Source organism: Streptomyces sp. NPDC088097 (genome assembly GCF_044741845.1).
GTDB lineage: Bacteria > Actinomycetota > Actinomycetes > Streptomycetales > Streptomycetaceae > Streptomyces.
Genome location: NZ_JBIUTJ010000001.1, coordinates 682,273 through 736,553, shown reverse-complemented (window position 1 = coordinate 736,553; position 54,281 = coordinate 682,273). Strand labels below are relative to the sequence as shown.

The window sequence follows — 54,281 nt, the reverse complement described above, 5'->3', positions numbered from 1 at the left end:
TCGGAGTCGGAGCCCCGGCCGGCGTCGGACCCGAAGTCCGGCCCGCCGTCGGGCGCCACGCCCGTCCGGCCGTAGGCCTCCTCGCCCCTCACCCTCCTCCCCGCGAAGGATCTTGTGTTAGGTTTTTTCTGTATCGACCACTAGTTAATGCGGGGGATCCTCATGAGCAAGAACGCACTGGTCACGGGCGGCAGCCGGGGGATAGGCCGGGCCGTCGCCGAGCGGCTCGCCGCCGACGGGATGACGGTCGTGCTCACCTACGCCAACGACGCCGCCTCGGCCCGCGAGACCGTCGGGCGGATCACCGCGGCCGGGGGCACCGCCCACGCGCTCCGGGCGGACTTCGGGCGGCACGGGGACGCCGCCGCGCTTTGGACGGCGTACGACGCACTCGGCCTCGACGGGGTCGACGTCATCGTGAACAACGCGGGGATCGGGATGCCCGTACCGCTGGGCAAGGTCATCGAGGAGGAGTTCGACCGGGTCTTCGCGGTGAACGTCCGGGCGCCGTTCTTCGTCGTCCAGGAGGCGCTCGGACGGCTGCGCGACGGCGGGCGCGTCATCAACGTGTCCAGCGGCGCCGCCCGGCTCGCGATGCCCGAGATCCTCGCCTACGGAGCGACCAAGGGCGCCCTCGACACCCTGACCCTGAACCTCGCCAAGGCCCTGGGCGGGCGGGGGATCACCGTGAACTCGGTGGCGCCCGGCATCGTCGACACCGACGTCAACGCCGACTGGCTGCGCGGCAACCCCGAGGCGCTCGCGCACGCGGCCTCGCTGTCCGCGCTCGGCAGGGTCGGGGAGCCCGGGGACATCGCCGACGTCGTCGCCTTCCTCGCCTCGGACGCCGCGCGCTGGGTCACCGGCCGGGTGGTCGACGCGACCGGCGGCTCCGGCCTCTGACCCCGGCCCCGCCCAACGGAGCGCCCCGCCGAACGGAGCGGCCCGGCCGGCGCGGGCCCGGCCGGGCCCGGAGGGGAGGGTCTACGGGCGCTGGCTGCGGCGCCCGCGCGGCCACCGCCGGTTGGTGACGAACACCCCGCCCGCCAGGACGGCCAAGGCCCCGCCGGCGATGCCGAGGGCCGTGCCGAGTCCGCTGCTCCCGGAGTCGTCGCCGGCCGCCGACGTGCTGTTCTCGTGCGACTGGGCGGGGGAGCCGTGGGGGCCGGTGTCGGCGCTCTTCGGGGGCACCAGCTCACCGACCGGCTTGACCTTCCCGGCGGCCGCGAAGCCCCAGTCGAACAGCTCGGCGGTCTCCTCGTACACGGAGTTCACCCCGCCCGTGTCCGGGTTCATCACCGTCACCAGCAGCTTCTTGTCCCCGCGCTGGGCGGCGCCGGTGAAGGTGGAGCCGGCCATGGTGGTGTTGCCGTTCTTCACGCCGGCGATGCCCTTGTACGGGGAGAGGCCGCCCGCGCCGGTCATCAGCCGGTTGGTGTTCTGGATCTCGAAGGAGTCCCTGGGGTGCCCCGGATCCTCCTTGCCGGGGAACCTCGCGCTCGCCGTCCCGCAGTACTCGCGGAAGTCCTGCTTCTGGAGTCCGGAGCGGGCGATGAGGGTGAGGTCGTAGGCGCTCGACACCTGCTCGGGGGCGTCGTAGCCGTCCGGGGAGATCACGTGCGTGTCCAGCGCCTGGAGTTCCTCGGCGTGGGCCTGCATGTCCTTGACGGTCTTGTCGATGCCGCCGTTCATGGCCGAAAGCACGTGCACGGCGTCGTTGCCGGAGCGCAGGAACACCCCGAGCCACAGATCGTGGACGCTGTACTCCTGGTCCTCCTTCACCCCGACCAGGCTGCTGCCCGCGCCGACGTCCGACATCTCCTGCTCGGTGACCCGGTGCACCTGGTCCTTGGGCAGGGTCGGCAGGACGGTGTCCGCGAAGAGCATCTTCATGGTGGAGGCCGGGGGCAGCCGCCAGTGGGCGTTGTGCGCCGCGAGGACCTCACCGGTCTCGGCGTCGGCCACGATCCACGAACGCCCCGTCAGGTTCGGGGGCAGCGCGGGAGCGCCGGGCAGCGGGTTCACCTGGGTCCCCGCCCGGCCGAGCAGGGCGCCGCCGACCGTGGACATGGACACGGGCGGCGCGGGCGCGGCGGGCGCCTTGGGGGGTTGCCCCTTCCCGTCGACCGACGGGGTCGGCGGCGGCGCGGCGTGCGCGGGCGCCACGAGGACCGCTGGGACGAGGAGCGCGGCGGAAAGGACCGTCAGCGCGGTCTTTTTTGCAGACACGCTGGTGAACGTACCTTCCGATGGTGTGTCCGGCGTCCTGGACCGGCCAACCGTGGAGAACCACCCCCGGGACGGCCCACCCCGGCGCGTCCGTCCTGGGGACGGATCCGATACTGAGGGCATGAAACTCAGCCGTTCCGTCTCCTGGTTCCTGCTCGCCTTCGGAGTCTGGAGCTGGTTCATCTGGGTGTCCTTCGTCCGGAACCTCTGGAAGAACGGCAGCGGCCTGTCGTTCGACGCGGCCGGTGACCCGACCGCGTACTTCTGGGTCCACTTTCTCCTCGCGATCACGTCCTTTCTCCTGGGGACGGCCGTTGGTGTGATCGGGTTGCGCGGGGTCCGAGCGCTGAGGCGTGAATCACGATGACCGTTTTTCTGGTGGTTGCGGCCGTACTGGCCGTCTTGGCCCTGCTCGTGCTGGTCCACCGGTGGCTGTGGGTGCGGCTGGTCCGTGACACGACCCGCGGCCCCGGCCCGGCCCGTCGCGTCGGCACCGTGCTGGCCTTCGCGCTCCCGCTGCTCTCGCTGGCGGCCCTCGTCTCCGGCCGCGCCGGCGCGCCGTTCCTCTTCCAGCGGCTGGTCTCCTGGCCGGGCTACATGTGGCTCGCCGTCCTGCTGTACCTGACCCTGGCCGTGCTGGTGACCGAACCGGTCCGTCGGCTGTGGCTGCGCCGCCCGCACCGGACCGCGGCCACCGCCCCGGCCGCGCAGGAGCCGGTCGGAGCCGCTCCGGCGGGAGCGGCCGGACCCCCGGAGCCGGTGGAGCCGCCGGCGGAGACGGACCCGGTGGAGGTCGCGGAGCCCGGGTCCACGCGGCGGGTCTTCGTCGCGCGGGTGCTCGGCGGGGCCGCCGTCACCGTGGCCGCCGCCACCGTCGGCACCGGGACCTACGGAGTGCTGCGCGGCCCCCGCGTCAAGCGGGTCCGGGTCCCCCTCGCCCACCTGCCCCGCGCGGCCCACGGTTTCCGCATCGCCGTGGTGAGCGACATCCACCTCGGCCCGATCCTCGGCCGCGCCCACACCGAGCGCATCGTGGCGACGATCAACTCCACCCAGCCCGACCTCATCGCGGTCGTCGGCGACCTCGTCGACGGCAGTGTCCACGACCTCGGCCCCGCCGCCGAACCCCTCCGGGGGCTGCGCTCCAAGCTGGGGAGCTACTTCGTCACCGGGAACCACGAGTACTTCTCCGGCGCCGCCCAGTGGGTGGACCACGTCCGCGAGCTGGGCCTGGTCCCGCTGGAGAACGCCCGCCGCGAACTGCCGTACTTCGACCTCGCCGGGGTCAACGACGTGCAGGGCGAGGCCGAGGGGCAGGGACCGGACTTCGCGGCGGCCCTCGGCGACCGCGACCGCTCCCGTACCTCGGTGCTCCTGGCCCACCAGCCGATCGTGATCGACGAGGCCGTCCGGCACGGAGTGGACCTCCAGCTCTCCGGGCACACGCACGGCGGTCAACTCTGGCCGGGCAACTACATCGCCGAGCTGGCCAACCCCACCGTGGCCGGCCTGGAGCGCTACGGCGACACCCAGCTCTACGTGTCGCGCGGCGCCGGCGCCTGGGGCCCTCCGGTGAGGGTCGGGGCCCCCTCCGACATCACGGTCGTCGAACTCGCCTCATACCAGGCGTGACCTGCTCGGACCACGCATAACGACCCTTCCCGTGGCTGATTTTCCGTGATTGGGTGACCGATAGTCGGATACCTAGTTTCGAATAGCGGGGTTCAGGGGATGCGGGCTGTCCGCTCGAAGATCATTGCGGCCGGGCTGGTCCTCGGAATCGCCGGAGTCGGCGCCTGGCAACTGCTGCCCGCCGACGACGACGGGCGCGGCGCCATCCGCGTGGGCACGACCGACGTCGTCTCGGCGCTCGACCCGGCGGGTGCCTACGACGCCGGCTCCTGGGCCCTGTTCAGCAACGTCTACCAGTCACTGCTGACCATCAAGCCCGGCTCGGACACACCCGTCCCGGACGCCGCCTCCTCCTGCAAGTTCATCGGGCAGAAGCTGATGACCTACCAGTGCGAGCTGCGCTCCGACCTCACCTTCTCCGGCGGACGGGCCGTCACCGCCGAGGACGTGAAGTTCTCGTTCGACCGCATCAAGCGGATCAACTCCGAGCAGGGCCCGGCCCCCCTGTTCAACACCCTGGAATCGGTCAAGGCCGAGGGGCGCCTGGTCACCTTCAACCTCTCCGCCCGCGACGCGACCTTCCCGTTCAAGATCGCCACCGGTGCGGCCTCGATCGTCGACAAGGACGCGTACCCGGCCAAGGGCCTGCGCGAGGGCGGCCGGATCGACGGCTCGGGCCCGTACACCCTCGCCTCGTACAAGGCGGGCGCCACCGCCCAGCTGCGCCCCAACCTCCGCTACAAGGGCGAGAACAAGCCGGCCCGGGCCCAGGTCACCGTCCGGTACTTCAAGGACTCGGCCCAGCTCGACGCGGCCTGGCGCGACCACGGCATCGAGGTCGCCCACCGGGACATGCCGCCGGCCGTGCTCGCGGGGCTCAACCCGGGGGTGAAGGACACGCGTTACCAGGCCTCGGGCGGCACCGAGACCCGGAACATGGTCTTCAACGTCCGCCCGGGCTCGGCCGCCGAGAAGCCGGCCGTCCGCCAGGCCGTGGCCGCCGTACTGGACCGCTCGAAGATCGCGGGCACCGTCTACAAGGGCACGGTCACCCCGCTCTACTCGCTCGTCCCGGCGGGCATCTCCTCGCACGGAACGCCGTTCTTCGACAGCTACCCCTCGCCCAACGGCACGGCCGCCCGCAAGCTCCTCAAGGACGCCGGGATCGCCACCCCGGTCTCGATCGACCTCGGGGTCAACGCGCGCGGCGCGAACGTGGCCGAGGCCGATGAGATCAAGCGGCAGTTGGAGTCGACGGGCCTCTTCCAGGTCAAGCCCCAGCCGATCGAGGCCTGGGAGGAGTTCCAGAAGGCCTATGCGGCCGGTCGGTTCGACGCCTACACGATCGGTTGGATCGCCGACTTCCCCGACGCGGACAACTTCCTCGCCCCGCTCGTCGGCGCCGACTCCAGCATGAACAACGGCTTCTCCGACAAGGTCGTCGACGACCTCATCACCCGCACCCAGGCCTACTCGGACCGGGCGGACGCGGCCACGGACTTCCGCGAACTCCAGCGCCTCGTCGCCTCGCACGTCCCGATGTTGCCGATCTGGCAGAAGAAGGACTACGTGCTGTCCCGCGAGGCCGTCACCGGCGCGCAGTACCTCTCGGACGGCACGGGCGTCTGGCGCCTGTGGGAGCTCAACTGGCTGTGATGCCGGGCCCGGCGGAGCCCCCGGCGGTGTCCCCGTGGGCCAGCAGCAGGATGCGCAGGGCCTCGGCGACCGAGGTCGAGGTGGAGCGGTCCAGGGGGGCCAGCAGGCGCGCGTAGTGCCGCAGGTGCTCCTCCATCACGCGCTCGGTCGTCTCGCGGCCCCGCTCGGTGAGCCGGATCCGCACCGAGCGGCGGTCGACGTCGTCGCGCACCCGCTCGACCAGGCCCTTGGCCTCCAGGCGGTCGATCCGATTGGTGATCGCGCCCGAGGTCACCATCGCGGCCGGGATCAGGGCGCCGGCGGTCAGCGCGTACGGGGGGCCCGAGCGGCGCAGGCTGGCGAGCACGTCGAACTCGCCCACCTCCAGGCCGTGTCCGGCCATGAAGGTCTTCAGCTGCTTGTCGATGATCCGCGTCATCCGCTGGATCCGGGCCAGGACCTCGACGGGCCACAGCTCCTCGGTGAGGTCCGGGCGCTCCGCCTCCCACTGGCCGATGAAGGTGCCGACCGTGTCCACCGCGTCGTTCTGCATGGCCCCAGATTACCTCAACGTTAAGACACTTGACGTTGAGGGAGTCTCTCTGTTTTTATCTCAACGTTGAGAGACTCAATGTTGAGGCATCAGGGGGAGCGCGTCATGAGCAGGTCGTCCACGCCGGTCACGCCGGTTCAGTCCGTCGCCGGGGCCACACCCGTTCCGTCCGTCACCGAGGCCACACCGGTCGCACCGAACACCACCTCCGCACCCCGCCGCGTCCCCGTCCTGTGGCTCGCCCTGCTCGCCACCCCCATCGCCGCCGGCGCCAACGCCCCGGTGCTGATCCTCCCCGACATGGCCGCCTCCCTCGGCGTCCCCACCGCCTCCGCCGCCGGTCTCCTCACCGCCTTCGGCTGGGCGATGGCCGTCGCCACCCCGCTCCTCGCCGGACTCCTGCGCCGTCGGGGCCTGTCCGCCGTACTCCGCGTGGCCACCGTCCTCGTCCTGGTCGGCACCGCCCTGGTCGCTGCCTCCCCCTGGCTCCCGCTCACCCTGGTCGGCCGCTGCTCCCAGGCAGCGGGCGGCGCCGGGCTGGTGGCCGCCGCGATCAGCCTGGCCGGCACAGCCCGGCGGATGGGGGTCGTCAGCGCCGGCTTCGGGATGCTCGGCGCTGTCGGGCCGCTCCTCGGCCGGACCCTGGCCGACTCCGTGTCCTGGCGGCTCGCCCTCGCCGTCTCGGCCCTGGCCCTGCTCGCCGTCCCCGCCGTCGCCCGCCACGCCGGACCGGGCACCCCGCCCGCGCCCGGCCGCTTCGACTCCCGGGGCGCCGCCCTGCTCACGGTGCTCGTCACCGCCCTGGTGCTGCTCGCGACCGCGCCGCTCGCCGCCCTCGGCGCGGCCCTCGTCGCCGCCGCGCTCCTCACCCTGCACGTACGGCGCGCCCCCGACGGGTTCGTCCCCGTCGCCCTGCTGCGCAGCCCGGTGTTCTTGACCTCGGCGCTGCTCGCGCTGGTCCTGTCGGCGTCCTACTTCACCCTGCTCTTCGCCGTGCCCCGGCTCCTCGTCGAGCGGGCCGGCTGGGACACCGCCTCCGCCGGGACCGGCCAACTCCTCGCGCTGCTCTGCGGGTCCGCCCTGTCCTGGCCGTTCGCCGCCGCCTCGGGGCGGATGGGCCGCGCGGGCGCCCGTACGGTCCTGCTCGCGGTCGGGACCCTGGCCGCGCTCACCGGGATCCTGGCCGACTCGGGCCCGCTGCTGCTGGCGGCCACCGCCGCGGGGGTGTTCACCGCGAGCGCCGCCAACGCCGTCCTGTCGACCCACGCCGTGGCCAGTGCCCCCGACGCGGGCCGGCGGCCCGCCGCCATCGGCCTGTTCACCCTCTGCTACCAGCTCGGCGGAGCCTTCGGCCCCACCGTCGCCGCACTGCTGGTCCTCGGGAGCTAAGGGCTGTCCCGTAATCCGTGGCGCCCGCCAGGGATTGCGGGACAGCCCTTAGGGAGCGTCCGCGAAGTCCCGGCCGGGCCGCCGGGCGGGCCGGGTCAGGCGCTCTCGTCCGGGTGCGGGTCCGAGGCCCGCCTGCCGCCGCGACCGGCCGCCGTCTGGGCCATGCCCGGCAGGAAGTCCGCGAACAGTTCGTGCACCTCGCGCACCAACGGCCGCAGTACGCGGAACCGGGCCAGGACGATGCCGCGCGTGGTCAACTGGGCGCCCCGCTGGGCCAGCTTGTGGGTCTTCTCGCTGCCCGGAGAGCGGTCGAAGACCCAGTACAGGACCAGGCCCATCTGCGAGAGCCACATCAGCTCCGGCAGTACGTCGGCCAGTTCCTCCGGGACCTTGGTCTTGGCGCCGGCCAGTACCTCGCGGTGGATGTCGATGGCCGCCTGCCGCGCCGGTTCCGATTCCGGGGAGAACGGACTGAGCGGGCTCTCCGGGTCCGCGGCGTTCTTGAAGAACTGCGAGGCGAACTCGTGGTACGGGGCCGCGATGTCCATCCACGTCGTGAGCACTCCCGCGAGCCGCTTCTGGAGATCGGTCTCGTGGTCCAGGATCGGCCGGACCGCCGCCTGGTGTGCGGCGCCGATCCGGTCGTAGAAGCCCTGGACCAGGTGTTCCTTCGACTCGAAGTAGTAGTAGGCATTGCCGACCGATACTCCGGCCTCCTTGGCGATGCCCCGCATGGTCGTCTTGTCGAACCCGCGCTCCTGGAAGAGCCGAAGCGCCGTTTCGAGGATGAGCGTGCGGGTCTGCTCGCTCTTGGGAGCCTTCTGGTCTGTCACGGTGTCCGACCTTATCGGGGCGCGGCGCAGTGTTCGCCACAGGCCTGTTCCCCGGCCTCCGCTTGTGGATCGGTACGGACCGCGTGGCGTACGGCGGCGGCGGTGTGCATGGCGGCCCGGGCGAAGGGTCGACCGGCCGGGGTGGCCAGCCAGTTGGCCTTGGGCCGGTGCTCGACCAAGGCCCACAGGCAGACGATGAAGGCGTCCGTCCCCGTCCACACGTGCCCCTTGTCGTCGACCACGGTGATCTCGCGGAGCGTCGAGGCGTGGTCGAGGTGGGGGAAGCGCCGCCGGGCGTCGAAGGAGGCGGCGGCCACCAGCCTCAGCGGGACGAGTTGGTGTTGGCCGAGGAGCCACTGCCGGATGTGCGTGCACACCGGGCAGTCGGCGTCGTAGAGGACGGTGAGGTCGCGAACGGCGCGCGGGCTCACGCTCTGGGTTTCGGACCCGGACCCGGACCCGGGCTCCGTCGCGGTCTCGGCCATCGGTCAGGCCCCGGCCGGAGCGGTCCACCCCTGGGGGGCGACCGGCGGGACGTGCTGCCGCTCCATGATCCCGCGCCGCCGCATCTTGTTGAGCACCCAGACGTTGCCGAGGTGCATGACGCCGAGGACGAGGAGGACGACGCCGAGCTTCACCGACAGGGCCTCGAACAGCCCGCGGGCCGCGACGACCGTCTCGCCCGAGCGCAGGTAGAGGGTCACGAAGCCGATGTTCACCAGGTAGAAGCCGACGACCAGGAGGTGGTTCACGGCCTCCGCGAGCTTCTCGTTGCCCTGGAGCACGTCGGCGATGAAGATGCGGCCGTTGCGGCTGAGCGTGCGGGCCACCCAGATGGTGAGTCCGATGCTGATGACCAGGTAGATGACGTACGCGATCACGGTGAGGTCCATTGCCCTCAGCCCCCTTGAACGTGTTCAACTGCTGACGTCCATGACTGTAGACCCATTTTTGAACAGGTTCAATGCAATGCTCGGGGCATTGTTCGACGCATCGTTCAGCGCGCCTCGAACGGCTTCTCCGGAGCCAGATGGACGGCGATCTCCCGCAGGACCTCGGTGGCGGCGTTCTGTACGGTGCTGCCCTTGCCCTGGGTCGCCACCGTCGCGATCGCGAGCTTCCTCGACGGCAGGTAGGCGACGGCCCCCTCGTAACCGGCGAAGGAGGGGTTCTGCAGGATCCAGGAGTTGGCCACCGCCAGCCCCAGGGAGTAAGAGACCGTCGGGGAGATGGCCGAGACGGGCTTGAGCTGCTCCGCGTGGGACTTCGGGCTCAGCAGCTTCCCCTGCCCGATCGAGGTGAAGGACTTCGCCATGTCCCCCAGCGTCCCGGTCGTCACCGCCCCCGGAGCCAGCGTCCAGGACGGGTTCCAGTACGTGGAGTCCTCGAACACCCCGCGCTCGTTGTCGAAGCCGTGCAGGACCGGCGCGGGGATCTCGGCGGTGGCCGGGACGGCGCTCTGGGTCAGCCCCATGGGCTCGAACACGTCCTCCCGCACGACCCGCTCCAGGGGCTTCTTCGCGACCCGGGAGAGGACCTCGCCCAGCAGCACCCAGTTGGCGTGCGAGTAGACGAAGCCCGAGCCCGGCGGCTTCACCAGGGGCTTCGACACCGACAGGCGCACCAGCTCGGGGGCCGTCCACTGCCGGAAGGGGTTCGCGTACAGAGCGGCGCCGAACTTCGGGTCCGTCACGTAGTCGGCGTAGCCGGAGGTGGTGGACGCCAGCATCCGTACGGTGATCTCGTCCGCGTGCGGCAGCTCGGGGCGCCACTTGGAGAGCTTGTCGTCGAGCGAGACCCGGCCCTCGTCCACGAGCCGGAGCAGCGCCGTCGTGAGGTACGGGATCGCGACCGCGCCGGTGCGGAAGTGCATGTCCGTGGTCGCGGGGACGCCCGTCATGGACTCTCCGGCGGCGGCGGACCAGACGCGCTTGCCGTCGATCCACACCTCGGCCATCGACGCGGTGAGCGCGTACTTCTTCAGGGACTCGGCGACCCGGCGGCGGACGAAGTCCTCCGAGTCCGAGGGAACGCAGCTGCCCTCCCGGGCGACCTGGCCGCTCGGACACGGGGCCCCGGCGCCCTCGGCCCGCGCGGATGCGCAGCCGGACAGCAGCGGGGCGGCGAGGAGGACGGGCAGACACAGCAGGATCGGGATCTTCGAGCGGCGCACGGCGGAGCCTCCCTGACGACGGGGCACATCTGCCCTCCCCGCCCTCACGGGCCCCGCTTCGGATGCTAGCCCCGGGCCGTGCGCACCGCCTCCGGGACCGGGGCGCCCGGCTCAGCCCAGTCGGGGCCGGAGGAACTCCAGCAGCAGGGCGGTGATCTCCTCGGGGCGCTCCAGCGAGGGGAGGTGCCCCGCCCAGGGCAGCTCGCGGTACTCGGCGCCGGGGACCAGCGCGGCCACCTCGGCGGGAGCGCGGCGGAAGGTCGGGAGGTCGTGGGCGCCGCCGACGGCCAGGGTGGGGGCGGTGATCGTCGTGAGGTCCACCTCTGGGGCGGGGAGTTCGAAGCCGGGGGCGGCCGAGAGCATCCCCCGGAGGTTGCCGAGCATCATCTCCCGTACGGCGGCGTGTGCCCGCGGTCCGGCGTCCGGGCCGAGCCAGGTGCGGGCGTTCAGCTCGGCGGCGCCCGCCAGGTCCCCGGCCTCCACCAGGGCGTCCTCGGCGGCGCCGAACTCCTTGAGGTCGGGGCCGTACTCCAGCCCCGGCCGGCTCGGACAGAGCAGGGCCAGCATCGCGACCCGCTCCGGATGACGGGCGGCGAGGTCCAGGGAGATCCGGCCTCCGTAGGAGGACCCGACGAAGGCGGCGCGCTCGATGCCGAGGTGGTCCAGCAGGGCGAGGACGTCACCCTCGTCGCTGTACGGGGCCTCGGCGGCGGGGGAGTCCCCGCAGGTCCGGAAGTCGGCGCGGACCACGCGGTGGCCGGCTTCGGCGAGCGGGGCCCACAGCGGGTCCCACATGCGGCGGTCGGCGGCGGAGGAGTGGAGCAGGACGAGCGCGGGCGCGTCGTCGGGCCCGGCGGTGTCATGGGAAAGGATCATCCGAAGATCCTCCCCGGGCGGCGGCCGGACCGCCACCGGGTTCTTCGCGGCTCAGGAACTCAGCGAGCGGGCCACCTCGACCCGGCCCACGACCCACTGCGCGGTGTACGGGTCCGTGGCCGGGACCATCGTCGCGTGGTAGCGGCCGCCGCCGGCGACCGTCACCTGGACGAAGCCCGTGGTGACCTTCTCCCTCATCAACAGGAAGAGCAGGCCGACCAGGCAGAACAGCGAGAAGACGACGGCCAGCACGATCGCGTGGGCCGGGATCCGCCGCTCCGTGCGCGAGAAGTCGGCGGCGTTCCACACCGCGCCCCGCAGCGGCATCGCACCCGAAGGAGTGAGGATCAGGTCCCCCGCGATCGTGATCTCGCCCAACGCGAAGCCCGCTCCGTCGCCACCGGGGTCGCCCGGACCCCACAGGTACGGATCCCACGGGTGCGGGCCCCCGCCGGGCTGCGCGCCGGGATCGCCCGCGTACGGATTCGGCCGCTGCTCGCTCATGCGGCAGATCCTTCCACAGGCGGGCCGGGGCCCGGCTCCACCCGCCCCGGGTACGCCGAAGGCCCGCACCCCTCCACGGGGGTGCGGGCCTTCGGCTGCCGTCAGGTCAGAAGCGGCGCGTGATGAGGGCGCGCTTGACTTCCTGGATGGCCTTGGTGACCTCGATGCCACGGGGGCACGCGTCGGTGCAGTTGAAGGTCGTGCGGCAACGCCACACGCCGTCCTTGTCGTTCAGGATCTCCAGCCGCTGCTCGCCGGCCTCGTCGCGCGAGTCGAAGATGAAGCGGTGCGCGTTGACGATCGCCGCCGGGCCGAAGTACTGGCCGTCGTTCCAGAACACCGGGCACGAGGACGTGCACGCGGCGCACAGGATGCACTTGGTGGTGTCGTCGAAGCGCTCGCGGTCCTCGGCGGACTGCAGGCGCTCGCGCGTCGGCTCGTTGCCCTTGGTGACGAGGAACGGCATGACGTCGCGGTACGCCTGGAAGAAGGGCTCCATGTCGACCACGAGGTCCTTCATCACCGTGAGGCCCTTGATGGCCTCGACGGTGATCGGCTTCTCCGGGTTGATGTCCTTGATCAGCGTCTTGCAGGCGAGCCTGTTCTTGCCGTTGATCCGCATCGCGTCGGAGCCGCAGATGCCGTGCGCGCACGAGCGACGGAAGGTCAGCGTGCCGTCGAGGTCCCACTTGATCTTGTGGAGACCGTCGAGCACGCGCTCCTTCGGGTCGATCTCGATCTGGAAGTCCTGCCACTCCGACTGGTCCGAGACCTCGGGGTTGAAGCGGCGGATCCGGAAGGTGACCGTGATGAACGGCGAGGCCGCGGCCGCGGCCTCCATCGCGTCCGTCTTGTCAATGGTGGGGGTGGCCATCAGTACTTACGCTCCATCGGCTGGTAGCGGGTGACGACGACGGGCTTGTAGTCGAGCCGGATCGAGTCCCGGCCGTCGGAGTCGACCTCGCGGTACGCCATGGTGTGGCGCATGAAGTTGACGTCGTCGCGGTTGGGGTAGTCCTCGCGGTAGTGACCGCCGCGGGACTCCTTGCGCGCCAGCGCGGACACGGCCATGACCTCGGCCAGGTCGAGCAGGTTGCCCAGCTCGATGGCCTCCAGCAGGTCCGTGTTGAAGCGCTTGCCCTTGTCCTGGACGGACACGTTCAGGTAGCGCTCGCGCAGCTCCGCGATCTTGTCGACCGCGGTCTTGATGGTCTGCTCCGTACGGAACACCATCACGCAGGCGTCCATCGTCTCCTGGAGCTCCAGGCGCAGGTCCGCGACCCGCTCGCTGCCCGTGGAGGCGCGCAGCCGCTCGACCTGCTCGATGACCTGTCGCGCCGGGTCCTCCGGCAGCTCGACGTAGTCGTGGGAGTGGGCGTAAGCGGCCGCAGCGATGCCCGAGCGCTTGCCGAAGACGTTGATGTCCAGCAGCGAGTTGGTGCCCAGACGGTTGGCGCCGTGCACCGACACGCACGCGACCTCGCCGGCCGCGTACAGGCCCGGGACGACGGTGGTGTTGTCCCGCAGGACCTCGCCCTCGACGTTGGTCGGGATGCCGCCCATGGCGTAGTGCGCGGTGGGCTGGATCGGGATCGGGTCCGTGTAGGGCTCGATGCCGAGGTAGGTGCGCGCGAACTCCGTGATGTCGGGCAGCTTCGCGTCGAGCTGCTCCGGCGGGAGGTGCGTCAGGTCCAGGTACACGTGGTCGCCGGCGGGACCGCAACCGCGGCCCTCGCGGATCTCCGTGTAGATGGAGCGCGAGACGACGTCACGGGACGCGAGGTCCTTCATGACCGGCGCGTACTTCTCCATGAAGCGCTCGCCGTCCTTGTTGCGGAGGATGCCGCCCTCACCGCGGGCGCCCTCCGTCAGCAGGATGCCCATGCGCCAGATGCCCGTCGGGTGGAACTGGAAGAACTCCATGTCCTCCAGCGGCAGACCGCGGCGGTAGCAGGCCGCCTGGCCGTCACCCGTCAGGGTGTGCGCGTTGGAGGTCACCTTGAAGAACTTGCCCGTGCCGCCGGAGGCGTAGATGACGGACTTGGCCTGGAACACGTGGATCTCGCCGGTGGCGAGCTCGTACGCGACCACGCCGGCCGACTTCTGGACGCCGTCCTCCTCGACCAGGAGCTGGTCCAGGACGTAGAACTCGTTGAAGAACTCCACGCCCTCCTTGACGCAGTTTTGGTACAGCGTCTGGAGGATCATGTGACCGGTGCGGTCCGCGGCGTAGCAGGACCGGCGGACCGGGGCCTCACCGTGGTTGCGGGAGTGACCGCCGAAGCGGCGCTGGTCGATGGTGCCGTCCGGGGTGCGGTTGAAAGGCAGGCCCATCTTTTCGAGGTCGAGGACCGCGTCGATGGCCTCCTTCGCCAGGATCTCGGCGGCGTCCTGGTCGACCAGGTAGTCACCGCCCTTGACCGTGTCGAAGGTGTGCCACTCCCAGTTGTCGTCCTCCACGTTGGCGAGCGCGGCGGCCATGCCGCCCTGCGCGGCGCCCGTGTGGGAGCGGGTGGGGTAGAGCTTGGTCAGCACGGCGGTGCGGCTGCGCTTCGTCGACTCGATGGCGGCGCGCATGCCCGCGCCGCCCGCGCCGACGATGACGGTGTCGTACTTGTGGATCTTCATTGGTTTCGCCTCAGCCCCGTTGCCTAGCGGATGTTCGGGTCGAAGGTGAAGATCACCAGCGTGCCCAGAAGAATGGTGAACACGGTGGCGGTGTAGAGCAGGCCCTTGAGCCACAGCCGCGTGTTGGCGCGCTCCGCGTAGTCGTTGATGACGGTACGCAGACCGTTGGCGCCGTGCAGCATGGCCAGCCACAGCATCAGCAGGTCCCAGACCTGCCAGAACGGGGACGCCCAACGGCCGGCCACGAAGGCGAAGCCGATCTTGGAAACGCCGCCGTCCAGCACCAGCTGGATCAGGAGGTGGCCGAGGACGAGCACGACCAGGACGATGCCCGAGAGGCGCATGAAGAGCCACGCGACCATCTCGAAGTTGCCGCGGGTCGAGCGCGGGGTCTTGCCCGTGCGCTTGCGCGGTGCCTCGATGTACGGCGCCGGGTTGTCGGTGTCGTAGAGGGAAACGCCCTCCACGCTGCCGATGCCCTTTTCGAAGGAAGTGTCAGAGGACATGCGTGTCACTTCCCGAACAGTTCGAGGTAAGCGTGGTGCAGCACGGGATAGATGGCCAGGACCATCATCACGACCCAAACGCCCACCACGGTCCAGAGCATCTGCTTCTGGTAGCGGGGGCCCTTGGACCAGAAGTCCACGGCGATGACACGGAGACCGTTGAGCGCGTGGAACAGGATGGCGGCGACGAGGCCGTACTCCAGTAGCGCGACGATCGGCGTCTTGTAGGTAGCCACCACGTCGTCGTACGCCTCGGGGGAGACGCGGACGAGAGCGGTGTCGAGGACGTGTACGAACAGGAAGAAGAAAATGAGGACGCCGGTGACTCGATGAGCCACCCAGGACCACATTCCTTCCCGGCCGCGGTACAACGTTCCAGCCGGCACGGAAAACCCTCCGGAAGCGGGGCGGGGGCCAGCCGGCTTCTTTGTCGGTCGGGCCCGGCCGGGTACGGTCCTCCGGCCCCGGACATCGTAGCGACGCTTTGTCGGTTCCCTCGCCCGGGGGTCATCGGTGTGATCAAACAGGCACGGACGGACTATCCCACAGGGGCGAATAGCTCGAAATCCGCCTCAGACAGCCCATCACCGGGCCGCTCGGGCGGCATACCGGCCAGTCGCTCCAGCAACAGACCGAGCCGGGAGCGGACCACCAGCCGCAACTCGTCGGCCGCGACCCCGCGCTCCTCGTCCACCTCGTGAGCCATCCGGCGGCGGATCGCGGCGAGCAGTTGGTCCACCTGCTCCTCCGGGGGGTGCCCGTCCAGGCAGATCACGAAGGCGTGCCCGAACGTGCGCTCGTACTCCGCCCGGGCCGCGTCCAGCGCCAGCAGCGCGGCGTACGAGGCCCCGTGGCCCAGCTCCGCCGAGGACTCCCCGGCCAGCGCCTCGGTCAACTCGGGCTGGGAGAGGTCGTACGCCGCCTCGTCGGACGCCGCGAGTAGGGAGGCGGCATCGGGGTAGGGACGGTGAGCGGTCATCCGGTGTGCCCACCGGTCGCTGCCGCAGCAGTGGAGCAGGGCCGTCCGGGCGTGCTCGGGCGGCAGGGTGTTGAATCGGGCCAGCCCCGAGTCCGCGGCGCGGGAGGGGGCGGGGGACGAGACGGGGCCGCGGACCTGTGCCGGAAGGTGGCTGGACAGCGGAGGTCTCCTCGGGGCGCGGCGCGGGTGTATCGCCACGCTAGCGATCCGGGGCGTTGGGTGTCGTATCCATGGGGTTGATTCACCCGGAAGAGAGCCGAAAGGATGACGCGGAGCGGACTCGACCGGATCGGGAGAGACGCTGGTCACAGGGGAGGGCGACCGAGGCCGCCACCCCCCACAGGAGAGGCCCCGGTCGCCATCCGTCACGGACTCGTGCGACAAGCCCGTACCTCTCTCAGCGCCCCGAGTGCGTTTTGTGTCACACCCCGCTCCGCGCAGGGTTGGTTGCAGGTTGTACAACTCGTGGACGAGAGGTGCGTGAAAGCCGTAACGTGCGGATTTGCGCCACACGTACAGGGACGTTGAACGGGTTGGGGACTTTGCTGGGGGACGACGCGGAGCTGACCGCCGCGGTGCTCGCGGCACAGGACGGCGACGAGAGCGCGTTCCGGACTGTGTACCGCGCCGTGCACCCGCGCCTGCTCGGATACGTACGCACGCTCGTCGGGGACGGCGACGCCGAGGACGTGACCTCCGAGGCCTGGCTGCAGATCGCCCGCGACCTCGACTCCTTCACCGGCGACGCCGACCGCTTCCGCGGCTGGGCGGCCCGCATCGCCCGCAACCGGGCCCTCGACCACATCCGCATGCGCGGACGCCGCCCCGCCATCGGCGGCGACGAGACGGAGCTGACGGGCCGCGCCGCCGACTGCGACACGGCGGGCGAGGCCATGGAGGCCCTGTCCACCGGCCGGACCATGGCGTTGATAGCCCAGCTCCCGCAGGACCAAGCCGAGGCCGTCGTCCTGCGGGTGGTCGTCGGGCTCGACGCGAAGAGCGCGGCCGAGACCCTCGGCAAGCGCCCCGGAGCGGTGCGCACCGCCGCGCACCGCGGGCTGAAGAAGCTCGCCGAACTGCTCGCCGTCGAGCCGGACGTGATGGGGGACCCTCCGGCCGGATTCGGCGCCCTCCCCGAGGGCGGCGTCCTCCCCGGCCTCCCGGCCCCCGCCCGCGGCGCCGGTTCGGCCACCCGGGAAGCGGAAGCGGGGAGGGGGGTCGGCCATAATGCCGGTGACCAGGCAAGGGAACGCGATCTCGATGCCGTACCCGCGCAGCGGGCGCGCGCCGGTGGTCTGGTGGACCAAACCGGTGTGACGCATTCACGTTGGCGGACGCAGAGGGACATGTGATGGCCGACGAGCACAACGCGTGGCTGGACGGAGCGGCGGCGGACCGACTGCTGCGCGCGGACACCGCCGGACCGTACCGGGCGGACGCCGAAGCGCGCGGTCACAAGCGGAACGGCGATCACGGCGCCCCGCCGCCTTCCGGAACGGGCACCGACCCCCGGGCCGCCCGCCTGCGGGCCGCCCTGGACTCCCTCGTTCCGCCCCCCGCCACCGGCGAACTCCCCGGCGAGGCCGCCGCCCTGGCCGCCTTCCGCGAGGCCCGCGCGACGCGGCCGTCGGCGGCCCGCGTGCCCGCCGTTCCCGCGCCCGGCGCGGGAACCGACACCCTGCTCGTCGACCTGGCCCCCGCACCCCCCGTACGGATCCCCGCCCAGCGGCGCGCGGGCACGCCCGCCGCCCGCTTCGGCCTGGCCGCCGTGCTGGCCGGGGTGGCCGTCGGCGGGATCGCGGCCGTGGCCGGCGCGGGCCTGATGGACCGCTCCGCCCACCACACCGCCGGCCCCGCCCCGGCCGTCTCCGTCAGCGCCGACACCGATCCGCGCCCGGGCGGCGACAGCGCCGGCCCCACCCTGGCCCCGCAGTTGCGCCCCACCCCCCTGGAGCACGGCGCCGGGACGGGAGCGCCGGCGAGCCCGGGCGTCACCCGGGTTCCGGGCCCGGACGGACGCACCCCACCGGACACGGGCGGGGTCGTCCCCTCCGCGCAGTCGGGCACGACCACGGGACCGGGCGGCGCGGGCACCGGCGCGGCGGGCGGTCGCGACAGCTTCAGCGACACGAGCACCGGTACCGGGACGGGCTCGGGCGGCCTCGACAAGGACCGGGACAAGGACGCGACCGGCGGCAAGGCCGCCGACCTGTGCCGCCAGTACCGCGCGGGCCGCCTCGACGACGACACCCGCAAGCGGCTCTACAAACTGGCGGGAGCGCCGGCCCGGATCGCGCGCTTCTGCGAGGCGCTCCTGGACGGGGTGCGCAGCGACAGCCCCCAGGGCGGCACCGTCGACCCGGGCAACGCGCTCGTCCCGCCGAAGCAGTCCGCGCCGGGCTCGCTCGGCCCGGCGGGCTCGCGCACGCGCTGAACGCGGCCCCGCACGCCTGCCGGCGGGCGGCTCGACACGGCCCACGACGGCCGCCCCACGACGGCCGCCCCACCGCCCGGCGACCGTCCCCCCACCGCCCCGCGACGGATCGGCAACCGCCCCGGAACAGGTCCGCGCACCCACCGGTAACACTTTTCGAGTCCGCGGCGCAGTACATATCGAGCCGACTGGTCATCGGCCGCGCATGAGCCGGGGTTCCCCCCGTACCCCTGGGCTCTGCGCAACCGGCGCGGGCGGGGCACGTTCCCCCGGCCCTGCCCGCGCCCTCAACCTCCTACCGGTGGACCAGCTGGATCACCAGTAGACGACGACCTTGTCGCCCGGGTTCACCTGGTCGAAGAGCGCCGACAGCTTCGCCTTGTCCCGGACGTTCACGCAGCCGTGCGAGGCCCCCGCGTAGCCGCGGGCCGCGAAGTCCGAGGAGTAGTGCACGGCCTGACCCTCGCTGAAGAACATCGAGTACGGCATCGACGTGTGGTAGAGCGTCGACGTCCACTCCCGCTCCTTGCGGTCCACCTTGAACTCGCCCTCGCGGGTCGGGGTGTTCTCCGACCCGAAGCGCACGTCCATGGTGGAGACGACCTTGCCGTCGATCATCCAGGCGAGGGTGCGGCTCTCCTTGCTGATGCACATCACCCGGCCCTGCATGCAGCGCGGGTCCGGTGCGTCCACCTCGTTGGTGGTCGGCGGACGCAGTTCCTCGTCGGTGGGCTTCTTCGTGAGGCTCTGGACCTTCTGCCAGGTGGCCTCGTCCGCCGACCCGGTGGCGCCCAGACCGTGCTGGGACTGGAAGGTCTTCACCGCGGCCGTGGTCTTCGAACCGTAGAAACCGGTGGGCGCCGTCGACAGCAGCTTGAGCTGGCGCAGGCGCGCCTGGAGGTCGCGGATCTGGTCGCTCTCGTCGCCGTTGGCCATGATCGGCTTGGCTCCGGGGGTGGAGGAGGCGGGGGAGGAGGCGGCGGGCGAGGACGGGGTGCCGTTGGGCTTGTTGTCCTGCGGGGACGGGGAGACCGGCGCGGACGGGCTCGCGACCGTCGACCCCGAGGGAGTCGGCGCGGCGGCATCGTCCTTCTGGGGACCGCACGCGGTCGCGGCGAGCGCGACGGCCGTGGCCAGTCCCAGGATGCGGATGACGGCTTTCTGTCGGTGCATGGCGGTCCCCCCGGTGAATCAACGTCTTGTACCCAAGTGATGCCTGGGGGTCGGCGACAGTTGCGGGGGATCACGCGATGTTGCGCCATTGTGACAAGCGGTCCCCGTCCCGGGGAGCGAAACGGGGTGGCGCGACAGGGGTGTCCTCATGGGACACTCCTGCACATGCTGGGTGTGACCGATCTTCCGACCTATCTCGCGGCCGTGGCGCTGATCGTGCTGCTGCCGGGGCCGAACTCCCTCTACGTGTTGTCCGTCGCCTCGCGGCGCGGGACCCGGGAGGGCTACAAGGCCGCCTGCGGCGTGTTCACGGGGGACACCGTGCTCATGGTGCTGGCCGCCGTCGGCGCGGGAGCGCTGCTCCGGACCAGCCCGGTGCTCTTCACCGTGGTCAAGGTGCTCGGCGCGGGCTACCTGGGATGGCTGGCCGTCGGCATGATGCGCTCCGCCCGGGGGATGTGGCGCAGCCGTGCCGAGCGGGACGAGGGGGCCCCGGTCGAGGAGCGGACCACGGGCGGCCCCGAGCGGCCGTACCGGCGGGCGTTGGTGGTCAGCCTGCTCAACCCGAAGGCGATCCTCTTCCTGCTGTCGTTCTTCGTGCAGTTCGTGGACCCCGACTACGCCTATCCGGCGCTGTCGTTCCTGCTGCTGGGAGCCGTCTCCCAGCTGTTCAGCTTCGTCTACCTGTCCACCCTGATCTTCACCGGGATCCGGCTGTCCGCCGCGTTCCGGCGCCGCAAGCGGCTGTCGGCCGGGGCCACCTCCGCTGCCGGTGTGATCTTCCTCGGCTTCGCCGCCAAACTCGCCACGGGCTGAGGGGCCGGGCCCGCGGACCGCACTCGGGACGCGCCGGGCCGGTCAGTCCGCCGTCCGGGAGGGTCCGCCCAGCCGGCGCCGCAGCAGGTGCGCCGCCCGGCGTACGGCCGGGACCCGCGGGAGGAACGCCAGCCGGGCGGGGAGCCCGCCCGGCAGGCCCAGGGTGGTCAGCCGGCGGCGTCCGAAGTAGCGCCGGGTGCGCGCGTCCAGGTGCCCGGCGAGGTAGGCCTCGGCCCGCGTCCGGTGCTCCGCGAGGATGCGCGGCTGCATGGTGAAGCCCACCGCCGTGACGAGGCCGGGCAGGTCGGCGGGGTCCTCGTGCCGCGTCCCGTCCCGCGCGAGGTCCGGGACCAGGGCGTCCACCAGCGTCAGCGGGATCCGGTTGCTGTTCGGGTACGGGGCCAGGCGGGCCAGTACGGCCTCGGTGCCGGTGCGCGCCACCGGGATCCCGTACAGGGCGCGGGCCGTCATCAGCCCCGTCGAGAAGCAGCCCACCACCAGCGCGGGGCGCAGCCGTGCGTACAGGGTCTCGGCCGGGGCGGGGTCCTCCAGCACCGTGAGGCGCGCCCCGAGCCGCGCCGCCTCCTCCTCGGCCCGCCGCCAGTACGCGGCCGGCGCGCTCGGGTGCGGTTTGAAGACCAGCTCGCGGTGGCCCCGGGCGTGGGCGCCGCGCACCATCGCGGCGTGCAGTTCCTCCTCCTCGGCGGCCGTCGTCAACTCCAGCGCCGCGAGGTACTGGCCCAGGAGGAGGGCGGGGGGCTCGGCGGGCGCGTAGCCGTCGGCGGCCCCGCCGGGCAGGTCGGCCAGTTCGGCCAGCACCTTCACGAGGGCGGGCGCCGGGACCAGCTCCGCGGGCACCCCGAACTCCGTCAGCAGGAGCGGCTCCAGGCCCGGCACGAGGTCCGGGTGCAGGACCCGGCGCACGCGCATCCCGATCTGCGGGTCGAGGCGGAAGCGGGTGGGGCCGTACGACATGAGTCCGTCGGCGTAGACGTCGACGGCGGCGCCGGGGAACAGCCGGCACAGGCTCTGCGCGGGCGGCACCTGGAGGGACTCCACCACCAGCTCGACCCGGTCGCCGCCGAGCCCCCACAGGACGCGCAGTTGCCGCTCCCACAGCGGGACGTCCTCGGGGCGCGGGGCCCATGTTGCGGGGTGCTGAGGGGCGATGACCGCGTTCCAGTCGAGGACCTCGTCGAAGCGGGTGCGCAGGGCGGCGAAGCCCGGCGAGGACTCGATCCCGGGGGTGACCTCGGGGGTGAGGGAGTGGTTGCTGGTCAACAGGATCCGCCGGTCGGCCGCCGGGAGGCAGCCGGCGTCGAGGGCGGCGACGAGGGTGGCGGCGCCGTAGAGGGTGGAGGCCAGGAAGATCTGGGTGACGTTCACGGCGTGGCTCCGGCGGGGGTGCGGCGGCGCAGCCCGCGCAGCAGGGAGGAGCGTGCGGCGTCCATCGAGGCGATGGCCCGGTCGAGGACCGGTTGGGGCATGCGTGCGAGGGCGGCCCCGCTCAGCACGCGGAGCTTTTTCGCCACGGCCGGTTCGAACCTTTCGATGGACCCGATGTGATGCGCGATAATTGCGCAATATGTTCGGACGGCTTTGGGGAGCAGGAGTTCGGATTCCCGGTCGGCGGCCGTGTCCGCCAGCACTTGATCAAATGCTCGAATGAAATCGAGCTGACGCTCGTCCCCGATCTGCGTCAACGAGGTGGAAATGCCGCGCCGATAGAAGATCCCGGGCTCGTCCAGCACCGCGAAGGACTCCGCCTCGCGGTGCAGGCGCCAGATCCACGGCCGGTCCTCGGCCGTCCGCAGCCCGTCCGTGAAGTGCAGGAGCCCCCGGTCCAACAGCCGGCGGTGGTACATCCCGGCCCAGGCGTACGGGTAGTCCACGGCCGTGGCCCGGGTGGCCGGCAGGATCCCGGCGCGCGGATCGGCGACCACGCCGGCCGGCCCGTACGGGACCCGCTGCACGGCCCGCGTCCGGCCTGTGACCTGCACGTGGTCGGTCCGGACGAAATCGCAGCCCAGGGCCTCGGCGGCGGCCAGGGTCCGGGCCAGATGGCCCGGCGCCAGCCAGTCGTCGCCGTCCAGGAAGGCGACGTACTGCCCGCGCGCCGCGTCCAGCCCGGTGTTGCGGGCCGTCGCCAGACCGCCGTTGCGGTCCCGTCTGAGGTGCACCGCCCCGGGCAGCCGCCCGGCCGCGCGCTCCAGCAGCTCGGACGTCCCGTCCGTGGAGAGGTCGTCGACGAGCAGGAACTCGAAATCCTCACGGGAGTTCAGTTCGAGACTCTTCAGGGCATCCGGTGCGTAGGTCCGCACGTTGTAGAACGGCACGACAACAGAGAGCTTGAGCACTCGCGAGAGATTAGGGCGCGGTTCGGCATTCACCGTGGCCCGCGTGCGGATTCCATGTGAACGACGCGGGGCGGGCGCGTTAACCGGTGCGCTTTCGCATTTCGTCGACGGGTTGTTAACCCCCCGTTGTGCGGTAGTTGGGCCGATCACCGGAAATGCGGAATAGCTTCTGCCGGGTGCCAGTGCCACTCAGCAGCAGCCGGGCCGATCAACGCATCGCCGTCCTCGCCGATTCCGACACACGCTGGAAATGGGGCGCCCTCACCGCGCGCCGCCTCGCCGACGGACCCCACCGGATCACCGGACACGTCCTGCGCGGCCGGGCCACCCCCACCGCGCGCCAACTCGCCGAGGTGGGAGCGGGCACGGCCCGGGAGGTGACCTGCGCGGAGTTCCTCGCGGAGATCGCCACCGGTCGGGAGCGCTACGACGTCGTCGTGCTCGCCCTCGTCGGCGGGGCCGTCCAGGCCGTCCTGCACGGGGCCCGCGCCCTGTGGCCCGACCCGGCGGCGCGACCCGTGTTCGTCACCGGGTACGTGGGGGTCGTCTACGAGAAGCTCGCCGACGGGCTGCTGCTCCGCCACGGGGCCGACCTGGTCCTCGCCAACTCCCGCCACGACGCGGAGCGCTTCCGCGCCGTGTACGAGGGCGTGGGCGCGCCGGTCGACGCCGTCATCGAGACCGCCCTGCCGTTCCTGGACGGGGCTGCGTACGCGCCCACCGGCAGCCCGGCCCACCGGGTGGTCTTCGCGGTCCAGCCCTCGGTCCCGGAGGGCCGGGCCGACCGCGCGTACCTCCTGGAACGGGCCGCCGGGCACGCGAGGCAGCACCCCGAGCGCGAGGTGCTGGTGAAGCTGCGCAGCCGCCCCGGGGAGCACACCACGCACCTGGAGGAACACCCCTACCAGCGCCTGGCCGAGCGGCTCCCCGGCGGGCTCCCGCCGAACTGCCGCCTGGCGTACGGGCACATGGGTGAGGTCCTGGACTCCACCGACCTGCTGGTCACGGTGTCCTCGACGGCGGCCCTGGAGTCCCTGCACCGGGGCATCCCGACGGCGGTCCTGACCGACCTGGGGGTCCGCGAGGCCCTGGGCAACCACCACTTCCTCGGCTCGGGCTGCCTCGCCTCCTGGGACCACCTCGACGCGGGGCTGCTGCCGCGGGGGGACCCGAACTGGCTCTCCACCCACGGCGTCGCCCCGGCCGCCGCCCGGTCCGCCGCCCCGGTGGATCCTTACGCCGCCGCGCGGGAGCGGCTCGCGGGGTTGCTCGCGGCGGACCGGCTGCCCCCGCCGGAGCCGTACTACACGCTCGCCACCGCCCCGGGGTACCTCCCCGGGATCCTGGCCCGCCAGCGCCTCGCCCCGGACGGGACCCCGCTGCCCGGGGCCGGCCGGGCGGGCGCGGGCGAATCGGCCCTGCGCCGCCGGCTGCGCGCCCACCTGCGCGAGGCCGCCCGGGGGACCTACCGCCACGGGGTCCAGCGCGTGGCCCCGCTGATCCGCCGCCTGGGGGACCTGTGACCCGCCCCGCCCGCACCTCGGCCCGCACCCCGGCCCCTGCCCGCACCCCGGACCGCGCCTTCGCCCCGGACCCGGACCGCGCCTTCACCCCGGCCATCCCCGTCCCCGCCCGCTCCACGGACCCCGCCCCGCAGGGGCAGCGCCTCCCCGTCCCGCCCGGCAGGGCACGGGTGTTGGCCGTGGTGCCCGCGCGGGGCGGGTCCAAGGGGGTGCCCGGGAAGAACACCTCGCCCGTCGGCGGGGTGTCCCTCGTCGCCCGGGCCGTCGCCGCCTGCCGGGCCGCGCCCACCGTGACCGACGTGGTGGTCTCCACCGACTCCGCCACCGTCGCCGCCGCGGCCCGCGCCGCCGGCGCCGACGTGATCCGGCGGCCCGACGCCCTCTCCGGGGACACCGCCACCAGCGAGGCCGCCGTCCTCCACGCCCTGTCCGCCTTCGAGGAACTGCACTCCCTCACCGTGGACGTGGTGCTGCTGGTGCAGTGCACCAGCCCCTTCCTGACCCCCTCCGACGTGGAGTCCGTCGCCGCCGCCGTCGCGACCGGCGCCGCCGACAGCGCGCTGACCGCGGCCCCCTTCCACGGGTTCCTCTGGCGCACCGCGCCCGACGGCTCCGGGAGCGGGGTCAACCACGAGACCGCGTACCGCCCCCGCCGCCAGGACCGCCCCGCCGAGTACCTGGAGACCGGCGCCGCCTACGCCATGGCCGTCCCCGGCTTCCGCACCGCGCGCCACCGCTTCTTCGGCCGGGTCCTGCCCGTCCCCGCCGACCCCGCGCGGGTGCTGGAGATCGACGACCCACACGACCTCGCACGGGCCCGCGCCCTCGCCCCCCTCCTCGACCCGACCCCCCTCCAGCGAAGGACACCCCCCACCATGACCGCCGCCACCACCCCCAACTCCCGTCTGCGCACCTTCGGCTCGCGCGCCGCCGGCCCCGGCCGCCCGGTCTACGTGGTCGGCGAGATCGGCATCAACCACAACGGTGACCTCGGCACCGCCTTCGCCCTGATCGACGCCGCCGCCGAAGCCGGCTGCGACGCCGTCAAGTTCCAGAAGCGCACCCCGGAGATCTGCACCCCCCGCGACCAGTGGGACGTCGAACGCGACACCCCCTGGGGCCGGATGACGTACATCGACTACCGCCACCGCGTCGAGTTCGGCGAGGCCGACTACCTCGCCATCGACGAGCACTGCGCGAAGCGCGGCATCGACTGGTTCGCCTCCCCGTGGGACACCGAGGCCGTCGCCTTCCTGGAGAAGTTCGACCTCCCCGCCCACAAGGTGGCCTCCGCCTCCCTCACCGACGACGAACTGCTCCTTGCCCTGCGCGCCACCGGCCGCACCGTGGTCCTGTCCACCGGCATGTCCACCCCGAGGCAGATCCGGCACGCCGTCGAGGTGCTCGGCAGCGACAACATCCTTCTCTGCCATGCCACTTCCACCTACCCCGCCAAGGCGGAGGAGCTGAACCTGAGGGTCATCAACACCCTCCAGGAGGAGTACCCGAACGTCCCGATCGGCTACTCCGGCCACGAGACCGGCCTCCAGACCACCCTGGCCGCCGTCGCCCTCGGCGCCACCTTCGTGGAGCGGCACATCACCCTCGACCGCGCCATGTGGGGCTCCGACCAGGCCGCCTCCGTGGAGCCCGGTGGCCTCACCCGCCTCGTCCGCGACATCCGCACCATCGAGACCGCCCTCGGCGACGGCGTCAAGCGCGTCTACGACCCCGAGCTCGGCCCCATGAAGAAGCTCCGCCGCGTCCAGGGCGCCCCCGCCCCGACCCCCGCCCCCGCGGCCCTCTGACCCGGTCCGGCCACCCTCCACGAGCGGAGCCCGTCGTGAACTCTCCCGCCACCGCCCTGGCCCTCGTCGAGAGCCCGGTCCAGCTCCTGAACGTGCTGGAGTGGGCGCACGCGCGCCGCGGCGCCGACGCCGGCCGCGCGGCGCTGCTGTCGGCCGTCCCGCGCCAGCCCGGCCCCCTCGCCGGCCGGACCCGCCCGGAGCCCGCCACCGCCACCGCCGCCCCCGCACCCGGCGGCCTGCGCATCGTCGTCCTGCCGCCCATCGACCCCATGTCCCGGGGCCAGCTGCGCCGGGTTGCCGCCCTGGCCCGAGACGAGGGCCACAGCGTCCAGTGGCAGGAGGCCCGCGGCAGCTCCGGCGCGCCCCTGCGGGCCCTGGCCGCCCTCGGCTCCGACGTGCGCCGGGCGCGCCTGATCGTGGTGGGCGACCCCTTCTCCCGCTTCGTGCAGCTGCTCCTCGCCCCGGCCCGGACCGCCGACCTGGTCGTCGTCGACGACGGCACCGCCACCATGGAGTTCGTCGCCCAGCTCGGACGCGGGGAGCGGCTGCGCCGCTGGCACCGCACCGGCGGCGGGACCGCGACCCGGGCGCGCGAGCTGGCGTACGCCCCCGTGTCGGGCACCGCGCGGCGGCGACTGACCCCGCGCGGCGGGCGCGTCGTGGAGCTGTTCACCTCGATGCCCGTCACCCCGCTGCCCGGGATGGAGCTGCGGCTCAACGACTTCGCCTGGACCCGGTCCCGCTTCGGCCCGCCCCGGCTGACCCGCGGCACCGACCTGGTCGGCACCTCCCTCGTGGAGACCGGCGTGGTCGATCCGGCCCGCTACCGGGAGGCCGTCCGCGCCCTGACCCTGGAGCACGGGGTGACCCGCTACTTCGCGCACCGCCGCGAGTCCCCGGAGAAGCTGCGCGCGCTGAGCGAGGCGACGGGGCTGGAGATCGTACGTCCCGACCTCCCGCTGGAGCTGATCGCCCGGCGGGGACCCATCGGCCGGACGATCGTCAGCTTTCCGTCCACGGTCGTCCACACGCTTCCCTACGCCCTCACCGGCACCGGCGTGACCGTGGCCGTGTGCGAGGTCGACCCGTCCTGGCTCACGGCCGCCGCCTCGCCCCGCGCCCGCGGATTCCTGGCCGGCGTCAGCGAGACCGCCCGTGATGTGCGCAGACTCCCCGCCCGGGCCGCTTCGACGGCCGGATGAGCGCGCGAGTTTACCCCCGGGTGGTGGCGCTCATACCTCCAGAGGTCGGGTTTCCTTCCCCTAACGGCATGAACTTTTCGTGATCTCCGGCCAGTTGACCCATCCGTGCGCCTACCCTTCAACGGGTGAACCAGTTGATGTCCCGCGCGCCCCAGACCGCCCTGCCCGGCAAGCCCGCCCGGCCCGAGCTGCCCGGCAAGCTGCCGGACGACCTGCGTGCCGAACTCATCGCCTTCCGTCGGGACTTGCACATGCATCCCGAGCTAGGGCACCACGAGTTCCGCACCACGGCCGCGATCAAGGCCCGGCTGGAGAAGGCCGGCCTGCGCCCCCGTGTGTTGCAGTCCGGCACCGGCCTGATCTGTGACGTCGGCACCTGGGACGGCGTCCGTCCCATGCTGGCCCTGCGCGCGGACATCGACGCCCTGCCCATTCCGGACGCCAAGACGCACGTCCCCTACCGTTCCACCGTCCCGGACCGCGCCCACGCCTGCGGCCACGACGTGCACACCGCGATCGTCCTCGGCGCGGGCCTGGTGCTGGCCGAACTCGACCGCCAGGGCCTGCTGCCCCGGCCGGTGCGGCTGCTGTTCCAGCCGGCCGAGGAGGTGCTCCCGGGAGGGGCCAGCGAGGCCATCGAATCCGGAGTGCTGGACGGCGTCGGCAAGATCATCGCCGTGCACTGCGACCCGCGGGTGGACGCGGGACGCCTGGGGCTGCGCGCCGGTCCGATCACCTCCGCCTGCGACCGGCTGGAGGTCAGCCTCTCCGGCCCCGGCGGCCACACCGCCCGCCCGCACCTGACCACCGACCTGGTCACGGCCGCCGCCCGGATCGCCGTGGACGTCCCGGCCCTGCTGACCCGCCGGATGGACGCCCGCTCGGGCATGTCCGTCACCTGGGGCCGCATCGAGGCCGGCCACGCCTGCAACGTCATCCCGATGCACGCCGAGCTGTCCGGCACCGTCCGCTGCCTCGACCTCAACGCCTGGTACGAGGCCCCGGACATGATCCACGCGGCCATCGACGAGGTCGCCACCATGCACGGGGCCAAGTTCGAGATCAACCACGTGCGCGGGGTCCCGCCGGTCGTCAACGACCCGGTGGTCACCGAGCTGCTGCGCGAGGCGATGGCGGCCCGCCGGGGCGCCGAGTCGGTCGAGGACACCGAGCAGAGCCTCGGCGGCGAGGACTTCTCCTGGTACCTGGAGCACGTCCCCGGCGCCATGGCCCGGCTCGGCGTCCGCCCGCCCGGCGACACCGCCAAGCGGGACCTGCACCGGGGCGACTTCGACGTCGACGAGTCCGCGATCGGATACGGCGTGGAGTTCTTCACCGCCGCCGCCCTGCTCGACGGCCGGCACCCGGAAACCTCCCGCTAGACCACACGGGCAAAGCCGGGGCAAAGCCGGCCCCGCGCACGCGTTCACCGGGGTAGACCTGTCCAGCCCTTGATACACAAGGGCTGGACCGTCGCGCAGTCACCAACCGGTCACTGTCCGGTTCGCGACGATCCGATAACGACTCCTGAACGGGCGCTTAACTGACATCTACGCGCGTTACGATCGCCGCTAAACCAGCGCCGGTCGTGGCGCTTCGGTCGGTTTTGAAGGAGCCTCCCCTTGCGCCGGATCACCAGGATCGCCACCGTGGGCATCGCGTCCGCGGCGCTGGCCCTCTCGGCCACCGCCTGTGGCGGTAAGAAGTCCTCGGACACCCCCTCCTCCGACGGCTCGTCGGCGTCCGCGCCGGGCGCCGCGATCGCGTACGACATCGGTGGCCGCGGCGACCAGTCGTTCAACGACGCCGCCTACGAGGGCCTGCAGAAGGCCGAGAAGGACCTGAAGGTCACGGGCGCCGAGGCGGAGCCCACCGAAGGCGAGAGCGAGGCCGACAAGGTCCAGCGCCTCACCGAGCTGGCCCGCAAGGGCAACAACCCGGTCATCGGCGTCGGTTTCGCCTACGCGCCGGCCATCAAGAAGGTCGCCGCGAAGTACCCGAAGACCACCTTCGGCATCATCGACGACACCTCGGTCATCGGCCCGAACATCGCCAACCTGGTCTTCAACGAGGAGCAGGGCTCCTACCTGGCCGGCGTCGCCGCCGCCAAGACGTCGAAGACCGGCACGGTCGGCTTCATCGGTGGTGTCGAGGTCCCGCTGATCAAGAAGTTCGAGGCGGGCTTCGCCCAGGGCGTCAAGGACACCAACCCCAACGCCAAGGTGCTCTCGGCCTACCTGACCCAGCCGCCCGACTTCGGTGGCTTCTCCAAGCCCGACCTGGGCAAGGGCGCGGCCAAGGGCCAGCTCGACGGTGGCGCCGACGTGATCTACGCCGCCGCCGGTCTCGCCGGTTCCGGTGCCATCGAGGCCGCGTCCAACGCGGGCAAGTGGTCCATCGGCGTCGACTCCGACCAGTACAACCAGGCCGGTCTGTCGAAGTACAAGGACCACATCCTGACCTCGGTCACCAAGGACGTCTCCGACTCGGTCTTCAACCTGATCAAGTCGGTCAAGGACGGCAAGCCCGAGAACGGCGAGGTCCGTTACGGCCTCGACAAGGACGGCGTCGGCCTGGCCGACTCCAACCCCGAGTACAAGAAGATGGCCGACGTCATCGCCGCGGTGGAGAAGGCCAAGGCCGACATCATCGCCAAGAAGATCACCGTCAAGACCGCGCCGTAAGGCCCCGTCTGACACCTGATCGTGGTCTTCGGGGTCCGGGGGCGGCCAACGCCGCTCCCGGGCCCCGTGCCACGTCGGTGAACACAGTCCGTGGACACGTGGCCCCTATGGTCACGAGTTTTCACTTCTGACAGTGCTACGCGCGTAGAAGCATCGTGGACGCGATACTTTCTCTCCCCGCCCTGTCCCCCCCCCTGCCTTCCGCTCCTTCCGCGCCAAGGAGAGTGCGTCATCAACGCGTCCAGCCCCCCTCTCGCCGTAGAACTGCACGGCATCACCAAGCGTTTCCCCGGCGTCGTCGCCAACAAGGACATCGCCATCTCCGTCCGCAAGGGCACGGTCCACGCCCTCATCGGGGAGAACGGCGCCGGCAAGTCGACGCTGATGAAGATCCTCTACGGCATGCAGAAGCCGGACGAAGGCACCATCGCCGTCGACGGCGAGCAGGTCACCTTCAGCAACCCGGGCGACGCCATCGCCCGCGGTATCGGCATGGTCCACCAGCACTTCATGCTGGCCGACAACCTCACCGTGCTGGAGAACGTCGTCCTGGGCGGCGAGAAGCTCTACGGCATCGGCGCCAAGGCCCGCAAGAAGATCCGCGAGATCTCGGACGCGTACGGCCTCGGCGTGCGTCCCGACGTCCTCGTCGAGGACCTCGGCGTCGCCGACCGCCAGCGCGTGGAGATCCTCAAGGTCCTCTACCGCGGCGCCAAGACGCTCATCCTCGACGAGCCGACCGCCGTGCTCGTGCCGCAGGAAGTGGACGCGCTCTTCGACAACCTGCGCGGGCTCAAGGCGGAGGGCCTCACGGTCATCTTCATCTCGCACAAGCTGGGCGAGGTGTTGAAGGTCGCGGACGACATCACCGTCATCCGTCGCGGCACCACGGTCGGCACCGCCGACCCGAAGACCGCCACCACCAAGCAGCTCGCCGAGCTGATGGTCGGCTCCGAACTGCCCACCCCGGAGACCCGCGAGTCGACGGTCACCACCACGCCCATGCTCCAGGTCGAGGACCTGCGGCTGGCCGCCACCGACCCCGACGGGGTCGTGCGCGAGGTGCTCGCGAACATCGGCTTCACCATCCACAAGGGTGAGGTGCTCGGCATCGCGGGCGTCGAGGGCAACGGTCAGACCGAGCTCATCGAGGCCCTGATGGGCATGAGCATCCCGGACGGCGGCGTCATCCGGCTGGACGGCCGGGACATCTCCACGGTGGCGACGCGCAAGCGCCGCGAGGGCGGCATCGGCTACATCCCCGAGGACCGCCACCGCCACGGCCTGCTGCTGGACTCCCCGCTGTGGGAGAACCGCATCCTCGGCCACGTCACCGAGGCGCCCAACTCCAAGCACGGCATCCTCGACCCGAAGGCCGCCCGCAAGGACACCGAGCGGATCGTGCGCGAGTACGACGTGCGCACCCCCGGCATCGACGTCACGGCGGCCTCCCTGTCCGGCGGCAACCAGCAGAAGCTGATCGTCGGCCGCGAGATGAGCCACGCCCCCAAGTTCCTCATCGCCGCCCACCCCACCCGCGGTGTGGACGTCGGCGCACAGGCGCAGATCTGGGACGCGATCCGCGAGGCCCGCCGCGAGGGTCTGGCCGTGCTGCTGATCTCCGCCGACCTCGACGAGCTGATCGGCCTGTCCGACACCCTGCGCGTCATCTACCGCGGCCGGCTGGTCGCGGACGCCGACCCGGCGACGATCACCCCGGAGGAGCTCGGCACCGCCATGACCGGCGCCGCCACCGGACACCTGGAAGCCCAAGACGACCACTCCGCCGGAGTCGACGGCGACACGACGGAGGACGAGGCCCGATGAAGAAATTCGACAAGGACCGGCTGCTCCTCGGCTTCGCCGGTCCCGCGCTGGCCCTGATCAGCGCCTTCGCACTCACCGTGATCGTGCTGGCGGCCTCGGGCGTCAACCCGATCGAGCCGCTGCGCATCATGATCGACCAGGCCTCGTACGAGGACGTCCAGGTCCTCATCATCAACCAGGCCGGTACGTACTACCTGGCAGCCCTGGCCGTCGCCATCGGCTTCCGGATGAACCTCTTCAACATCGGTGTCGACGGCCAGTACCGGCTCGCCGCGATGGTCAGCGCCGTCGTCGGAGCGGCGGTCACGCTGCCCGGTCCGGTGCACATCCTGCTGATCGTCCTGGTCGCCATGCTGGTCGGCGCCTTCTGGGCCGGCATCGCGGGCGTCCTGAAGGCCAAGCGCGGAGTGAGCGAGGTCGTCTCGACGATCATGCTCAACGCCATCGCCACCTCGCTGATCGCCTGGCTGATCCTGCCGAAGAACCTCGGCGTCCAGCCGGCCGGGTCCAACGACCTGACCACCGGCGACATCCCCGAGTCCGCCTGGTTCCCGGCGTTCAGCATGGGTGACGGCCTGGAGATCTACGGATTCACCTTCGTCGCCTTCGCGCTCGGCATCGTCTACTGGTTCGTCCTCAACCGCACCCGCTTCGGCTTCGACCTGCGCGCCACCGGCGCCAGTGAGTCCGCCGCCCAGGCCTCCGGTGTGGACGCCAAGAAGATGATCATGACCTCGATGTTGCTCTCGGGCGCCGTCGCCGGTCTGGTCAGCATGCCGCTGCTGCTGGGCGAGTCCCACACGTACAACCTCTCCTTCCCGGCGGGCATCGGCTTCACCGGCATCACCATCGCGCTGCTCGGCCGCAACAACCCGATCGGCATCTTCTTCGCCGCCCTCCTGATCGCCTTCATCGACAAGTCGTCCTCCGGTCTCGACCAGAACGGCTACGCCAAGGAAATCGGCACGATCATGCAGGGCCTGATCGTGATCGCGGTCGTGGTCAGCTACGAACTCGTCCGTCGCTACGGCATCCGCCGTCAGCAGCAGAAGGTCGGCGAGGAGCTGGCAGCCGGCCACGCCATCAAGACCGACAAGGAGGTCGCGGCGTGAGCACCAGTACCGTTTCCGCGACGAGCGCCGCGCCCAAGAAGGGCGGCGGCCGCCGCAAGCTCACCCTGCCCTGGATCCTGCTGATCATCGCGGGCGGCCTCGCCCTGCTCTCACTGGTCAGGGTCATCTCCGGCGCCGACGACCTCACCTCGGTCGGCCAGGTCTCCGGAGCCCTCCAGCTCGCCGTGCCGATCGCCATGGCCGGCCTCGGCGGCCTGTGGGCCGAGCGGGCCGGCGTGGTCAACATCGGCCTCGAAGGCATGATGGTCCTGGGTACCTGGTTCGGCGCCTGGGCGGGCTACCAGTGGGGCCCGTGGACCGGTGTCGTGATGGGTCTCGTCGGCGGCGCCCTCGGCGGCCTGCTGCACGCGATCATGACCGTCACGTTCAACGTGAACCACATCGTCTCCGGTGTGGCGGTCAACATCCTCGCCCTCGGCTTCACGCAGTACCTGTCGAACTTCACCTTCGACAAGGCCCCCGGCGGCTCCTCCAAGCAGTCCCCGCGCATCGAACCGATCACCGAGATCACCGTTCCGGGGTTGTCGGACTGGATGGCCACCCTCCAGGGCAAACACTGGTTCCTGGTCTCCGACGTCGCCGGCGTCATCGGCGGCCTGGTCACCGACCTGTCGCTGCTGACCGTCGTCGCCGTCCTGCTGATCCCGGGCACCTGGTGGGTGCTGTGGCGCACCGCCTTCGGCCTGCGCCTGCGGTCCTGCGGCGAGAACCCGACGGCCGCCGAATCGCTCGGCGTCAACGTCTACAAGTACAAGTACATCGCCGTGATCGTCTCCGGCGCGATGGCCGGACTGGGCGGCGCCTTCCTGGCGATCGTCTCCACCGGCATCTACCAGGAGGGCCAGACCGGCGGTCGCGGATACATCGGCCTCGCCGCGATGATCTTCGGCAACTGGATGCCCGGCGGCATGGCCATGGGCGCGGGCCTCTTCGGCTTCACCTACAGCCTCAAGCTGCGCGGCTCGGAGACCGTCCACGCCATGCTGCTGCTGATCGCGATCCTGCTCGTACTGGCCGTCGTGTGGCAGCTGTACAAGAAGAAGTACCTCCAGGCGGCCATCGCCGGCGTCTTCGCCGTGGCCCTGTTCCTCTGGTACGCCTTCACCGACTCGGTGCCCAGCCAGTTCGTCGAGGCCATGCCCTACGTCACGACGCTGCTGGTCCTCGCCCTGTCCGCGCAACGCCTGCGCATGCCCAAGGCGGACGGCATGCCGTACCGCAAGGGCCAGGGCAAGTGACCCCGGCCCCGGCGGTGGACTGGGAAGCCCTGCGCACCGCCGCACGGGACGCGATGACGCGGGCCTACGCCCCGTACTCGGGCTTCCCGGTCGGGGTCGCCGCCCTGGTGGACGACGGTCGCCTCGTGACCGGCTGCAACGTGGAGAACGCCAGCTACGGACTCGGCCTGTGCGCCGAGTGCGGGCTGGTCTCCTCCCTCCAGGCCACCGGCGGCGGCCGGCTCACGCACTTCACGTGCGTGGACGGCAAGGGCGCGATCCTCGTCCCCTGCGGTCGCTGCCGCCAGCTGCTCTACGAGTTCGGCGGCCCCGAACTCCTGGTGGAGACGCCCGACGGGATCCTCCCGCTGAGCGCGATGCTGCCGCAGGCCTTCGGGCCCGACCACCTGAGATAGCCGTGCCGACGGCCCTTCGCCCTGCCGGGCGGAGGGCCGTCCCGCTTCTCCCTCCGCACTTGCACCCCTCCCTCATCTCTATGCGCGTAGAAGGAAGTCACCTCATGGACGTCATCTCCGTCATCCGGACCAAGCGGGACCGCGGCGAGCTCAGCCCCGAGCAGATCGACTGGGTCATCGACGCCTACACCCGCGGCGTCGTCGCCGACGAGCAGATGTCTGCGCTCGCGATGGCGATCCTGCTGAACGGGATGAACCGCACGGAGATCGCCCGCTGGACCGCCGCGATGATCGCCTCCGGTGAGCGGATGAACTTCGACTCCCTCTCCCGCCCGACCGCCGACAAGCACTCCACCGGCGGCGTCGGCGACAAGATCACCCTCCCGCTGGCCCCGCTCGTCGCCGCCTGCGGCGCGGCCGTGCCGCAGCTCTCCGGCCGCGGTCTCGGCCACACCGGCGGCACCCTGGACAAGCTGGAGTCCATCCCCGGCTGGCGCGCCCTGCTCTCCAACGAGGAGATGCTGAACGTCCTCGACACCACCGGCGCCGTGATCTGCGCGGCGGGCGACGGCCTGGCCCCCGCCGACAAGAAGCTCTACGCCCTGCGCGACGTCACCGGCACCGTCGAGGCCATCCCGCTCATCGCCTCCTCGATCATGTCCAAGAAGATCGCCGAGGGCACGGGCTCGCTCGTCCTGGACGTCAAGGTCGGCTCCGGCGCCTTCATGAAGAACATCGAGGACGCCCGCGAACTGGCCTCCACGATGGTGGCCCTGGGCACCGACAGCGGAGTCAAGACCATCGCCCTGCTCACCGACATGTCCACCCCGCTCGGCCTCACCGCCGGCAACGCCCTGGAGATCCGCGAGTCCGTCGAGGTCCTCGCCGGCGGCGGCCCCTCCGACGTGGTCGAGCTGACCCTGGCCCTGGCCCGGGAGATGTTGGACGCGGCGGGCATCAAGGACGCCGACCCGGCCAAGGCCCTGGCCGACGGCTCCGCGATGGACGTGTGGCGCCGGATGATCGCGGCCCAGGGCGGCGACCCGGACGCGGCCCTGCCCGTGGCCCGCGAGCGGCACGTCGTCACCGCCTCCGCCTCGGGCGTCCTGACCCGCCTGGACGCGTACGCGGTGGGCGTCGGCGCCTGGCGCCTGGGCGCGGGCCGCGCGCGCAAGGAGGACCCGGTCCAGGCCGGTGCGGGCATCGAGCTGCACGCCAAGCCGGGCGACACCGTGGTGGCGGGGCAGCCGCTGATGACCCTGCACACGGACACCCCGGAGAAGTTCGCGTACGCCCTCGCCTCCCTGGAGGGCTCCTACGACGTGGCCCCGGCCGGCACGGCCTTCTCCGCCACGCCGATCGTCCTGGACCGCATCGCCTGACCTGCGGCTTCCCATGCGGGTGAACGGGACCGGTGGACCCCCGCCGGTCCCGTTCGGCATGCTGGGATCGGTGACGACCGATTGAGGAGCACACCAATGACCGCACTCACCGTCCAGCACGAGCCGAGCGATGGCAGCTGGGATGAGGTCATCCGTCTCTGGGAGGAGACGGAAGGGCCAGAGGGCTGCAAGGTGGAGATCATCGAGGGGATCGTCACCGTGGCACCACCGCCCGTCAACCATCACCACTACATCGCCGAGTTGGTGCAGGCGAGCCTGTACGCGGCGAAACCCGCACACTGTGGGATCTACCAGACCCTCAATCTCGCTGTCCCGGCCCGCGCCGGCCTCTACATCCCGGACCTCGCGGTCGTGGACCGCGACATCGTGCAGGGCCAGGGAAACTCCGTTCCCGCGGACGCCGCCGAACTTGTCGTCGAGGTCACCTCCAAGTCGAACGCCTCCAACGACCGGGTGGCCAAGCTCAACGGCTATGCGACCGCGGGCGTACCGCTGTACCTGCTCATCGACCCGCACATGTCCGGCAGCCCCACGATCCACCTGTACGGCGAACCGCAGGACGGCACGTACCGCCTGCTGTCGGTGGTCAAGTTCGGCGAGTCGATCCTGCTTCCCGCGCCCTTCGACCTCAAGCTCGACACCTCCCTCTTCCCCCGGCCCTGACGGGAGTCACCGGCGGCCGATGAGTTCCGGCGGGTGCGCCGGTCAGTCCTGTGTGACGATCACCCGACTCGTGCTGCCCGGCCCCAGCCCCACCGTGCAGGACGCCGCCCGACTGTGTGACCGGCTCGCGCTGCTCTACGAGTCCGGCGCCGCCTGCGTCGTGTGCGACGCGGGGGCCGTCACCGCCCCGGGCCTGGGCGCCGTCGAGGCGCTGGCCCGGCTGCGGCTCACCGCCGGCGGCCGACCGTTGCGGATCACCGGGGTCGGCGCGGCGCTACGCGCCCTGCTGCACCTCGTCGGTCTCGTCGAGCTGCTCGGGGAGCCCGAACAGGGGGAACCACCGGTCGGTGTCGAGGAAGGCGTTCAGGCCCACGATCCGCCCCTCTGAGATCTCCAGCACCTGGAGCGCCCACGGCACGTGCCCCGGGGCGCCGTCCTCGCGCGGCCGGTACTGGCCGAAGGCGGGCAGGCCGTTGGCGGTGGTCGGGACCAGCCGGGAGCCCTTGCAGCCGATGCCCTGGTTCAGGTGCCACGCCGCGATGTCGGCGTGACCCCGCAGCCACAGGTCGAACGGCGGCATCGAGAGCACCGCGTCCTCGTGCAGCAGGGCCGTGAGCCGGGTGATGTCGTACGCCTCGAAGGCGGAGAGGTACTGCTCCAGCAGCTTCGCCTGGTCCGCGTCCAGCGGGTCCGCCGGGTCGCTCGCGCGCAGCCCCTGGCCGGCCATCGTCGCCCGCGCCCGCTGGAGGGCGCTGTTCACCGAGGCCACCGAGGTCTCCAGGAGCGTCGCGACCTCGTCCGCCTTCCAGGCCAGCACCTCCCGGAGGATCAGCACGGCCCGCTGCTTGGCCGGCAGGTGCTGGAGCGCGGCGACGAACGCGAGCCGCACGGACTCCTTGGCCAGGGCCATCTCCGCCGGGTCGGCGGTCTGCGGCAGCACCCGCCCGTCCGGCACCGGCTCCAGCCAGGTCACCTCGGGGCGTTCGTTCAGCACGGCGGACGCCTGGTGCTGGGGGGCGCTCAGGTCCATCGGACGGGCCCGCTTGTTCCCCGCGCTCAGCAGGTCCAGGCAGACGTTGGTGGCGATCCGGTACAGCCAGGAGCGCAGTGAGGACCGGCCCTCGAACTTCTCGTACGCCCGCCAGGCCCGGACGTACGTGTCCTGGACGGCGTCCTCCGCGTCGAAGGAGGAACCGAGCATCCGGTAGCAGTAGCCGGTCAGTTCCACGCGGTGACGCTTCATCGCGGTGTCGAGGTCGGGCGTGTCCGGGGCGCCGGGGGCGTCCGGTGACGCGGGTGCGGGTGAAGTCGTCGCGAGGTCACTCATGGTGTCGCCCCCAGGTAGTTCCGTCGCTTCGGAAACTACCCGAGGGCTCTGACATCGGCAGCCGGAAGGGCCGGAGACCTCAGGTCCCGGGCTTGCGCCCGTACACGTAGACGTCCTCGCCGTTGGTGAGCATGCCCCAGTACGCCTTGGCGTCCGTGCCGGTCATGTTCACGCAGCCGCCGGAGCCCGGCGGGTTCCACATGCTCTTCTCCACCGAGTGGAAGGCGATCCCGCCGTCGAAGAACTGCGCGTAGGGCATCGCCACGTTGTAGAGCGTCGACCAGTGGTTGATGTTGCGGTAGTAGATCTTCTTCAGGCCGGTCCGGGTCGGCGTCTCCGCCTTTCCGGTGCGCACCGCCACCGGCCCGTACTTCAACGTCGAGCCGTCCTGGATCCAGCTGAGCTGTCGCGTCAGGTCGACGCACGCGATCCGCCCCAGGTTGGTCGGGCACTTCCCGTCGGCGTTCGGAGTCTTGCCGGCCGCCCGCTGCGCGAGCATCGTGCTCATCGTCTGCCAGGTCAGCGGCCCGGCGTAGCCCGCGTTGGGCATGATCCCGTGGGTGGTCTGGAAGGCCTGCACCGCCTTGCAGTCGGTCGCCGACTGCACCCCGTCCACCGGCCGGCCCAGGAACCCCTCCACCTGCCGCTGGTAGGGGCCTGTCGTCACGTTGCAGGTGGGGGCGGCCTGCGCCGTCCCGCCCCCCGCCACCACCATCGGCACGGCCATGGCCAGCGCCCCGCCGAACACCACCGCAGCACGCCGCTTGGCGCGCGCGCGTATCGCCATCTGTCCCTCCCCTGCCCCGCCCGGCGGACCGGGGCACCGGTGCCACGGCCCCACGGCGGGTTGCCTACGAGAGAGTAGGGTCTGCGGGCCCGTTCGTCAGGGGGTCCCGCAGGGTGAACTCGTACCTGATCCCGTGCCAGGTCAGCGGGCCGTCGCGGCCGGGGCGAGCAGCCGGCGTTCGGCGCGGGCCGCGCGGGAGCCGTAGAGGGTGATCGAGGCGACCCCCACCACCGCGAGCAGCGCGATCCCGACCGTCGCCGACCACCCGGAGGCGTGGTAGGCCAGCGCCCCCAGGGTGCCGCCCGCGCTGGAGCCCAGGTAGTACGCGGACTGGTAGAGCGCGGACGCCTGCGCCCGGCCCGTCTTCGCGGTCCGGCTCACCGCCGCCGAGGCCACCGCGTGCCCCGCGAAGAAGCCCGCCGTGATCAGCACCAGCCCCGCCAGGATCGCGGCCAGGGAGTCGTCGAGGGAGAGCAGCAGCCCCAGCGCGGTGGTCGTCACGGCCAGGTACAGCGCCCCGCGCCGGCCGGTGCGCGCCACCAGCTGTCCGGCGGCGGCAGAGGAGACCGTACCCACCAGGTACACGAGGAAGATCGACCCGATCACACCCTGGCCGAGCGAGAACGGCTCGTCCACCAGGCGGTAGCCGATCACCGTGTAGACCGCCCCGAAGACGGTCATGAACAGCGCGCCGATGCCGTACAGCCGCAGCAGCAGCGGATCGCGCAGGTGTCCGGCGACCGTACGTCCCACCGCGCGCGGGTTCAGCGAGGCCGCCCGGAAGAACCGCGCCCGGGGCAGCAGCACCAGGAAGGCCACCGCGCACAGCAGGGCCATCGCGCCGACGGTCAACAGCCCGGCCCGCCAGCCCCACGCCTGCGCCGCCCAGCCGGTGACGATCCGCCCGCTCATCCCGCCGATGGAGTTGCCCGCCACGAACAGGCCGATCGCCCCGACCAGCGCCTTGGGCCGGACCTCCTCCGCCAGGTACGCCATCGCGGAGGCCGGGATCCCGGCGATCGCCGCGCCCTGGACGGCGCGCAGCACCACCAGCCACTCCAGGTTCGGCGCGAAGGGCACGAGCAGTGCGACGCCGACCGCGATCACCATCGACCAGGTCATCATCCGGGTCCGCCCGAACCGCTCCGACAGGGCGCTGAGCGGTAGGACGAAGAGGGCGAGGGCGCCGGTGGCCGCGGACACCGTCCAGCTGGCCTGACCCGCCGTCACGCCGAGGCCGGCGGAGATCGCGGGCAGCAGCGCCTGCGTGGAGTAGAGGAGGGCGAAGGTCGCCAGGCCCGCGGCGAAGAGCGCGAGGCTCATCCGGCGGTAGCCGGGGAGGCCGGGGGCGTGGGGCTCGGGAGAGGCGGTCCCGACGGGGTGGGCCGGGGGAGGGAACGACGCGGTGGAGGCACCCGGGATGACGGGTGCCCCGGTATGAGCGGGAGGCATGTCACGACGGTAGCCCCGGCTCTTTTCATGCGTCCAATGCACAGAATCGAGATAATCGATCCACTCACGCATCAACGCAGCTCAGGGACGTGCATGTCAGCGAACCGTTACGAAGAAGACATGGCCGTGACAAATTTGCTGGCCCCCCGGCTGGCCTGGTTCGCCGCCGTGGCCCGGCACGAACACGTCACGCGCGCCGCCCAGGAACTGGGCGTCCCGCAGTCCACCCTGTCCCGCGCCATGGTCCGCCTCGAACAGGACCTCGGCGTCACCCTGTTCGCCCGCAAGGGCCGTACCGTCGCCCTCACCACGGCCGGCCGCAGCTTCCTCGCCTCCACCGAAGAGGCCCTGGACGGCATCGCCCGCGCCGCCGGTTCCGTCCAGCGGGACGCCGACGCGGACCTCGGGAAGGTCGCCTTCGGCTTCCTGCACACCCTGGGCCCCGAGACCGTACCCGGGCTGATCCGCGCCTTCCGCGCCGACCACCCCCGCGTACGGTTCTCCCTGGTCCAGAACTACGGCGAGGCCATGCTGGAGAAGCTCCGGGCCGGCGAGCTCGACCTCTGCCTGACCTCGCCCCTGCCCGACGCCCCCGACCTGGTGGCCCGCCGCCTCGACGAACAGCGGCTGCGCCTGGTGGTCCCGGACGACCACCGCCTGGCCGTGCGCAAGCGGATCCGCCTCGCGGAGGCCGCCGAGGAAACCTTCGTCACCCTGGAGCCCGGCTACGGCCTGCGCCGCATCACCGACGACCTGTGCGCGGAGGCGGGCTTCACCCCCAGGGTCGCCTTCGAGGGCGAGGAGGCCGAGACCCTGCGCGGGCTCGTCGCCGCCGGCCTCGGCGTGGCCCTGCTCCCGCCCCCGGCCGTGCCCCGACCCGGGGTGGTGGAGCTGACGGTGACGGCCCCGCGCGCCGTCCGGGAGATCGGCGTGGCCTGGCTGGACGGCCACCCGGACACCCCGCCGGTCGCGGCCTTCAAACGGTTCCTGCTCTCCCGCCGGGGCCGCCTCATCCCCGAACTGGACCCGTCCTAGACCGCCGGCCGCCCAAGACCGCTACGCCCCCGAGGCCTCCGGAGCCGGCGCGGACACGGAGGCGGACGCCGGGTGGGCGGCGAGCAGGTACCCCGCCTGGAAGCGGGACTTGGCCCCGACCGCCCGCATGATCTCGGCGATGTGTCGTTGGCAGGTCCGCTCCGACATGCCCAGTCGGCGCGCGATCACCTTGTCCTCCAGCCCCTCCGACAGCAGCCGTACGATCGTCTGCCGCAGCTCGTCCGACAGGGACCGCGCCGCCTCCGGGCTCACCGTCGTCGGGAAGGGCTGCGCGCCCACCCAGGAGCGCTCGAAGGCCTCCGTCATGAAGTGCACGACGCTCGGCTCCCGCACCACCAGCGCCGCCCCGCTGCGGTCGGGCACCGCGATCAGCCCCGTGTGCCGGTCGAAGATCAGCATCCGCATCAGCCCGTCGCCGAGCGTGCGCACCTGCGCCCCGAGCGCCGTCACCCGCTCGACGTACGCCGCCGTCGGCCGCGAGTACCGCGCCGTGTGCTGGTAGATCGTGCGCATCCGCACCCCGCGCCCCAGCAGCGACTCGTCCCGGCCGACCGCCTCCTCCAGGGCGTCCAGCGGCCGGCCGCCGCCGGGCTGGGAGGTGAGCAGCTCCCGTTCGCATCCGGCCGCCAGCTCGGTGATCAGCCCGCGCACGGCCCCCAGGTCGGTCACCAGCTCCAGTCGGCCGGTCCCGCCCGGATCCCGGTGCGCGGCCCCGGCCTCGAACGTCGGTACGAGGGACTCCAGGCGCCCGCGCAGTCGGTCCATCTCGTCGTGGGTCTCCCGTGCCAGCAGCGCGAGCGGGGCCAGCGACCGCGCCGCCGCCGCCCGGGGGGCCACCGCGCTCCACCGCTCCGGCCCCTCGCCGGGGGCCCGCTGGAGCAGGTGCGCCGAGGCCAGCTCGGTGACGGCGGCGCCCGCGCGGGCGCCGAGGGCGGTGGTGGCCTCGGCCGCGGTGAAGGCGTGCCGCTCCACGGCGTACGCGTACAGGCGGTGCGCCGCGGGGCTCAGCTCGCTCCCGGGCGGACCGCCGGCGACGGTGGGGCCGGCTCCGGAGCCGTTCACGCCGGTTCCGTACCGCGCACCACCGTTCACTCTCTCGTCCTCGGCTGGCATATGCGTATTCGTCCCTGGCTGTCCCGGTTCGTAAACCCCTCGTGTTCCCGCAAGGCGACAACTCGACGCCTGAACGGCCGCTTCCGGCATATGCCGAACCGGCACAGTGAGCACACGGCGTGACGGGGGGAGCGCGGGATGCGGCACCAGACGACCGGTCGGCGACACCAGCCCCTGGCGGTCCTGCTCAGCCCGCGCCCCGCCGAGGTCGCCGCCGCCCGCAGGGCGGGTGCGCGCACCGTGGTGGTCGCGCCGGATCCGGACGTGCCATCCGACCGTGAGGGGGCGGAGCGGCGGGTACGCACGGACTGGCGCGACCACCGCCGCCTCGTCGGGGCCGTCGCCGACCTCGCCGAGGTCCGTGACGGCCGGGCGGCCGTCTTCGGCTTCGATCCCGCCACGGCCCTCGCCGCCGCCCGCGCCAACGCGGCGCTCGGCCTCACCGGCACCCCGCCCTCCGCCGTGCTCGCCCTGCGGGACAAGGCCGCCCTGCGCGTCCTGTCCAACACCCTGTACCCCACCCGTCCCGTCTCCTTCGCCCGCTGCGGCCGGGCCTCCCTGCTCCCGTTCCTCACCACCCTGATCGGCTACCCCTGCGTGATCAAGCCCCGCGCCGGAGCCCACGGGGAGGGCGTGCGCCTGGTCCACGACGAGGCGGGGGCGCGGACCGCCGTCCCCGACTACCCCGAGGTCACCGACCTCCTGGTGGAGGAGTACCTGGAGGGGCCCGCGCTCACCGTCGAGGCCCTCTCCCGCGAGGGCCGCCACCGGGTGCTGGGCTGGAGCCGCCGACTGCCGGGCCCGGCCCTGACCGCGGGCGGCCACGAGGCCCCGGTCGCCCTGGACGCCCCCCTGGCCGAAGCCGTACGCGCCCTCGTGCGCGGGACCCTCGACCTCGCGGGCCACCACGACGGCCCCTCCCACGCCGAGGTCGTCCTCACCGACCGGGGGCCCCGCCTGGTCGAGGCGCATGCCCGCCCGGGCGGCGAGGAGCTGACCCAACTGCTCCGCCTCGCCCACGGCACCGACGTGCTCGCGCTCGCCCTCGCCGCCGGACTGAGCCTGCCCGACCCCCCGCGCCGACCCCGCGCCACCCACGCGGGACTGCGCTACGTGGACTTCCCGCCCGGCCTGCGCCTGGCCGAGGCCGCCCCCGCCCTGGCGCGGGCCCGCGCCCTGCCCGGCGTGGTGAGGGTCCGGCTCCAGGTCCCGCCGGACGCGACGGTGCGCAGCGCCCCCACCGGGACGCTGCACCACGCCCACCTGATGGCCACGGCCCCGACGGCCGCCGCCCTGACCCGCGTCCTCGACGGGGCCGCTGCGCTGCTCTTACAGGGCCCGGGGCGGGCCGGACCCCGGGCCGCCCGTCAGGGTGACTGCGGCCTGGCGTAGTCCCCGTAGCCCGTCCAGTCCACCGCCACGCAGGCCTCGTCGCCCACCACCCAGGCGTCGTGCCCGGGGGCCACCTGCATGAAGTCGCCGGGCCCGTAGTCGTCGCCCTCGCCGTCGTCCATCACGATCCTCATCCGGCCGCTCACCACGTAACCGGTGTGCGCGGCCGTGCAGCTGTCCGTGCCGGCGATCGGCTTCACGTGCTCCGACCAGCGCCAACCGGGCTCGAACACCGCCCGGCCCACCGGCCCGCCGCTGGTTTCGATCAGGTCCAGCCGACCCTTGCCGTCCTGGAACGGCCGCGTCTCGTCCGCGCCGTCGAAGTTCCTGCGCACCAACCCGGCCATCACGATCGCCTCCCGGAGACGAATCCCCGACTCCACGCCTTTCCCCGAGTCCACTTCCCAGCCTACGCTCGGGGCCCGCCCGCGCCGGGGCGGCTCAGCCCCGCAGCGAGCGGCCGAATCCGGAGGCCAGCGGCATGCGCAGGCCCAGCGGGGGCGGCGCCGCGAGGGCGTCCGTGACCGGCCGCGAGTAGCGCCCGGAGAAGACCGCGCCCAGGACGAAATCGACCGCGAGGGCCACCACCTCCGCCTGGTGCTCGCGCAGCCCGTGGCCGTCGGAGTGCACCTCGAACCGGCAGGTGGAACGGTTCGCCTTCTTCGCCCGGGCCGCCAGCAGGAAGGAGGACTCCGGATCGCTGTGCGCGTCGTTCGTGCCGTGCACGATCAGCACTTGGCGGCCGGCGAGCTGCTTCACCGGTTCAGGGGAGTCCTCGTCGGCCGCCTCCGGCAGCGAAGGGGCCAGCGCCAGCACCGCGTTGACGGCCGGGTGACCCGCCGCCCGCAGCGCCGCCCGCCCCCCGACGTCGTAGCCCACCAGGCAGACGGGCACGTCCCCGTAGAGCCGTACCACCTCGTCGGCGGCCCAGTCGGCGGCCTCCTCCCGCGAGCACTCCCCGTGCAGGACCGTGTGCGCGACCAGCCCCCGCGCGCCTCCCGCCCTGACCAGGGCCCGCCCGAGGGGGCGCACCGGGCCGGGCGACCATCTGGACGCCCCGGGGAGGAGGAGCGCCACACCACTGACCGTAGGGACCGAACCGTTCGCGCCGGCCACCCGCCCGAGGCGGGATCCGCGCGCCGGCGGCGCATGCTGTGCCATGGCGCGATTTTCGCAGGGAACCGCGCGGATCGATCCGGCCCGGACCCGCCTTTCTCGCAAGGGAGTTGACCGGACACGCACGGTTGACCGGAGCGGCCGGGTGGGCGGTCCCGTCCCGCGCACGCCCCCGAGGGCGCGGCGGGGAAGGTCAACGTTCCATATCGGCGGCCGGCCGCGTCCCCCGCTCTACGCGCGTAGGAGCTAGAGTGCCCAGATGACGAGCGAGACCCCCAACCTGCCCACTCCGGATCAGATCCGCCGCTCCCCGAAGGTGCTGCTCCACGACCACCTCGACGGTGGACTGCGCCCCGGGACCATCATCGAGCTGGCCCGCGAGGTCGGCTACGAGAACCTTCCCGAGACCGACGCCGACAAGCTCGGCATCTGGTTCCGCGAAGCCGCCGACTCCGGCTCCCTCCCGCGCTACCTGGAGACGTTCGCGCACACCTGCGCCGTCATGCAGACGAAGGAGGCGCTCTTCCGGGTCGCCGCCGAGTGTGCCGAGGACCTGGCCGAGGACGGCGTCGTCTACGCCGAGATCCGCTACGCGCCCGAGCAGCACCTGGAAGCCGGCCTCACCCTCGAAGAGGTCGTCGAGACGGTGAACGACGGCTTCCGCGAGGGCGAGCGCCGCGCCAAGGCCAACGGCCGCCGCATCCGCGTCGGCGCCCTGCTGACCGCCATGCGCCACGCGGCCCGCGCGCTGGAGATCGCCGAGCTGGCCAACCGCTACCGCGACAACGGCGTGGTCGGCTTCGACATCGCCGGCGCCGAGGCCGGGTTCCCCCCCACCCGCCACCTCGATGCCTTCGAGTACCTCAAGCGCGAGAACAACCACTTCACGATCCACGCCGGCGAGGCCTTCGGCCTGCCGTCGATCTGGCAGGCCCTGCAGTGGTGCGGCGCCGACCGCCTCGGTCACGGCGTGAAGATCATCGACGACATCGAGGTCGCCGCCGACGGTTCGGTCAAGCTGGGCCGCCTGGCCTCGTACGTCCGGGACAAGCGCATCCCCCTGGAGATGTGCCCCACCTCGAACCTCCAGACCGCCGCGGCCGCCTCGTACGCCGAGCACCCGATCGGGCTGCTGCGCAAGCTGCACTTCCGGCTGACGGTCAACACCGACAACCGTCTGATGAGCGGCACCAGCATGAGCCGCGAGTTCGAGCACCTGGTGGACACCTTCGGCTACTCGCTCGACGACATGCAGTGGTTCACCGTCAATGCGATGAAGTCCGCGTTCATTCCTTTCGATGAACGACTGGCCATGATCAACGAGGTGATCAAGCCCGGTTACGCGGAGCTGAAGTCGGAATGGCTGTTCCGGCAGACCGCCTCGACCAGCGGTTCTGTCTCGGCCTAGGCCAAGACCTGACGTACCGAAAGCGCCCGGGGGCAGCAACTCCCGGGCGCTTTCTCGTATTTAAGGATGTTTGCGGGCGGGGGTTTGAAGTGACTAGTTTGCGGAGCCGCTCAATTCCCCGTAGCAAGGACGATCTTTCATGAAGAAGTCTGCCAAGACCCTCGGTGTCGCCGTGCTCGGTGCCGCTTTCGCCGTCACCGCCGCCGGTGCCGCCTCCGCCGCCCCGGCCGTCGGCCTGACCGACGCCCTCGGCTCGGCCACGGGCGCCCTCCAGGGCATCACCAGCCAGCAGCAGGTGGCCCCGCAGGACGGACAGGCCCCGTCGAGCGACCCGGCGGCCCCCGTCACCGGCCTGCTCGGCGGACTGGCCCCGGCCACCGGCGCCCTGAACGGCCTCGGAGGCTGACGCCTTCGCGATACGTACACACGCGCGCCGGGCGCACACCTCTTCGAGCAGGTGTGTGGCCCGCCGCGCGGTGTGCCACGATCACCACCAACTGCCCGCCGACTTACGGGGTATGAGGTTCGGTCATGCGTATCAAGGCACCATTCACCACACCCGCGGCCACGCTCGCGCTGCTCCCCGCCCTGCTCCTCGGGGCCGCCGGATGCAGCAGCGGCACGAGCGGTACGAGCGGCTCGGACGCGGCCGGGAAGGCCCCGGCGCCCCGGGGATCCGCGAGCGCCTCCGCACCGGCCCCCTCCGGCGTTCCGGCGGTCTCCGCCGCGCCCAAGGCCAAGGACTCCCGGCTGGAGGCCTCCGCCCTCGTGCAGGGCGATCTCGCCGGCTACCAGGTCTCCGCCCAGGGCAAGAACCCGAACGCCCCCAAGGGGCAGCCCCGGGCCGACAAGAAGGTCTGCCAACCGCTGGCCGACATCATGGGCGACAAGCCCGACCCGGCCGCGCGCGAGACCGTCGACCGCGGCATCGGCTCCCAGAAGCAGATCGGCCTGGCCGTCTCCGCCACCGTCAGCTCCTACGCGGAGGCCGACGCCAAGCAGGTCCTGTCCCGGCTGCGCGAGGCCGTCGCGGCCTGCGGCAAGGGATTCAACGCCACCGTCGAGCAGCAGACCGGCAGCTACCGGGACGTGCGGGCGGTCCCGTACAAGACCGCCGGTGACGAGAGCGTCAGCTGGACCACCACCGCCACGGGACAGGGCGTCTCGGCGCAGGTGCACCTGCTCGTCGTCCGCGAGGGTTCCACCGTCGTACGGCTGATGGCCCTCCAGGTGGCGGGCGTCGACAAGAAGGCGCTCGTGCCGCAGGAAGTGGCCGACAAGCAGCTGGAGAAGATCTCCAAGGCGGGCTGAGGGCGCCGCCCGTCGGGACTACCAGGCGGTCGGCGCCCCGGAGGCGGAGCCCTTCTCGTTGGGCATGAGCAGCCACAGCGCCAGGTAGATCAGGAACTGCGGGCCGGGCAGCAGGCACGAGACGACGAAGATGATCCGCATCGTCCTCGACTTGATTCCGAAACGTCGCGCGAGCCCGGCGCAGACGCCACCGATCATCCGTCCGTCACGGGGGCGGGTCATCGCGCTCATGGGTTTCTCCTTCGTAGGGAACCGCGCCCGGCCGGACAGCCCCGCGCGATGCCTCAATACTCGCGCGGCACCGCCGAAAGGACCTCGGTCCACGGGTCGATGCCGACCCTGGCAATTCTCGGGGTGGGCCCCTGAGAACGCCGCAGCCTGGCCCTGAGGGCCGGCACGACCGCGAGGTGCGCCAGCACCACACCGGCGGTGTTCAGCAGCAGCGAGTCCACGTCCACGACCTGACCCGGGACGGCGGTCTGGAGCATCTCGATGCTCAACGAGACCAGCACCGCCGCGCCCGCCGTCCGCGCCAGCGAGGACCAGGCGCCCAGCGAGGATCCCGAGAACCGGCCCCCGGCCAGCGGCAGCAGCACGCCCAGCGGGGCCAGCAGCGCCAGCCCCTCGCCGATCCGGCGGGCCGCCTCCAGGGGACCGTAGGCGAGGTCCGCCTTGATGCCCTCCAGGAAGGTGAGGTTGGCCGCCGCCGCCCAGGGGACGTCCAGGGGCCGCAGGGTGAGCCAGCCGACGAGGACCAGATGCGCGGCCAGCAGGACCCCGCTCAGGAGTCGTGGCCGGAGCGTGAGCTGTGTGGCGGCGCTGCCGCTGCCCTCATGACGGTGCACGCCAGGAAGGACGCGCCCCCCGGTGGGACCGGTTCCGCTCACCACGGTCGAGTGACGGGGCCCACCCCGGGCCCACCCGGGAGCCCGCTCAGCCGAGCGTGAGCAGGAGGACGAGGGCGACGGCCCCCGCCACCGCCGGCGCGATGATCTCGTAGGCCCAGCGCACCGTGACGGCGCCCTGCGCGCCCGGCCGGGCCGCCCCGCGCTCGGCCAGCCCGCGCAGCTCGTCCACGACCTTGTCGGCCAGGGCCCGGGGCGGGCCCTCGGCCTCGGCCGGACCCTGCGCCCCGAGGCCCTTTCCGCTGAGCGCGTCGCGCCGGTTCAGGGCCCGCCCGGCCTTCTTGCGCTCGCGCAGGGACACCGGCACGGACCAGAGCTGGTACTTCGAACCCTCCGCCAGCACCTCCGCCGAGTACCCCGCGCGCACGGCGTCCACGGCCGCCCAGGGCAGCGTGACCAGGCGGAACGGATTGCGGATCCGCAGCCGGTCGTCATTGGCGAAGACCGCCGGACGCAGGGTGAAGGCGACCGCCAGCGGTACGGCGAAGAGGGCGACGGCCAACGCGATCCACCGGGTGTTCCCCTCGCCGCGCACCAGGGCGTCCCCGCACAGCCACGCGATCAGGGCGAGCAGCAGCACCCCGGTCGCGAGGGCCAGGGGAGAGCGGTAGACGCGGTCGGCGTAGACCGGCTCGTCGGGGGAGGGCGTAGTCATGCGGCCGATTCTGCCCCATCGCCGCGCACCGGCATCCGGGCGACGACGGCCCCGCCGCCATGGCGGACGTCACGCCCCCATGTGCGCGGATATGTGCGCGAGGGGGGTGACAGGTCGCTACGCGCGTAGATATGCTCTGGTGGTGACCATGCCCACCACCCTCACCGCATTCGCTGACGTGACGACGTCCGACAGTGCGCTGCGCCGCTTCCTGCACGGGCTGCCCGGCGTCGACGCTGTCGGCCTGGAGGCCCGCGCGGCCTCCCTCGGCACCCGCTCGATCAAGACGACGGCCAAGGCGTACGCCATCGACCTGGCCATCTCGATGATCGACCTGACGACGCTGGAAGGCGCGGACACCCCCGGCAAGGTCCGGGCGCTCTCCGCCAAGGCCGTGCACCCCGACCCGACCGACCGCACCACGCCCACGACCGCCGCGGTCTGCGTGTATCCCGACATGGTGGCCACCGCCAAGGCCGCGCTGAACGGAGCCGACGTCAAGGTCGCCTCCGTCGCCACCGCCTTCCCGGCCGGCCGCGCCGCGCTGCCCGTGAAGCTCGCCGACACCCGTGACGCCGTCGCCGCCGGCGCCGACGAGGTGGACATGGTCATCGACCGCGGAGCCTTCCTCGCCGGCCGCTACCTGGACACGTACGAACTGATCAGGGCCGTCAAGGAGGCGTGCGTCCGCCCCGACGGCAGCGCCGCCCGACTCAAGGTCATCTTCGAGACCGGCGAGCTGTCGACCTACGACAACATCCGCCGCGCCTCCTGGATCGGCATGATGGCCGGCGCCGACTTCATCAAGACGTCCACCGGCAAGGTCGGTGTCAACGCCACCCCGGCGAACACCCTGCTGATGCTCGAAGCCGTCCGCGACTTCAAGGCGCAGACCGGCGTCCAGATCGGCGTGAAGCCGGCCGGCGGCATCCGGACCACCAAGGACGCCCTCAAGTTCCTCGTCCTGGTCAACGAGACCGTCGGCGAGGACTGGCTGTCCAACCACTGGTTCCGTTTCGGCGCCTCCAGCCTGCTGAACGACCTGCTGATGCAGCGCCAGAAGCTGAGCACCGGCCGTTACTCCGGTCCCGACTACGTGACGGTGGACTGATCACCATGGGTTCTGTTTTCGAGTACGCACCGGCTCCCGAGTCCCGCTCGGTCGTCGACATCGCCCCCTCCTACGGCCTCTTCATCGACGGCGAGTTCACCGACGCCGCCGACGGCAAGGTCTTCAAGACCGTCTCGCCGAGCAGCGAGGAAGTCCTCGCCGAGGTGGCCCAGGCGGGCGCGGCCGACGTGGACCGCGCCGTCAAGGCCGCCCGCAAGGCCTTCGAGAAGTGGTCCGCGCTGCCCGGCTCCGAGCGCGCGAAGTACCTCTTCCGCATCGCCCGGATCATCCAGGAGCGCAGCCGCGAGCTGGCCGTCCTGGAGACCCTGGACAACGGCAAGCCGATCAAGGAGACCCGCGACGCGGACCTCCCGCTGGTCGCCGCGCACTTCTTCTACTACGCGGGCTGGGCCGACAAGCTCGACCACGCCGGCTACGGCGCGAACCCGCGCCCCCTCGGCGTGGCCGGCCAGGTCATCCCGTGGAACTTCCCGCTGCTGATGCTCGCGTGGAAGATCGCCCCGGCGCTCGCCACCGGCAACACCGTGGTCCTCAAGCCCGCCGAGACCACGCCCCTGTCGGCGCTGTTCTTCGCGGACATCTGCCGCCAGGCGGGCCTGCCCAAGGGCGTCGTCAACATCCTCACCGGCTACGGCGACGCGGGCGCGGCCCTCGTCGAGCACCCGGACGTGGACAAGGTCGCCTTCACCGGCTCGACCGCGGTCGGCAAGGCCATCGCCCGTCAGATCGCCGGTACGGACAAGAAGGTCACGCTGGAGCTGGGCGGCAAGGGAGCCAACATCGTCTTCGACGACGCCCCGCTCGACCAGGCCGTCGAGGGCATCGTCAACGGCATCTTCTTCAACCAGGGCCAGGTCTGCTGCGCGGGCTCGCGCCTGCTGGTCCAGGAGTCGATCCACGACGAGCTGCTGGACTCCCTCAAGCGCCGGCTGTCCACGCTGCGCCTGGGCGACCCGCTCGACAAGAACACCGACATCGGCGCGATCAACTCCGCCGCCCAGCTCGCCCGGATCACCGCGCTCGCGGACACCGGCGAGGCCGAGGGCGCCGAGCGCTGGTCCCCGGCGTGCGAGCTGCCGTCCGCCGGTTTCTGGTTCGCCCCGACGCTCTTCACGAACGTCACCCAGGCGCACACCGTCGCCCGCGACGAGATCTTCGGCCCGGTCCTGTCCGTGCTGACCTTCCGTACGCCCGACGAGGCCGTCGCCAAGGCGAACAACAGTCAGTACGGCCTGTCCGCCGGCATCTGGACGGAGAAGGGCTCGCGGATCCTCGCGGTCGCCGACAAGCTCCGCGCCGGTGTCATCTGGGCCAACACGTTCAACAAGTTCGACCCGACCTCGCCCTTCGGCGGCTACAAGGAGTCGGGCTTCGGTCGCGAGGGCGGCCGGCACGGCCTGGAGGGCTACCTCGCCCCGTCGAACCCGAAGGGTGAGCGCTGATGGCAACCGTTGAGTCCTCCGCGACGCGTCTGAGCGTCTTCAAGACCTACAAGCTGTACGTGGGCGGGAAGTTCCCGCGTTCCGAGAGCGGTCGGGTGTACGAGGTGAGCGACAGCAAGGGCAAGTGGGTGGCCAACGCGCCGTTGTCCTCCCGCAAGGACGCGCGTGACGCGGTCGTCGCCGCCCGCAAGGCCTTCGGCGGCTGGTCGGGCGCGACCGCGTACAACCGCGGCCAGGTCCTCTACCGCGTCGCCGAGATGCTGGAGGGCCGCCGGGAGCAGTTCGTCCGCGAGGTCGGCGAGGCCGAGGGGCTGTCCAAGTCCAAGGCCGCGGCCGTCGTGGACGCTGCCATCGACCGCTGGGTCTGGTACGCGGGCTGGACCGACAAGATCGGCCAGATCGTGGGCGGGACCAACCCGGTCGCGGGCCCGTTCTTCAACGTCTCCAGCCCGCAGCCGACCGGTGTGGTCACGGTCGTCGCCCCGCAGGACTCCTCGTTCCTGGGCCTGGTCTCGGTGATCGCCCCGGTGATCGCCACCGGCAACACCGTCGTCGTCATCGCCTCGGAGAAGTCCCCGCTGCCCGCCCTGTCCCTGGGCGAGGTGCTGGCCACCTCCGACGTGCCCGGCGGCGTGGTCAACATCCTGTCCGGCAAGGCCTCCGAGATGGGCCCGCACCTGGCCTCCCACCAGGACGTCAACGCGATCGACCTGGCCGGCGCCGACGTGGCGCTCGCCAAGGAGCTGGAGATCGCCGCGGCCGACAACCTCAAGCGCGTCCTGCGTCCACAGCCTGTGGACGACTGGAGCGCGGACCCGGGCACCTCCCGCCTGACCGCGTTCCTGGAGACCAAGACGGTCTGGCACCCGACGGGTTCCCTCGGCGCGGGCGGCTCGTCCTACTGAGCCCCGACGCCCCACGAACCGGCCCCGGCAGCGTCCCCCGCGCTGTCGGGGCCTTCGTGTGCCCGGGGGAGGGCTACTTGGGGAGCACCGGCCCCAGCAGGGAGGTCGCGGCGGCCGTCGGCAGTTCGCTCACCGAGGGCCCCTGGGTCAGGATCCCGGTGACCATCCCGGTGCCCACCGACGGGAAGTCGGCGACCTTGGTGGCCACCCCGTTGTCGAGGGGGTCCACGCCGGTGTGCGCGAGGGGGTTCACCTTCAGGTTCGCGATGGGATCGGCGACCCCGGCCAGGGCCGCCGGGACGGAGAGCTCCCCTGCCTGGGCGCCGCCGGCCGCCATCGCCAGGGCCGCTCCGGCCATGGAGAGGGTCAGGCCCGCGGTGCGGAGCCGATGCGGAGGGGTGGGGGCTGCGTGACGTGCCATGGTTCCCGCCTGTGGTCGTAGTCGCGTGGCCACACAGGGTAGTCGAGGTGGATCCCCGGTTTCCAACCGGCGGCCCGGCGAGGGATGTGAGGGTTCTCGCAGGGGACGTCGCGGGTGTGTCGATACCCCCGGTCATGCGTCACACTTATTTCCCGTGAGCCGTTCATCTCCCCTCCCCACGCGCGTCGTCCTGCTGACCGGTCCCTCGGGGTCCGGCAAGTCCCGGCTCGCGGCCCGCTCGGGGCTGCCCGTCCTGCGCCTGGACGACTTCTACAAGGAGGCGACGGACCCGACCCTCCCGCTGGTCGAGGGCAGTTCCGACATCGACTGGGACTCGCCGCTCTCCTGGGACGCGGACACCGCCGTCGCGGCCATCGCCGAACTGTGCGCGACGGGCCGGACCGAGGTCCCCGAGTACTCCCTCGCCACCTCCTCGCGGACCGGCACGGAGACCCTGGACATAGCCCGCACCCCGCTGTTCATCGCGGAGGGCATCTTCGCCGCCGACATCGCGGCCCGCTGCCAGGAACGGGGACTCCTCGCCGACGCGCTCTGCCTGCGCGGCCGTCCCTCCACCACCTTCCGCCGCCGACTGGCGCGCGACCTGCGCGAAGGCCGCAAGTCCCTGCCCTTCCTGCTGCGGCGCGGCCTGCGCCTGATGCGGGCCGAACGCGGCATCGTGGCCCGCCACACCGCCCTCGGCGCCCATCCCTGCGGTCGCGACGAGGCCCTGGGCCGACTGGCCGCCGCCGCGGCGGGCCGCCACCGCGCGACCGCCACCCCCGCCTAGGACGCCCCCAGGCGTCACCGCGGCAAAGCGAAAAGGCGGGATCACGCGGACCCCCGGCCGCTTGATCCCGCCTCTTCTCCCCGTGGCCACCGTCCCACCCCCCGCGGGACGGCCCCCCTGGCCCATGGTCTCGACGGCCCCTCGCGGGGCCCGTCCGGTTACGCGACGAGCTCCCCGAAGGACTCCGCCTCGTCGCGACCGAAGCTCAGCGCCTCGTCCTCACGCATCCGGCGCAGCGAGCGCCAGATGCTCGACTTCACGGTGCCGACGCTGATGCCCAGGATCTCGGCGATCTCCGGGTCCGTACGGCCCTCGTAGTAGCGCAGTACCAGCATCGTGCGCTGGGCCTCCGGGATCCGGGTCAGGGCCTGCCACAGCACCGCGCGCAGCTCCGTGCCGCGCATCGCGTCCGTGTCGGAGGCCGTCTCCGGAAGTTCCTCGGTCGGGTACTCGTTCAGCTTGCGCCGACGCCAGGC

The 54,281-nt window shown here is 72.1% G+C and carries 57 protein-coding genes and 1 pseudogene (2 of these 58 only partly in view); 31 read left to right on the top strand and 27 right to left on the bottom strand.

The genetic code is table 11. The annotated features are described in order from the left end of the window. Together ACIOD1_RS03250 and ACIOD1_RS03245 are read left to right on the top strand one after the other, a co-directional pair. Positions 1-75: the end of a YihY/virulence factor BrkB family protein gene (locus ACIOD1_RS03250; protein ID WP_401899844.1), read on the top strand. Its footprint begins 942 nt before the window's first position; 75 of the gene's 1,017 nt are visible here — the last part of the coding sequence; its start codon lies off the left edge, out of view; its stop codon occupies positions 73-75. 87 nt (positions 76-162) lie between these two features. Then, a complete protein-coding gene (locus ACIOD1_RS03245; RefSeq protein ID WP_401899841.1) occupies positions 163-903 on the top strand; it encodes an SDR family oxidoreductase in 741 nt (246 codons plus the stop codon). Between the two features lie 81 nt (positions 904-984). Here the strand turns inward: ACIOD1_RS03245 and ACIOD1_RS03240 are convergent, their stop codons facing one another. Next, positions 985-2,229, bottom strand: a complete 1,245-nt coding sequence (locus ACIOD1_RS03240; protein WP_365622826.1) for a D-alanyl-D-alanine carboxypeptidase — start codon at positions 2,227-2,229, stop codon at positions 985-987. A 121-nt stretch (positions 2,230-2,350) separates the two neighbouring features. On the opposite strand from ACIOD1_RS03240, the gene ACIOD1_RS03235 reads away from it, so the two are divergent. The 3 genes from ACIOD1_RS03235 (at position 2,351) to ACIOD1_RS03225 (ending at position 5,517) form a co-directional block, all read left to right on the top strand. Further along, complete coding sequence (locus tag ACIOD1_RS03235) at positions 2,351-2,596, top strand: SCO4848 family membrane protein (RefSeq protein WP_401899838.1); 246 nt, start codon at positions 2,351-2,353, stop codon at positions 2,594-2,596. Continuing rightward, positions 2,593-3,861, top strand: a complete 1,269-nt coding sequence (locus tag ACIOD1_RS03230) for a metallophosphoesterase (protein WP_365622822.1) — start codon at positions 2,593-2,595, stop codon at positions 3,859-3,861. Before ACIOD1_RS03235 ends, ACIOD1_RS03230 begins: the two co-directional genes overlap by 4 nt. A gap of 99 nt (positions 3,862-3,960) precedes the next feature. Next, positions 3,961-5,517 (top strand): ABC transporter substrate-binding protein, encoded by a 1,557-nt coding sequence (locus tag ACIOD1_RS03225; RefSeq protein WP_365622820.1) that lies wholly within the window; start codon positions 3,961-3,963, stop codon positions 5,515-5,517. Here ACIOD1_RS03225 and ACIOD1_RS03220 read toward each other — a convergent pair. Beyond that, positions 5,504-6,049 carry a MarR family transcriptional regulator gene (locus tag ACIOD1_RS03220; protein WP_365622818.1) on the bottom strand — a complete coding sequence of 182 codons (546 nt, stop codon included), beginning with the start codon at positions 6,047-6,049 and terminating at the stop codon, positions 5,504-5,506. The two genes, ACIOD1_RS03225 and ACIOD1_RS03220, sit on opposite strands and share 14 nt — an antisense overlap. A 105-nt stretch (positions 6,050-6,154) precedes the next feature. Here ACIOD1_RS03220 and ACIOD1_RS03215 point away from each other — a divergent pair, with 105 nt between their 5' ends. Further along, positions 6,155-7,438: an MFS transporter gene (locus ACIOD1_RS03215; RefSeq protein WP_401899834.1), complete on the top strand. Its 1,284-nt coding sequence runs from the start codon at positions 6,155-6,157 to the stop codon at positions 7,436-7,438. 95 nt (positions 7,439-7,533) lie between these two features. Here the strand turns inward: ACIOD1_RS03215 and ACIOD1_RS03210 are convergent, their stop codons facing one another. From ACIOD1_RS03210 to ACIOD1_RS03160, 11 genes are all read right to left on the bottom strand, one after another. Further along, the gene (locus ACIOD1_RS03210; RefSeq protein WP_365622814.1) at positions 7,534-8,271 is read right to left on the bottom strand and encodes a TetR family transcriptional regulator; all 738 of its coding nucleotides are present in this window, start codon (positions 8,269-8,271) and stop codon (positions 7,534-7,536) included. A gap of 11 nt (positions 8,272-8,282) precedes the next feature. Continuing rightward, entirely contained in the window at positions 8,283-8,702 is a 420-nt protein-coding gene (locus ACIOD1_RS03205) for a DCC1-like thiol-disulfide oxidoreductase family protein (RefSeq protein WP_365622812.1), read from the bottom strand. A gap of 57 nt (positions 8,703-8,759) precedes the next feature. Continuing rightward, the gene (locus ACIOD1_RS03200) at positions 8,760-9,164 is read right to left on the bottom strand and encodes a hypothetical protein (RefSeq protein WP_365622810.1); all 405 of its coding nucleotides are present in this window, start codon (positions 9,162-9,164) and stop codon (positions 8,760-8,762) included. 104 nt (positions 9,165-9,268) lie between these two features. Continuing rightward, positions 9,269-10,444, bottom strand: a complete 1,176-nt coding sequence (locus ACIOD1_RS03195; protein WP_365622808.1) for a serine hydrolase domain-containing protein — start codon at positions 10,442-10,444, stop codon at positions 9,269-9,271. A 111-nt stretch (positions 10,445-10,555) separates the two neighbouring features. After that, the gene (locus ACIOD1_RS03190) at positions 10,556-11,320 is read right to left on the bottom strand and encodes an alpha/beta fold hydrolase (protein ID WP_365622806.1); all 765 of its coding nucleotides are present in this window, start codon (positions 11,318-11,320) and stop codon (positions 10,556-10,558) included. A 51-nt stretch (positions 11,321-11,371) separates the two neighbouring features. Next, on the bottom strand, positions 11,372-11,824 hold the full coding sequence (locus ACIOD1_RS03185; RefSeq protein WP_365622804.1) for a hypothetical protein: 453 nt from the start codon (positions 11,822-11,824) through the stop codon (positions 11,372-11,374). 106 nt (positions 11,825-11,930) lie between these two features. After that, positions 11,931-12,698, bottom strand: coding sequence for a succinate dehydrogenase iron-sulfur subunit (locus ACIOD1_RS03180; RefSeq protein ID WP_365622802.1), 768 nt, complete (start codon positions 12,696-12,698; stop codon positions 11,931-11,933). After that, a complete protein-coding gene (sdhA, locus tag ACIOD1_RS03175) occupies positions 12,698-14,452 on the bottom strand; it encodes a succinate dehydrogenase flavoprotein subunit (RefSeq protein WP_365622800.1) in 1,755 nt (584 codons plus the stop codon). The genes ACIOD1_RS03180 and sdhA overlap by 1 nt, the downstream gene beginning before the upstream one ends. Positions 14,453-14,475: 23 nt before the next feature. Then, positions 14,476-14,958 (bottom strand): succinate dehydrogenase hydrophobic membrane anchor subunit, encoded by a 483-nt coding sequence (locus tag ACIOD1_RS03170; protein WP_365622798.1) that lies wholly within the window; start codon positions 14,956-14,958, stop codon positions 14,476-14,478. A gap of 5 nt (positions 14,959-14,963) precedes the next feature. After that, positions 14,964-15,344, bottom strand: a complete 381-nt coding sequence (sdhC, locus tag ACIOD1_RS03165; protein WP_365622796.1) for a succinate dehydrogenase, cytochrome b556 subunit — start codon at positions 15,342-15,344, stop codon at positions 14,964-14,966. Positions 15,345-15,496: 152 nt separating this feature from the next. Beyond that, the gene (locus tag ACIOD1_RS03160) at positions 15,497-16,135 is read right to left on the bottom strand and encodes a 2-oxo-4-hydroxy-4-carboxy-5-ureidoimidazoline decarboxylase (RefSeq protein WP_365622794.1); all 639 of its coding nucleotides are present in this window, start codon (positions 16,133-16,135) and stop codon (positions 15,497-15,499) included. A 344-nt stretch (positions 16,136-16,479) separates the two neighbouring features. On the opposite strand from ACIOD1_RS03160, the gene ACIOD1_RS03155 reads away from it, so the two are divergent. Together ACIOD1_RS03155 and ACIOD1_RS03150 are read left to right on the top strand one after the other, a co-directional pair. Continuing rightward, positions 16,480-17,289, top strand: coding sequence for an RNA polymerase sigma factor (locus ACIOD1_RS03155; protein WP_365622982.1), 810 nt, complete (start codon positions 16,480-16,482; stop codon positions 17,287-17,289). After that, positions 17,289-18,371: a hypothetical protein gene (locus ACIOD1_RS03150; RefSeq protein WP_365622792.1), complete on the top strand. Its 1,083-nt coding sequence runs from the start codon at positions 17,289-17,291 to the stop codon at positions 18,369-18,371. Before ACIOD1_RS03155 ends, ACIOD1_RS03150 begins: the two co-directional genes overlap by 1 nt. Before the next feature lie 315 nt (positions 18,372-18,686). Here the strand turns inward: ACIOD1_RS03150 and ACIOD1_RS03145 are convergent, their stop codons facing one another. Further along, positions 18,687-19,544 (bottom strand): L,D-transpeptidase family protein, encoded by an 858-nt coding sequence (locus ACIOD1_RS03145; protein ID WP_365622790.1) that lies wholly within the window; start codon positions 19,542-19,544, stop codon positions 18,687-18,689. 165 nt (positions 19,545-19,709) lie between these two features. Between ACIOD1_RS03145 and leuE the strand changes: the two genes are divergently transcribed. Then, entirely contained in the window at positions 19,710-20,360 is a 651-nt protein-coding gene (gene leuE, locus ACIOD1_RS03140; RefSeq protein ID WP_365622788.1) for a leucine efflux protein LeuE, read from the top strand. 42 nt (positions 20,361-20,402) lie between these two features. Here leuE and ACIOD1_RS03135 read toward each other — a convergent pair whose 3' ends face one another. Together ACIOD1_RS03135 and ACIOD1_RS03130 are read right to left on the bottom strand one after the other, a co-directional pair. After that, complete coding sequence (locus ACIOD1_RS03135; RefSeq protein WP_365622786.1) at positions 20,403-21,746, bottom strand: polysialyltransferase family glycosyltransferase; 1,344 nt, start codon at positions 21,744-21,746, stop codon at positions 20,403-20,405. Beyond that, entirely contained in the window at positions 21,743-22,717 is a 975-nt protein-coding gene (locus tag ACIOD1_RS03130; protein ID WP_365622784.1) for a glycosyltransferase, read from the bottom strand. Before ACIOD1_RS03130 ends, ACIOD1_RS03135 begins: the two co-directional genes overlap by 4 nt. A gap of 155 nt (positions 22,718-22,872) precedes the next feature. On the opposite strand from ACIOD1_RS03130, the gene ACIOD1_RS03125 reads away from it, so the two are divergent. From ACIOD1_RS03125 to ACIOD1_RS03065, 13 genes and pseudogenes are all read left to right on the top strand, one after another. Then, a complete protein-coding gene (locus ACIOD1_RS03125) occupies positions 22,873-24,240 on the top strand; it encodes a DUF6716 putative glycosyltransferase (protein WP_401899828.1) in 1,368 nt (455 codons plus the stop codon). Next, positions 24,237-24,791, top strand: a pseudogene (locus tag ACIOD1_RS03120) (cytidylyltransferase domain-containing protein); the annotation flags it as partial. The gene ACIOD1_RS03125 and the pseudogene ACIOD1_RS03120, both read left to right, overlap by 4 nt. A gap of 324 nt (positions 24,792-25,115) precedes the next feature. Beyond that, positions 25,116-26,048: an N-acetylneuraminate synthase family protein gene (locus ACIOD1_RS03115; protein WP_401900458.1), complete on the top strand. Its 933-nt coding sequence runs from the start codon at positions 25,116-25,118 to the stop codon at positions 26,046-26,048. A gap of 35 nt (positions 26,049-26,083) precedes the next feature. After that, positions 26,084-27,250: a hypothetical protein gene (locus ACIOD1_RS03110; protein WP_401899827.1), complete on the top strand. Its 1,167-nt coding sequence runs from the start codon at positions 26,084-26,086 to the stop codon at positions 27,248-27,250. A 137-nt stretch (positions 27,251-27,387) separates the two neighbouring features. After that, a complete protein-coding gene (locus ACIOD1_RS03105) occupies positions 27,388-28,632 on the top strand; it encodes an amidohydrolase (protein WP_365622976.1) in 1,245 nt (414 codons plus the stop codon). A gap of 240 nt (positions 28,633-28,872) precedes the next feature. Next, entirely contained in the window at positions 28,873-29,934 is a 1,062-nt protein-coding gene (locus ACIOD1_RS03100) for a BMP family protein (RefSeq protein ID WP_401899826.1), read from the top strand. 231 nt (positions 29,935-30,165) lie between these two features. Beyond that, on the top strand, positions 30,166-31,761 hold the full coding sequence (locus ACIOD1_RS03095; RefSeq protein WP_401900455.1) for an ABC transporter ATP-binding protein: 1,596 nt from the start codon (positions 30,166-30,168) through the stop codon (positions 31,759-31,761). Beyond that, positions 31,758-32,873, top strand: a complete 1,116-nt coding sequence (locus ACIOD1_RS03090) for an ABC transporter permease (RefSeq protein WP_365622779.1) — start codon at positions 31,758-31,760, stop codon at positions 32,871-32,873. The genes ACIOD1_RS03095 and ACIOD1_RS03090 overlap by 4 nt, the downstream gene beginning before the upstream one ends. Next, the gene (locus tag ACIOD1_RS03085) at positions 32,870-34,132 is read left to right on the top strand and encodes an ABC transporter permease (RefSeq protein WP_401899825.1); all 1,263 of its coding nucleotides are present in this window, start codon (positions 32,870-32,872) and stop codon (positions 34,130-34,132) included. Before ACIOD1_RS03090 ends, ACIOD1_RS03085 begins: the two co-directional genes overlap by 4 nt. Further along, positions 34,129-34,527 carry a cytidine deaminase gene (locus ACIOD1_RS03080; RefSeq protein WP_365622775.1) on the top strand — a complete coding sequence of 133 codons (399 nt, stop codon included), beginning with the start codon at positions 34,129-34,131 and terminating at the stop codon, positions 34,525-34,527. The genes ACIOD1_RS03085 and ACIOD1_RS03080 overlap by 4 nt, the downstream gene beginning before the upstream one ends. Positions 34,528-34,631: 104 nt before the next feature. Further along, on the top strand, positions 34,632-35,909 hold the full coding sequence (locus ACIOD1_RS03075; protein WP_365622773.1) for a thymidine phosphorylase: 1,278 nt from the start codon (positions 34,632-34,634) through the stop codon (positions 35,907-35,909). 96 nt (positions 35,910-36,005) lie between these two features. Next, positions 36,006-36,593: a Uma2 family endonuclease gene (locus ACIOD1_RS03070; protein WP_365622771.1), complete on the top strand. Its 588-nt coding sequence runs from the start codon at positions 36,006-36,008 to the stop codon at positions 36,591-36,593. A 19-nt stretch (positions 36,594-36,612) separates the two neighbouring features. Then, positions 36,613-36,981, top strand: coding sequence for an STAS domain-containing protein (locus tag ACIOD1_RS03065; RefSeq protein ID WP_401899821.1), 369 nt, complete (start codon positions 36,613-36,615; stop codon positions 36,979-36,981). Here ACIOD1_RS03065 and ACIOD1_RS03060 read toward each other — a convergent pair. From ACIOD1_RS03060 to ACIOD1_RS03050, 3 genes are all read right to left on the bottom strand, one after another. Next, positions 36,868-37,920, bottom strand: coding sequence for a sigma-70 family RNA polymerase sigma factor (locus ACIOD1_RS03060; RefSeq protein WP_365622767.1), 1,053 nt, complete (start codon positions 37,918-37,920; stop codon positions 36,868-36,870). The genes ACIOD1_RS03065 and ACIOD1_RS03060 overlap by 114 nt on opposite strands. A gap of 79 nt (positions 37,921-37,999) precedes the next feature. Continuing rightward, positions 38,000-38,647 (bottom strand): L,D-transpeptidase, encoded by a 648-nt coding sequence (locus ACIOD1_RS03055; protein ID WP_365622972.1) that lies wholly within the window; start codon positions 38,645-38,647, stop codon positions 38,000-38,002. Positions 38,648-38,848: 201 nt separating this feature from the next. Continuing rightward, positions 38,849-40,159 (bottom strand): MFS transporter, encoded by a 1,311-nt coding sequence (locus tag ACIOD1_RS03050; protein ID WP_365622765.1) that lies wholly within the window; start codon positions 40,157-40,159, stop codon positions 38,849-38,851. Between the two features lie 120 nt (positions 40,160-40,279). Between ACIOD1_RS03050 and ACIOD1_RS03045 the strand changes: the two genes are divergently transcribed. Further along, positions 40,280-41,194, top strand: coding sequence for a LysR family transcriptional regulator (locus ACIOD1_RS03045; RefSeq protein ID WP_365622763.1), 915 nt, complete (start codon positions 40,280-40,282; stop codon positions 41,192-41,194). Positions 41,195-41,215: 21 nt separating this feature from the next. Here ACIOD1_RS03045 and ACIOD1_RS03040 read toward each other — a convergent pair whose 3' ends face one another. Beyond that, positions 41,216-42,277: a LuxR C-terminal-related transcriptional regulator gene (locus ACIOD1_RS03040; protein WP_401899817.1), complete on the bottom strand. Its 1,062-nt coding sequence runs from the start codon at positions 42,275-42,277 to the stop codon at positions 41,216-41,218. Positions 42,278-42,466: 189 nt separating this feature from the next. On the opposite strand from ACIOD1_RS03040, the gene ACIOD1_RS03035 reads away from it, so the two are divergent. Continuing rightward, positions 42,467-43,720 carry an ATP-grasp domain-containing protein gene (locus tag ACIOD1_RS03035; RefSeq protein WP_365622759.1) on the top strand — a complete coding sequence of 418 codons (1,254 nt, stop codon included), beginning with the start codon at positions 42,467-42,469 and terminating at the stop codon, positions 43,718-43,720. Here the strand turns inward: ACIOD1_RS03035 and ACIOD1_RS03030 are convergent. Together ACIOD1_RS03030 and ACIOD1_RS03025 are read right to left on the bottom strand one after the other, a co-directional pair. Then, on the bottom strand, positions 43,696-44,067 hold the full coding sequence (locus tag ACIOD1_RS03030) for a cupin domain-containing protein (protein ID WP_365622757.1): 372 nt from the start codon (positions 44,065-44,067) through the stop codon (positions 43,696-43,698). The two genes, ACIOD1_RS03035 and ACIOD1_RS03030, sit on opposite strands and share 25 nt — an antisense overlap. Positions 44,068-44,161: 94 nt before the next feature. Continuing rightward, entirely contained in the window at positions 44,162-44,881 is a 720-nt protein-coding gene (locus ACIOD1_RS03025) for an alpha/beta hydrolase (protein ID WP_401899814.1), read from the bottom strand. A 214-nt stretch (positions 44,882-45,095) separates the two neighbouring features. On the opposite strand from ACIOD1_RS03025, the gene ACIOD1_RS03020 reads away from it, so the two are divergent. From ACIOD1_RS03020 to ACIOD1_RS03010, 3 genes are all read left to right on the top strand, one after another. Continuing rightward, positions 45,096-46,244 (top strand): adenosine deaminase, encoded by a 1,149-nt coding sequence (locus ACIOD1_RS03020; protein WP_365622753.1) that lies wholly within the window; start codon positions 45,096-45,098, stop codon positions 46,242-46,244. A 139-nt stretch (positions 46,245-46,383) separates the two neighbouring features. Then, a complete protein-coding gene (locus tag ACIOD1_RS03015; protein WP_365622751.1) occupies positions 46,384-46,650 on the top strand; it encodes a hypothetical protein in 267 nt (88 codons plus the stop codon). A gap of 125 nt (positions 46,651-46,775) precedes the next feature. After that, entirely contained in the window at positions 46,776-47,555 is a 780-nt protein-coding gene (locus ACIOD1_RS03010; protein WP_365622749.1) for a hypothetical protein, read from the top strand. Positions 47,556-47,573: 18 nt separating this feature from the next. Here ACIOD1_RS03010 and ACIOD1_RS03005 read toward each other — a convergent pair whose 3' ends face one another. The 3 genes from ACIOD1_RS03005 to ACIOD1_RS02995 form a co-directional block, all read right to left on the bottom strand. Continuing rightward, positions 47,574-47,786, bottom strand: a complete 213-nt coding sequence (locus ACIOD1_RS03005) for a PspC domain-containing protein (RefSeq protein ID WP_365622747.1) — start codon at positions 47,784-47,786, stop codon at positions 47,574-47,576. A 53-nt stretch (positions 47,787-47,839) separates the two neighbouring features. After that, a complete protein-coding gene (locus tag ACIOD1_RS03000) occupies positions 47,840-48,400 on the bottom strand; it encodes a VanZ family protein (RefSeq protein WP_401899810.1) in 561 nt (186 codons plus the stop codon). A gap of 88 nt (positions 48,401-48,488) precedes the next feature. Beyond that, on the bottom strand, positions 48,489-49,115 hold the full coding sequence (locus ACIOD1_RS02995) for a PH domain-containing protein (RefSeq protein WP_365622745.1): 627 nt from the start codon (positions 49,113-49,115) through the stop codon (positions 48,489-48,491). A gap of 148 nt (positions 49,116-49,263) precedes the next feature. Between ACIOD1_RS02995 and deoC the strand changes: the two genes are divergently transcribed. The 3 genes from deoC to ACIOD1_RS02980 are packed head-to-tail and all read left to right on the top strand — an operon-like array spanning position 49,264 to position 52,594. Beyond that, complete coding sequence (gene deoC / locus ACIOD1_RS02990) at positions 49,264-50,226, top strand: deoxyribose-phosphate aldolase (RefSeq protein WP_365622968.1); 963 nt, start codon at positions 49,264-49,266, stop codon at positions 50,224-50,226. 5 nt (positions 50,227-50,231) lie between these two features. Further along, positions 50,232-51,689: an aldehyde dehydrogenase family protein gene (locus tag ACIOD1_RS02985; protein ID WP_365622743.1), complete on the top strand. Its 1,458-nt coding sequence runs from the start codon at positions 50,232-50,234 to the stop codon at positions 51,687-51,689. Continuing rightward, positions 51,689-52,594, top strand: coding sequence for an aldehyde dehydrogenase family protein (locus ACIOD1_RS02980; RefSeq protein WP_365622741.1), 906 nt, complete (start codon positions 51,689-51,691; stop codon positions 52,592-52,594). Before ACIOD1_RS02985 ends, ACIOD1_RS02980 begins: the two co-directional genes overlap by 1 nt. A gap of 73 nt (positions 52,595-52,667) precedes the next feature. Here ACIOD1_RS02980 and ACIOD1_RS02975 read toward each other — a convergent pair whose 3' ends face one another. After that, positions 52,668-53,015, bottom strand: a complete 348-nt coding sequence (locus ACIOD1_RS02975) for a hypothetical protein (protein WP_365622739.1) — start codon at positions 53,013-53,015, stop codon at positions 52,668-52,670. Here ACIOD1_RS02975 and ACIOD1_RS02970 point away from each other — a divergent pair. After that, positions 53,014-53,805 (top strand): uridine kinase, encoded by a 792-nt coding sequence (locus tag ACIOD1_RS02970; RefSeq protein ID WP_401899807.1) that lies wholly within the window; start codon positions 53,014-53,016, stop codon positions 53,803-53,805. The genes ACIOD1_RS02975 and ACIOD1_RS02970 overlap by 2 nt on opposite strands. A gap of 158 nt (positions 53,806-53,963) precedes the next feature. Here the strand turns inward: ACIOD1_RS02970 and ACIOD1_RS02965 are convergent, their stop codons facing one another. After that, on the bottom strand, positions 53,964-54,281 hold the 3' portion of the coding sequence (locus ACIOD1_RS02965) for a SigE family RNA polymerase sigma factor (protein ID WP_365622735.1). It continues 378 nt past the right edge of the window; the window shows 318 of its 696 coding nt (coding positions 379-696); the start codon falls outside the window, past its right edge; it ends in the stop codon at positions 53,964-53,966.

What these genes read in the sequence shown, in the direction of transcription:
- ACIOD1_RS03075 (WP_365622773.1), top strand. Translation starts at nt 34,632, where the DNA reads ATGGACGTCATCTCCGTCATCCGGACCAAGCGGGACCGCGGCGAGCTC.
- ACIOD1_RS03150 (WP_365622792.1), top strand. Translation starts at nt 17,289, where the DNA reads ATGGCCGACGAGCACAACGCGTGGCTGGACGGAGCGGCGGCGGACCGA.
- ACIOD1_RS03050 (WP_365622765.1), bottom strand. Translation starts at nt 40,159, where the DNA reads ATGCCTCCCGCTCATACCGGGGCACCCGTCATCCCGGGTGCCTCCACC.
- ACIOD1_RS03020 (WP_365622753.1), top strand. Translation starts at nt 45,096, where the DNA reads ATGACGAGCGAGACCCCCAACCTGCCCACTCCGGATCAGATCCGCCGC.
- sdhA (WP_365622800.1), bottom strand. Translation starts at nt 14,452, where the DNA reads ATGAAGATCCACAAGTACGACACCGTCATCGTCGGCGCGGGCGGCGCG.
- ACIOD1_RS03180 (WP_365622802.1), bottom strand. Translation starts at nt 12,698, where the DNA reads ATGGCCACCCCCACCATTGACAAGACGGACGCGATGGAGGCCGCGGCC.
- ACIOD1_RS02980 (WP_365622741.1), top strand. Translation starts at nt 51,689, where the DNA reads ATGGCAACCGTTGAGTCCTCCGCGACGCGTCTGAGCGTCTTCAAGACC.
- ACIOD1_RS02985 (WP_365622743.1), top strand. Translation starts at nt 50,232, where the DNA reads ATGGGTTCTGTTTTCGAGTACGCACCGGCTCCCGAGTCCCGCTCGGTC.
- ACIOD1_RS03015 (WP_365622751.1), top strand. Translation starts at nt 46,384, where the DNA reads ATGAAGAAGTCTGCCAAGACCCTCGGTGTCGCCGTGCTCGGTGCCGCT.
- ACIOD1_RS03010 (WP_365622749.1), top strand. Translation starts at nt 46,776, where the DNA reads ATGCGTATCAAGGCACCATTCACCACACCCGCGGCCACGCTCGCGCTG.
- ACIOD1_RS03185 (WP_365622804.1), bottom strand. Translation starts at nt 11,824, where the DNA reads ATGAGCGAGCAGCGGCCGAATCCGTACGCGGGCGATCCCGGCGCGCAG.
- ACIOD1_RS03060 (WP_365622767.1), bottom strand. Translation starts at nt 37,920, where the DNA reads ATGAGTGACCTCGCGACGACTTCACCCGCACCCGCGTCACCGGACGCC.
- ACIOD1_RS03045 (WP_365622763.1), top strand. Translation starts at nt 40,280, where the DNA reads ATGGCCGTGACAAATTTGCTGGCCCCCCGGCTGGCCTGGTTCGCCGCC.
- ACIOD1_RS03190 (WP_365622806.1), bottom strand. Translation starts at nt 11,320, where the DNA reads ATGATCCTTTCCCATGACACCGCCGGGCCCGACGACGCGCCCGCGCTC.
- ACIOD1_RS03230 (WP_365622822.1), top strand. Translation starts at nt 2,593, where the DNA reads ATGACCGTTTTTCTGGTGGTTGCGGCCGTACTGGCCGTCTTGGCCCTG.
- ACIOD1_RS03005 (WP_365622747.1), bottom strand. Translation starts at nt 47,786, where the DNA reads ATGAGCGCGATGACCCGCCCCCGTGACGGACGGATGATCGGTGGCGTC.
- ACIOD1_RS03245 (WP_401899841.1), top strand. Translation starts at nt 163, where the DNA reads ATGAGCAAGAACGCACTGGTCACGGGCGGCAGCCGGGGGATAGGCCGG.
- ACIOD1_RS03170 (WP_365622798.1), bottom strand. Translation starts at nt 14,958, where the DNA reads ATGTCCTCTGACACTTCCTTCGAAAAGGGCATCGGCAGCGTGGAGGGC.
- deoC (WP_365622968.1), top strand. Translation starts at nt 49,264, where the DNA reads ATGCCCACCACCCTCACCGCATTCGCTGACGTGACGACGTCCGACAGT.
- ACIOD1_RS03070 (WP_365622771.1), top strand. Translation starts at nt 36,006, where the DNA reads ATGACCGCACTCACCGTCCAGCACGAGCCGAGCGATGGCAGCTGGGAT.
- ACIOD1_RS03225 (WP_365622820.1), top strand. Translation starts at nt 3,961, where the DNA reads ATGCGGGCTGTCCGCTCGAAGATCATTGCGGCCGGGCTGGTCCTCGGA.
- ACIOD1_RS03125 (WP_401899828.1), top strand. Translation starts at nt 22,873, where the DNA reads ATGCGGAATAGCTTCTGCCGGGTGCCAGTGCCACTCAGCAGCAGCCGG.
- ACIOD1_RS03145 (WP_365622790.1), bottom strand. Translation starts at nt 19,544, where the DNA reads ATGCACCGACAGAAAGCCGTCATCCGCATCCTGGGACTGGCCACGGCC.
- leuE (WP_365622788.1), top strand. Translation starts at nt 19,710, where the DNA reads ATGCTGGGTGTGACCGATCTTCCGACCTATCTCGCGGCCGTGGCGCTG.
- ACIOD1_RS02975 (WP_365622739.1), bottom strand. Translation starts at nt 53,015, where the DNA reads ATGGCACGTCACGCAGCCCCCACCCCTCCGCATCGGCTCCGCACCGCG.
- ACIOD1_RS03065 (WP_401899821.1), top strand. Translation starts at nt 36,613, where the DNA reads ATGAGTTCCGGCGGGTGCGCCGGTCAGTCCTGTGTGACGATCACCCGA.
- ACIOD1_RS03030 (WP_365622757.1), bottom strand. Translation starts at nt 44,067, where the DNA reads ATGGCCGGGTTGGTGCGCAGGAACTTCGACGGCGCGGACGAGACGCGG.
- ACIOD1_RS03215 (WP_401899834.1), top strand. Translation starts at nt 6,155, where the DNA reads ATGAGCAGGTCGTCCACGCCGGTCACGCCGGTTCAGTCCGTCGCCGGG.
- ACIOD1_RS02970 (WP_401899807.1), top strand. Translation starts at nt 53,014, where the DNA reads ATGGTTCCCGCCTGTGGTCGTAGTCGCGTGGCCACACAGGGTAGTCGA.
- ACIOD1_RS03235 (WP_401899838.1), top strand. Translation starts at nt 2,351, where the DNA reads ATGAAACTCAGCCGTTCCGTCTCCTGGTTCCTGCTCGCCTTCGGAGTC.
- ACIOD1_RS03115 (WP_401900458.1), top strand. Translation starts at nt 25,116, where the DNA reads ATGACCGCCGCCACCACCCCCAACTCCCGTCTGCGCACCTTCGGCTCG.
- ACIOD1_RS03035 (WP_365622759.1), top strand. Translation starts at nt 42,467, where the DNA reads ATGCGGCACCAGACGACCGGTCGGCGACACCAGCCCCTGGCGGTCCTG.
- ACIOD1_RS03200 (WP_365622810.1), bottom strand. Translation starts at nt 9,164, where the DNA reads ATGGACCTCACCGTGATCGCGTACGTCATCTACCTGGTCATCAGCATC.
- ACIOD1_RS03025 (WP_401899814.1), bottom strand. Translation starts at nt 44,881, where the DNA reads ATGGCACAGCATGCGCCGCCGGCGCGCGGATCCCGCCTCGGGCGGGTG.
- ACIOD1_RS03090 (WP_365622779.1), top strand. Translation starts at nt 31,758, where the DNA reads ATGAAGAAATTCGACAAGGACCGGCTGCTCCTCGGCTTCGCCGGTCCC.
- ACIOD1_RS03055 (WP_365622972.1), bottom strand. Translation starts at nt 38,647, where the DNA reads ATGGCCGTGCCGATGGTGGTGGCGGGGGGCGGGACGGCGCAGGCCGCC.
- ACIOD1_RS03220 (WP_365622818.1), bottom strand. Translation starts at nt 6,049, where the DNA reads ATGCAGAACGACGCGGTGGACACGGTCGGCACCTTCATCGGCCAGTGG.
- ACIOD1_RS02995 (WP_365622745.1), bottom strand. Translation starts at nt 49,115, where the DNA reads ATGACTACGCCCTCCCCCGACGAGCCGGTCTACGCCGACCGCGTCTAC.
- ACIOD1_RS03105 (WP_365622976.1), top strand. Translation starts at nt 27,388, where the DNA reads ATGTCCCGCGCGCCCCAGACCGCCCTGCCCGGCAAGCCCGCCCGGCCC.